At 61.4% G+C, this 57,671-nt stretch carries 51 protein-coding genes and 1 pseudogene (1 of these 52 running past the window's edge); 27 read left to right on the top strand and 25 right to left on the bottom strand.

From position 1 onward, the window contains the following. A protein-coding gene (locus tag Q8M42_RS21045) for a methyl-accepting chemotaxis protein (protein ID WP_370692729.1) crosses the window boundary here: on the bottom strand, positions 1-550 show its 5' portion. The gene continues 221 nt to the left of window position 1, outside the view; 550 of the gene's 771 nt are visible here — the first part of the coding sequence; its start codon is at positions 548-550; its stop codon lies off the left edge, out of view. 90 nt (positions 551-640) lie between these two features. Then, positions 641-1,747: pseudogene (locus tag Q8M42_RS21040) on the bottom strand (cache domain-containing protein); the annotation flags it as partial. Positions 1,748-2,857: 1,110 nt separating this feature from the next. On the opposite strand from Q8M42_RS21040, the gene Q8M42_RS18995 reads away from it, so the two are divergent. Beyond that, a complete protein-coding gene (locus Q8M42_RS18995) occupies positions 2,858-4,012 on the top strand; it encodes an AAA family ATPase (protein WP_304868389.1) in 1,155 nt (384 codons plus the stop codon). After that, the gene (locus Q8M42_RS18990) at positions 4,009-4,623 is read left to right on the top strand and encodes a hypothetical protein (protein WP_370692728.1); all 615 of its coding nucleotides are present in this window, start codon (positions 4,009-4,011) and stop codon (positions 4,621-4,623) included. The genes Q8M42_RS18995 and Q8M42_RS18990 overlap by 4 nt, the downstream gene beginning before the upstream one ends. 132 nt (positions 4,624-4,755) lie before the next feature. Here the strand turns inward: Q8M42_RS18990 and Q8M42_RS18985 are convergent, their stop codons facing one another. The 3 genes from Q8M42_RS18985 to Q8M42_RS18975 all read right to left on the bottom strand — a co-directional run bounded on the left by Q8M42_RS18985 (position 4,756) and on the right by Q8M42_RS18975 (position 9,139). Continuing rightward, positions 4,756-5,535, bottom strand: a complete 780-nt coding sequence (locus Q8M42_RS18985) for a gamma-glutamyl-gamma-aminobutyrate hydrolase family protein (protein WP_304868387.1) — start codon at positions 5,533-5,535, stop codon at positions 4,756-4,758. Between the two features lie 574 nt (positions 5,536-6,109). After that, on the bottom strand, positions 6,110-7,606 hold the full coding sequence (locus tag Q8M42_RS18980; protein ID WP_304868385.1) for a CoA-acylating methylmalonate-semialdehyde dehydrogenase: 1,497 nt from the start codon (positions 7,604-7,606) through the stop codon (positions 6,110-6,112). Positions 7,607-7,792: 186 nt separating this feature from the next. Continuing rightward, positions 7,793-9,139, bottom strand: a complete 1,347-nt coding sequence (locus Q8M42_RS18975) for an aspartate aminotransferase family protein (RefSeq protein WP_304868383.1) — start codon at positions 9,137-9,139, stop codon at positions 7,793-7,795. 137 nt (positions 9,140-9,276) lie between these two features. On the opposite strand from Q8M42_RS18975, the gene Q8M42_RS18970 reads away from it, so the two are divergent. From Q8M42_RS18970 to Q8M42_RS18940, 7 genes are all read left to right on the top strand, one after another. Next, positions 9,277-10,194, top strand: coding sequence for a LysR family transcriptional regulator (locus Q8M42_RS18970; RefSeq protein WP_304868381.1), 918 nt, complete (start codon positions 9,277-9,279; stop codon positions 10,192-10,194). A gap of 168 nt (positions 10,195-10,362) precedes the next feature. After that, complete coding sequence (locus Q8M42_RS18965) at positions 10,363-11,034, top strand: TetR/AcrR family transcriptional regulator (protein WP_304868379.1); 672 nt, start codon at positions 10,363-10,365, stop codon at positions 11,032-11,034. After that, positions 11,034-11,618, top strand: a complete 585-nt coding sequence (locus Q8M42_RS18960) for a YigZ family protein (protein WP_304868377.1) — start codon at positions 11,034-11,036, stop codon at positions 11,616-11,618. The genes Q8M42_RS18965 and Q8M42_RS18960 overlap by 1 nt, the downstream gene beginning before the upstream one ends. Before the next feature lie 177 nt (positions 11,619-11,795). Beyond that, positions 11,796-12,254: a transposase gene (locus Q8M42_RS18955; RefSeq protein ID WP_304868375.1), complete on the top strand. Its 459-nt coding sequence runs from the start codon at positions 11,796-11,798 to the stop codon at positions 12,252-12,254. Positions 12,255-12,546: 292 nt separating this feature from the next. After that, positions 12,547-14,118, top strand: a complete 1,572-nt coding sequence (locus Q8M42_RS18950; RefSeq protein WP_370692727.1) for an ABC transporter ATP-binding protein — start codon at positions 12,547-12,549, stop codon at positions 14,116-14,118. An 11-nt stretch (positions 14,119-14,129) separates the two neighbouring features. Beyond that, positions 14,130-15,227: an ABC transporter permease gene (locus tag Q8M42_RS18945; protein ID WP_304868373.1), complete on the top strand. Its 1,098-nt coding sequence runs from the start codon at positions 14,130-14,132 to the stop codon at positions 15,225-15,227. A gap of 125 nt (positions 15,228-15,352) precedes the next feature. Further along, on the top strand, positions 15,353-16,279 hold the full coding sequence (locus Q8M42_RS18940) for an ABC transporter permease (protein ID WP_304868371.1): 927 nt from the start codon (positions 15,353-15,355) through the stop codon (positions 16,277-16,279). 87 nt (positions 16,280-16,366) lie between these two features. Here Q8M42_RS18940 and Q8M42_RS18935 read toward each other — a convergent pair whose 3' ends face one another. Beyond that, on the bottom strand, positions 16,367-16,816 hold the full coding sequence (locus Q8M42_RS18935) for a transposase (protein ID WP_304878279.1): 450 nt from the start codon (positions 16,814-16,816) through the stop codon (positions 16,367-16,369). Positions 16,817-17,157: 341 nt separating this feature from the next. On the opposite strand from Q8M42_RS18935, the gene Q8M42_RS18930 reads away from it, so the two are divergent. From Q8M42_RS18930 to Q8M42_RS18920, 3 genes are all read left to right on the top strand, one after another. Next, entirely contained in the window at positions 17,158-18,240 is a 1,083-nt protein-coding gene (locus tag Q8M42_RS18930) for a BMP family ABC transporter substrate-binding protein (protein WP_305285283.1), read from the top strand. Positions 18,241-18,436: 196 nt separating this feature from the next. After that, positions 18,437-19,402 (top strand): 2-oxoglutarate and iron-dependent oxygenase domain-containing protein, encoded by a 966-nt coding sequence (locus Q8M42_RS18925; protein WP_305285281.1) that lies wholly within the window; start codon positions 18,437-18,439, stop codon positions 19,400-19,402. Between the two features lie 219 nt (positions 19,403-19,621). Next, positions 19,622-20,569, top strand: coding sequence for an adenosine deaminase (locus tag Q8M42_RS18920; protein ID WP_305285278.1), 948 nt, complete (start codon positions 19,622-19,624; stop codon positions 20,567-20,569). Positions 20,570-20,647: 78 nt separating this feature from the next. On the opposite strand, the gene Q8M42_RS18915 is transcribed toward Q8M42_RS18920, so the two are convergent. From Q8M42_RS18915 to Q8M42_RS18870, 10 genes are all read right to left on the bottom strand, one after another. Continuing rightward, entirely contained in the window at positions 20,648-21,181 is a 534-nt protein-coding gene (locus Q8M42_RS18915; RefSeq protein ID WP_305285276.1) for a cytochrome b/b6 domain-containing protein, read from the bottom strand. Continuing rightward, positions 21,181-21,447: a PepSY domain-containing protein gene (locus tag Q8M42_RS18910; RefSeq protein ID WP_305285274.1), complete on the bottom strand. Its 267-nt coding sequence runs from the start codon at positions 21,445-21,447 to the stop codon at positions 21,181-21,183. Before Q8M42_RS18910 ends, Q8M42_RS18915 begins: the two co-directional genes overlap by 1 nt. A gap of 223 nt (positions 21,448-21,670) precedes the next feature. After that, positions 21,671-23,767 (bottom strand): TonB-dependent copper receptor, encoded by a 2,097-nt coding sequence (locus tag Q8M42_RS18905; RefSeq protein ID WP_305285272.1) that lies wholly within the window; start codon positions 23,765-23,767, stop codon positions 21,671-21,673. Positions 23,768-23,843: 76 nt separating this feature from the next. Then, positions 23,844-24,215, bottom strand: a complete 372-nt coding sequence (locus tag Q8M42_RS18900) for a DUF2946 domain-containing protein (RefSeq protein ID WP_305285270.1) — start codon at positions 24,213-24,215, stop codon at positions 23,844-23,846. Positions 24,216-24,346: 131 nt separating this feature from the next. After that, positions 24,347-24,829, bottom strand: coding sequence for a copper chaperone PCu(A)C (locus tag Q8M42_RS18895; RefSeq protein WP_305285268.1), 483 nt, complete (start codon positions 24,827-24,829; stop codon positions 24,347-24,349). Positions 24,830-24,918: 89 nt separating this feature from the next. Next, positions 24,919-26,298, bottom strand: a complete 1,380-nt coding sequence (locus tag Q8M42_RS18890; protein WP_305285266.1) for a PepSY domain-containing protein — start codon at positions 26,296-26,298, stop codon at positions 24,919-24,921. A gap of 46 nt (positions 26,299-26,344) precedes the next feature. Beyond that, positions 26,345-27,793, bottom strand: a complete 1,449-nt coding sequence (locus Q8M42_RS18885) for a hypothetical protein (protein ID WP_370870362.1) — start codon at positions 27,791-27,793, stop codon at positions 26,345-26,347. Continuing rightward, positions 27,781-29,826, bottom strand: coding sequence for a TonB-dependent receptor (locus tag Q8M42_RS18880; RefSeq protein ID WP_305285262.1), 2,046 nt, complete (start codon positions 29,824-29,826; stop codon positions 27,781-27,783). The genes Q8M42_RS18885 and Q8M42_RS18880 overlap by 13 nt, the downstream gene beginning before the upstream one ends. Before the next feature lie 124 nt (positions 29,827-29,950). Beyond that, positions 29,951-30,337: a DUF2946 domain-containing protein gene (locus Q8M42_RS18875; protein ID WP_305285260.1), complete on the bottom strand. Its 387-nt coding sequence runs from the start codon at positions 30,335-30,337 to the stop codon at positions 29,951-29,953. 269 nt (positions 30,338-30,606) lie between these two features. Then, the gene (locus tag Q8M42_RS18870) at positions 30,607-31,524 is read right to left on the bottom strand and encodes a LysR family transcriptional regulator (protein ID WP_305285258.1); all 918 of its coding nucleotides are present in this window, start codon (positions 31,522-31,524) and stop codon (positions 30,607-30,609) included. A 103-nt stretch (positions 31,525-31,627) separates the two neighbouring features. On the opposite strand from Q8M42_RS18870, the gene Q8M42_RS18865 reads away from it, so the two are divergent. The 4 genes from Q8M42_RS18865 (at position 31,628) to Q8M42_RS18850 (ending at position 35,248) form a co-directional block, all read left to right on the top strand. After that, positions 31,628-31,921 carry a putative quinol monooxygenase gene (locus tag Q8M42_RS18865; protein WP_305285256.1) on the top strand — a complete coding sequence of 98 codons (294 nt, stop codon included), beginning with the start codon at positions 31,628-31,630 and terminating at the stop codon, positions 31,919-31,921. A gap of 10 nt (positions 31,922-31,931) precedes the next feature. Then, the gene (locus tag Q8M42_RS18860; RefSeq protein ID WP_305285255.1) at positions 31,932-32,948 is read left to right on the top strand and encodes a zinc-binding alcohol dehydrogenase family protein; all 1,017 of its coding nucleotides are present in this window, start codon (positions 31,932-31,934) and stop codon (positions 32,946-32,948) included. Positions 32,949-33,115: 167 nt separating this feature from the next. After that, on the top strand, positions 33,116-34,999 hold the full coding sequence (locus Q8M42_RS18855; RefSeq protein WP_305285253.1) for a PAS domain S-box protein: 1,884 nt from the start codon (positions 33,116-33,118) through the stop codon (positions 34,997-34,999). A gap of 69 nt (positions 35,000-35,068) precedes the next feature. Then, entirely contained in the window at positions 35,069-35,248 is a 180-nt protein-coding gene (locus Q8M42_RS18850) for a hypothetical protein (protein WP_305285251.1), read from the top strand. 2 nt (positions 35,249-35,250) lie between these two features. On the opposite strand, the gene Q8M42_RS18845 is transcribed toward Q8M42_RS18850, so the two are convergent. The 3 genes from Q8M42_RS18845 to Q8M42_RS18835 all read right to left on the bottom strand — a co-directional run bounded on the left by Q8M42_RS18845 (position 35,251) and on the right by Q8M42_RS18835 (position 40,845). Beyond that, positions 35,251-36,435 (bottom strand): multidrug effflux MFS transporter, encoded by a 1,185-nt coding sequence (locus tag Q8M42_RS18845; RefSeq protein WP_305285248.1) that lies wholly within the window; start codon positions 36,433-36,435, stop codon positions 35,251-35,253. A gap of 129 nt (positions 36,436-36,564) precedes the next feature. Beyond that, the gene (locus Q8M42_RS18840) at positions 36,565-39,693 is read right to left on the bottom strand and encodes an efflux RND transporter permease subunit (RefSeq protein WP_305285246.1); all 3,129 of its coding nucleotides are present in this window, start codon (positions 39,691-39,693) and stop codon (positions 36,565-36,567) included. 12 nt (positions 39,694-39,705) lie between these two features. Next, positions 39,706-40,845: an efflux RND transporter periplasmic adaptor subunit gene (locus Q8M42_RS18835; RefSeq protein ID WP_305285242.1), complete on the bottom strand. Its 1,140-nt coding sequence runs from the start codon at positions 40,843-40,845 to the stop codon at positions 39,706-39,708. Positions 40,846-40,982: 137 nt separating this feature from the next. Between Q8M42_RS18835 and Q8M42_RS18830 the strand changes: the two genes are divergently transcribed. Further along, a complete protein-coding gene (locus Q8M42_RS18830) occupies positions 40,983-41,627 on the top strand; it encodes a TetR family transcriptional regulator (RefSeq protein ID WP_305285240.1) in 645 nt (214 codons plus the stop codon). Here the strand turns inward: Q8M42_RS18830 and Q8M42_RS18825 are convergent. After that, positions 41,614-41,826 carry a heavy-metal-associated domain-containing protein gene (locus Q8M42_RS18825; RefSeq protein ID WP_305285238.1) on the bottom strand — a complete coding sequence of 71 codons (213 nt, stop codon included), beginning with the start codon at positions 41,824-41,826 and terminating at the stop codon, positions 41,614-41,616. The two genes, Q8M42_RS18830 and Q8M42_RS18825, sit on opposite strands and share 14 nt — an antisense overlap. A 149-nt stretch (positions 41,827-41,975) precedes the next feature. Between Q8M42_RS18825 and Q8M42_RS18820 the strand changes: the two genes are divergently transcribed. Then, a complete protein-coding gene (locus tag Q8M42_RS18820) occupies positions 41,976-44,369 on the top strand; it encodes a heavy metal translocating P-type ATPase (protein ID WP_305285236.1) in 2,394 nt (797 codons plus the stop codon). A 203-nt stretch (positions 44,370-44,572) separates the two neighbouring features. Then, positions 44,573-44,971, top strand: coding sequence for a Cu(I)-responsive transcriptional regulator (gene cueR / locus Q8M42_RS18815; protein WP_305285234.1), 399 nt, complete (start codon positions 44,573-44,575; stop codon positions 44,969-44,971). Between the two features lie 117 nt (positions 44,972-45,088). On the opposite strand, the gene Q8M42_RS18810 is transcribed toward cueR, so the two are convergent. Beyond that, a complete protein-coding gene (locus Q8M42_RS18810; protein WP_305285230.1) occupies positions 45,089-45,676 on the bottom strand; it encodes an HAD family hydrolase in 588 nt (195 codons plus the stop codon). Positions 45,677-45,692: 16 nt separating this feature from the next. Further along, positions 45,693-46,562: an acyl-CoA thioesterase II gene (gene tesB, locus Q8M42_RS18805; RefSeq protein WP_305285228.1), complete on the bottom strand. Its 870-nt coding sequence runs from the start codon at positions 46,560-46,562 to the stop codon at positions 45,693-45,695. 184 nt (positions 46,563-46,746) lie between these two features. Here tesB and Q8M42_RS18800 point away from each other — a divergent pair, with 184 nt between their 5' ends. The 4 genes from Q8M42_RS18800 (at position 46,747) to Q8M42_RS18785 (ending at position 50,859) form a co-directional block, all read left to right on the top strand. Then, positions 46,747-47,667, top strand: a complete 921-nt coding sequence (locus tag Q8M42_RS18800; protein WP_305285225.1) for a histone deacetylase — start codon at positions 46,747-46,749, stop codon at positions 47,665-47,667. A gap of 57 nt (positions 47,668-47,724) precedes the next feature. Continuing rightward, positions 47,725-48,891, top strand: a complete 1,167-nt coding sequence (ampC, locus tag Q8M42_RS18795; protein WP_305285223.1) for a class C beta-lactamase — start codon at positions 47,725-47,727, stop codon at positions 48,889-48,891. Between the two features lie 13 nt (positions 48,892-48,904). Then, entirely contained in the window at positions 48,905-49,729 is an 825-nt protein-coding gene (locus Q8M42_RS18790) for a class I SAM-dependent methyltransferase (protein ID WP_305285220.1), read from the top strand. A gap of 191 nt (positions 49,730-49,920) precedes the next feature. Beyond that, positions 49,921-50,859, top strand: coding sequence for a hypothetical protein (locus Q8M42_RS18785; RefSeq protein ID WP_305285218.1), 939 nt, complete (start codon positions 49,921-49,923; stop codon positions 50,857-50,859). 16 nt (positions 50,860-50,875) lie between these two features. On the opposite strand, the gene Q8M42_RS18780 is transcribed toward Q8M42_RS18785, so the two are convergent. After that, positions 50,876-52,009, bottom strand: a complete 1,134-nt coding sequence (locus Q8M42_RS18780; RefSeq protein ID WP_305285216.1) for an aminotransferase class V-fold PLP-dependent enzyme — start codon at positions 52,007-52,009, stop codon at positions 50,876-50,878. Between the two features lie 113 nt (positions 52,010-52,122). Here Q8M42_RS18780 and Q8M42_RS18775 point away from each other — a divergent pair, with 113 nt between their 5' ends. From Q8M42_RS18775 to Q8M42_RS18760, 4 genes are all read left to right on the top strand, one after another. Then, on the top strand, positions 52,123-53,367 hold the full coding sequence (locus tag Q8M42_RS18775) for a TIGR03862 family flavoprotein (RefSeq protein ID WP_305285213.1): 1,245 nt from the start codon (positions 52,123-52,125) through the stop codon (positions 53,365-53,367). Positions 53,368-53,453: 86 nt separating this feature from the next. Beyond that, complete coding sequence (locus tag Q8M42_RS18770; RefSeq protein WP_305285211.1) at positions 53,454-54,455, top strand: response regulator; 1,002 nt, start codon at positions 53,454-53,456, stop codon at positions 54,453-54,455. Between the two features lie 11 nt (positions 54,456-54,466). Then, positions 54,467-54,922 (top strand): PAS domain-containing protein, encoded by a 456-nt coding sequence (locus Q8M42_RS18765; protein ID WP_275961849.1) that lies wholly within the window; start codon positions 54,467-54,469, stop codon positions 54,920-54,922. An 80-nt stretch (positions 54,923-55,002) separates the two neighbouring features. Beyond that, complete coding sequence (locus Q8M42_RS18760; protein ID WP_275961850.1) at positions 55,003-55,365, top strand: VOC family protein; 363 nt, start codon at positions 55,003-55,005, stop codon at positions 55,363-55,365. A 33-nt stretch (positions 55,366-55,398) separates the two neighbouring features. Here Q8M42_RS18760 and Q8M42_RS18755 read toward each other — a convergent pair whose 3' ends face one another. Together Q8M42_RS18755 and zapE are read right to left on the bottom strand one after the other, a co-directional pair. Beyond that, positions 55,399-56,733: a DEAD/DEAH box helicase gene (locus tag Q8M42_RS18755; protein ID WP_305285206.1), complete on the bottom strand. Its 1,335-nt coding sequence runs from the start codon at positions 56,731-56,733 to the stop codon at positions 55,399-55,401. Positions 56,734-56,871: 138 nt separating this feature from the next. After that, positions 56,872-57,671: cell division protein ZapE (gene zapE / locus Q8M42_RS18750; RefSeq protein ID WP_305285204.1), on the bottom strand; the 800-nt coding region annotated here is incomplete at its 5' end.

The raw sequence follows: 57,671 nt of genomic DNA, 5'->3' as shown, positions 1-57,671 counted from the left end.
CAATGCTTTCGAAGGCCGCCATAACCTCATCGGACAGCACGATGGCCTTGCCCGACTCGACCAGGCTCTGGTCCATGCTCACCGTCACTTCCTTGATGCGGTTGACCAGCAGATTGAGGATGTTGTTGATCTGCTCGGTGGAGTCCTGGGTGCGTTTGGCCAGGTTGCGTACTTCATCGGCCACCACCGCAAAGCCACGGCCCTGCTCGCCCGCGCGGGCGGCTTCGATGGCGGCGTTGAGGGCCAGCAGGTTGGTCTGCTCGGCGATTTGCTGAATGGTCGAGAGGATATTGTTGATATTGACCGTTTCCTTCTCCAGCTCCTGCAGCACCTTGCTGGAGTTCTGGATGCTGGCGCCGAGCTTGTTGACCCCCGACGTGCTGCGGGCGATCACCTCTTTACCATTGCGCGTGGCCACCAGCCCCTGCTCCGACACATCGGCGGTCTGCACGCAGGTCTTGGCCACCTCATTAGCCGCCGACGACATCTCGGTCACCGCCGTGACGATCTGCTCCACCGAACTCAACTGACGCTGCAGCGTGGCGGACATCGCCGTGGTGCGCTTGTTGGTGTCGCTGGAAACCCCATCCATGCTGATGGCGTTCTCCTTGATCACCCGGATCATGCCCTGAATCGACTCGATAAACTGATTGAACCACTTGGCCAGCTCGCCGGTTTCATCCGTGCTGAGCAGGTCCAGGCGGCGGGTCAGGTCACCTTCACCCTGGGCGATGGTGCGAAGCCCGTCCTTCACCAGATTGATAGGGTTGACGATGCGGTTGGCGATCACTACCCCAGCCGCGCCGAATACCAGCACCAGCACGATGCACACCACCAGGGTGATCCAGGTCAGCTCACGGGCGCTCGCGTAAATCTCGTCCGCCTGCTTGAAGCCGACAAACTTCCAGCCCAGCTCCGGCGAGGTGTAGACGTTGGCCATATACGCCACCCCGTCGATCTCCACCTCGACCAGGCCGTTTTCGGTCTTGCCGATGGTGGCAAAGTACTCGCCAGGCAGCTCGCTGACCTTCTTGAAGTTGTTGTCCGGTTTCAGGCCATCCACCAGCAAGGTGCCGCTGCCCTCCGCCAGCATCAGAAAACCGGTTTCGCCAAAGCGCACCTTCTGCGCCATATCGGTGAGCGCCTTGAGCGACACATCCACCGCCACCACCCCGGCAAACTGCCCGGCGGTGTCCTTGAAGCCCTTGAGCACCGAGACATACACAGCATCATCCGGCTCCCAGTAATAACCGTCGCGGCGGCCCAGGGTAAAGTTGGCGTCACGACCGATGGGGTACCACTCGCGCGTGCGCGGGTCCCAGTCACCGTAATCCCCGGTGCCCGGCCACTCCACATAGCCGCCCTTGGTATCGCTCATGTAGACGTAGCCGAAGGTGGGGTTGTTCTTACCGATGCTGGAGAAGTAATCGAAAATCTGCTTCTCGCGCCCACCATTGGCGGTGGCCACCTCGCCCGGCTTGCGCGCCTCACCGAAGTAGGTGGTCAGCTCACCGTTCTCGGCATCCTTCACTGCGGGATATTCCGCCAGGGCGGAAACGGTGTAGCCCACCGAATCAAAGAAAGTGGCGAAGCTGTTGTTCACCAGCTTCATATCCAGGCTGCTGGCGACCAGGAAGTTCTCTTTGGCCTGCTGCGTGACATTGCGAATCGTCAGCAGCGCCACCACCAGTACCGGAATCAGGGTTGCAACCAGAAAGCTCAGCAACAGCTTGGACTTGATATTCATGGGACATCGCCTTCTAGCTGGCCAGTAATACGCTTTATCGGCGCTTGTAGAGGATAGTTAAGGCTGATCGCCGCGCCAGCGCTGGCCTCACCACGACACAGCTGCCGCGCGAAAGCGACTGTCGCGGTAAATCGGCGGCTGGTTGATCGGCTCGGCTTACTGGTTTCGGCTTTACGCCGATGACTCGCATCGCTGAGACGTACTGATTCAGCAAAAGCATCCCGTAGGGTGAGCTAACCGCCACAGCGGCAGTGATGCGAATTGATGGTTTCGCCCTTACGGCGAGTTACTTTCTCTTTGCTTGTGCAAAGAGAAAGTAACCAAAGAGAAAGCACACCCTGCATACGGGTCTGGCTTCGCCAGACTTCCCTCGCTCCAGCACTGTTCCGAGGGTCGTCACGGTGAGCCATCCCTGGCCCATCGTTCCTCGTTTGGCATCCATGCCAAACGCCCCTCTCCACAGCACCTCCACTCGGCCTCCTGACGGGATTCGGGGACCGCGTTGCTTACACGATTTGTGGACGACAAAAACAAAAAAGCAAAAGCAACGCGGCCATGGGCCGCTCCTACGGGTTCGTAGCCTGTAGGGCGGGTGAAACCCGCCATGCTTTTCAACCAGCGATTTCATAGACGACGCCAAACGCCCCATCAGAAGGCCGAGTGAAATTGTTGTGGAAGGGAGCGAGCCGCATGGATGCGGCGAGAGGCGTAAAGGGCCAGGGACGGCCCTTGTACGCCGGCCCCTGGAACAATGATGGAGCGAGGGAACCCGACGAAGTCGGGCCGGATGCAAGGGGCAAGACCTCTTGGTTACTTCTGGGGCGTTTGCCAGAAGTGACCCGCCGTAAGGGCGGAACCGTTAGACCAATCCGCACAGATGCGACGAGTATAAAAGTCGACAAGCAGGATAAATTTTGATTGAGGATAACCAATCAATAGTCATCGGTGCTCCAACCTGCCTTTTTGTGTAATGAAAGCTTGTGATTATCTATGCGCTTCCGGTACGTTCAGCCTAACGTACAGATGTGCTCACCGGCAGGCATTAGCTCCTAGACTGGTGACACGAACAGATGGATATTAAATCTATCAACCTTATTAAAAGAGCTAAAAATGTACATTACTCATTTAAAACTTCAGAACTGGCGAAATTTCAGGGACTTGGATATATCCCTGAGAGAGAGAAACTATCTTTTAGGACCGAACGCATCGGGAAAGTCAAACTTACTTGACGTCTTCAGGTTCCTGAGAGATGTAAGTAAATCTCAAGGAGGAGGACTTCAAAAAGCGATAGCAGACCGCGGTGGTATTCAAAAGCTTCGCTGTCTACATGCAAGACGCCCCCCAGAAGTAAGGATTGAAGTTAGCTTAGCCGAGAGCCCGGACGCTCCTCCAAAATGGCGCTACATACTAGCTTTCAAACCAGAAGGCAAGGGAGCCCAGCGCACACTGATAACTGACGAGCAAGTGTGGGAAGACGGGAAGCAGCTATTTAAACGCCCCAACAAACAGGACTCAGCAGACCCGATCCAATTAACACAAACCCAAATTGAACAAATTCAACTAAATGCGAAATTCAGAGAAATACCGAATCATTTCTCAGAAACAAACTATCTCCATTTGGTTCCACAACTACTTAAATACAACGATAGAATCGGCGGAAATCTTATAGACGATGATCCATTTGGCCAAGGTTTTTTAGAGAGGGTTGCCAAGTGCTCGCCAAAAACCAGGGAGTCGCGGCTACGAAAGATCGAAAGTGCGTTGACACTGGCTGTTCCAAAATTCAAGCACCTCCGGTTCGTAAAAGATGAAATTACCGGAAGACCTCACCTTGAAGCCCAATACGCGCATCACCGCCCGAATGCTGGCTGGCAGCGTGAAGAACAGTTCTCAGATGGAACGCTAAGGTTATTAGGCCTTTTTTGGTCTCTACTCGAAAACGACTCACTTCTTCTGCTTGAAGAACCAGAACTATCACTAAACGGCTCAATTGTTAAAGAAATCCCATTAGTCATCCAAAAAGTTTTGAGGGATAAAAAGAAAAAAAGACAAATTATAATAAGCACACACAGCCACGCACTACTTAGCAATCCAGGGATTGACGGTCGCGGAATAATAATATTGGAACCTGTCATGGAGGGCACTCACGCCAGATCAATAACAGCGGAAGAGGAAACAGCACTCAAGTGTGGTTTCTCCGTGGCAGAAGTAATACTTCCTAAAATACGCCCAGACGGCGCCGAACAATTAGGATTTAGCCTGTGATGCACCCGCGCCACGTCGCATTAGCAACAGAGGATGAATTAAGCGAAGCTGTAGGCCAGAAGCTTATATCTATGACTAATGGAAAGCTTGCCGCAACCCTTCTATTACGCCAAGGAGGACAAGGTTATCTATACAAAAGGATCAAGAATTTTTGCGAAATGTCGGCTCACCAACCAGTTATATTAATAACAGATTTAGACAACTCCAAACACCCTCATGAACTAATAACAAAATGGCTCGGAAAACTGCAGAAACCCAAACAATTAATAATTAGAATTGCCGTCCGCGAAATAGAATCCTGGGTACTTTCCGATCACGCCGCAATCAATACGCTTCTAGGAAAATCTATAGGGAAAATCCCAGAAAACCCCGACACGTTAGCAGACCCAAAGTCAACTTTACTTAGCCTCGCAAAGAAAGCACCAAGAGAAATAAAAGCTGATTTAGTAGCTCAATCAGGAACAGTAGCCAGACAAGGGTATGGATACAACAGAGTACTTATTGAATTTATCAAAGAAAGCTGGTGCCCTATTAGAGCCTCGGAAAGATCGGACAGTCTTAAAAGAGCAATTCATCGCATCCAAGAATTAGCAAACAACCATCATCAATAAATCTCATACAACACAATAGCTTTATCGAACCACCTTCTTTGCACAGATACATAACGCCAAAACATTCGAACTTATAAAATAGCCCGCCAATAAACGGGCTTTTTGAACTACAGGCTGAGCGTTTTTACGAAGTCAGGTAAGAGCCCCCACCCTACTCTGCTCCACTCCCTCCAACTTCCTCACCTGATATTCCCGCGCCGCCTGATGAAACGCCCCCAACAACGCGTTGTAATCCGCCTTCTCCCAATAGCGATACTCCGGATGCCACTGCACCCCAACGGCAAACGCCTTGGCGCCAATCACACTGACCGCCTCGATCTGCCCATCCTCGGCCACGGCTTCAACCTGCAAGCCCTCACCGAGCCGATCAACACCCTGACCATGCAACGAGTTGACCTTGATCTGCCGCTCGCCGAACAGCGAATGCAGTACGCCGCCTTCGGTCAGAGCTACGTTGTGCATCGGGCCATAGGCCACGTCGTCCGGTACATCCTTCACCTCACGGTGATCGAGACGGCCAGCCACTTCATGCACTTCACGGTGCAGGGTGCCGCCAAACAGCACGTTCATTTCCTGCATGCCGCGGCAGATGCCGAGGAAGGGAATGCCACGATCAATACAGGCGCGCAGCAGGCGCAGCACGGTTTCATCACGGGGTTTGTCGGCCAGGCCGAGGCCGGGATGGTCGTCGCCATAGAAGCTGGGGTGCACGTTGGAGAGTGAGCCGCCGAACATGATGCCGCTGACGCTGTCGAGCACCGTGTCCATGTCCAGATCATCGCCGAAAGCCGGGATCATCAGCGGGAAGGCACCGAAGCCGGTGACGGCGTGGATGTACTTCTCGCCGACCAGGTGAAACCAGCCGATATCACGGCTGGTCAGCTGCCAACGGCACAGGGGAAGGCCAATCATGGGTTTATTCATTGCAAGGAGTCCTCTTCTAAGGACCGCCTACGACCGGCTGCGCGTCGGAAAAACTGCGTTGAGAACGGCTTCGAAATGCTCATTTACAACTCGTAAACTCCGCTTTCTCAGCCGTTCTCGCCTGGTTTTTCTCTAGCTCGCTCGCCCGTAAGCTGGCCCTTGTTAATTGAAGTGGGCTGCCCTTGGGAGAGCGGGCTTGCGGGTCAGGAAACCCTGAACCCGCTCACCCAAGGGGTGCCGTAACCGGCCAGGCCGGGTCACTGCACCAACGCCGCGCCCGCGCGGCTGGTTTGTTGCGTAAAGCGGTACTGCTCCCCTCCCCCATTTATTGGGGGCACGCCTAGTGGAGAGGGGCTGGGGGAGAGGGGCTGGGGGAGAGGGCCGAAAACACCGCAAAACGGGCAGCTACCCCCTCTCCCTAACCCTCTCCCCAAAGGGGCGAGGGGACTGATCGCATGCACGCGGATGGTCGCGAAGATCGCCAGCAAGCTGGCTCCTATAGGTCGTCATCCACATCTAAAAAAAGGGGGCTGATCCTGCGATCAGCCCCCTTGGGTGTTACTTAGCCATTACTCGGGAAAGCGAACTGCGCCGCCTCATGCGAGGCGCGCTGCGGCCAGCGCTGGGTGATGGCTTTTTTGCGGGTGTAGAAGCGCACACCGTCCGGGCCGTAGGCGTGCAGGTCGCCGAACAGCGAGCGCTTCCAGCCGCCGAAGCTGTGGTAGCTGACCGGCACCGGCAGCGGTACGTTGACGCCGACCATGCCGACTTCGATTTCGTCGCAGAACAGGCGGGCCGCTTCACCATCGCGGGTGAAGATGCAGGTGCCGTTGCCGTATTCGTGGTCGTTGATCAGCTGCATGGCTGCTTCCAGGCTGCCGACGCGGACGATGCACAGCACTGGGCCGAAGATTTCGTCGGTGTAGATGGTCATCTCAGGCGTGACGCTGTCAAAAAGCGTGCCGCCGACGAAATAACCATTCTCATGGCCGGCCACCACCAAATCGCGGCCGTCGACCACCAGGCTTGCGCCCTGAGCCACACCGGCGTCGATATAGCCTTTGACCTTGTCACGCGCCGCGCCGGTAACCAGCGGGCCCATGTCCAGGCCGCAAGAGGTGCCAGCACCGATTTTCAGCGCCTTGATTTGCGGCACGATCTTCTCGACCAGGGCATCGGCGATCTGGTCGCCTACGCACACGGCCACCGAGATAGCCATGCAGCGCTCGCCGCAGGAGCCGTAGGCCGCGCCCATCAGTGCGCTAACGGCGTTGTCCAGGTCGGCATCGGGCATCAGCACCGCGTGGTTCTTCGCGCCGCCCAGGGCCTGGACGCGCTTACCGCGCTTGGTGCCTTCGCTGTAGATGTATTCGGCAATTGGCGTGGAGCCAACAAAGCTCAGGGCTTTGACTTCCGGCGCTTCGATCAGCGCGTCCACCGCTTCCTTGTCGCCGTGCACCACGTTGAGCACGCCTTTTGGCAGACCGGCCTCTTGCAGCAGTTGGGCGATATACAGGGTGGAACTTGGATCACGCTCGGACGGCTTCAAGATAAAGCAGTTACCGCAGACGATGGCCAGCGGGTACATCCACAGCGGCACCATGGCCGGGAAGTTGAACGGGGTGATGCCAGCGACGACGCCGATTGGCTGCATGTCGCTCCAGGCGTCGATGTTCGGGCCGACGTTACGGCTGTACTCGCCCTTGAGAATTTCCGGGGCGGCGCAGGCAAATTCGACGTTTTCGATGCCGCGCTTGAGTTCACCGGCGGCGTCTTCCAGGGTTTTGCCGTGCTCTTCGCTGATCAGCTTGGAGATGGTCGCTTCGTGCTGCTCCAGCAGCTGCTTGAAGCGGAACATCACCTGGGCGCGCTTGGCTGGCGGGGTGTTGCGCCAGGCCGGGAAGGCGCTCTTGGCCGAGTCGATGGCCAGTTGCATGGTGGCGCGATCGGCCAGGGCAACTTTCTTGGTGGCGGCGCCGGTGGACGGGTTGAACACGTCAGCGCTACGGCCGGTGCCGGCAGTCAGTTCGCCGTGAATCAGGTGGGTAACGATGGTCATGGGTCTTCCTCGTTGGTAATTCGTTGGGCAGATGAGCCATGGCTCATTTACCGAAATTCATGCCCCGTTGCGGGCGTCCCCTCTCCCGCCTGCGGGGGAGGGTTAGGGAGAGGGGCTTTGGCTTTTACGCGGCCGCAGCCCTCTCCCCCGGCCCCTCTCCCATGAATGGGAGAGGGGAGACAAGCATCAATCCAGGCTGTTCAGCACATCGCCGACGGCGTTGAACACGGAGTCCAGCTGCTCGGGCGTGGTGTTGAAGGTTGGCCCGAACTGCAGGGTGTCGCCGCCGAAACGTACGTAGAAGCCGGCGTTCCACAGTTTGATGCCGGCCTCGAAGGGACGGATCACCGGGTCGCCGTCACGCGGGGCGATCTGGATTGCGCCAGCCAGGCCGCAGTTGCGGATGTCGATGACGTTCTTGCTGCCCTTGAGGCTGTGCAGCTTTTCTTCAAAGATCGGCGCCAGGGCGGCGGATTGCTCGATCAGGTTGTCGCGCTTGAGCAGCTCCAGGGTTGCCAGGCCGGCGGCGCAGGCGACCGGGTGGCCCGAGTAGGTGTAGCCGTGGCCGAACTCGACCATGTGCTCAGGGATCGCCTGGTTCATAAAGGTGTTGTAGATCTCGCTGGAGGCGATCACCGCGCCCAGCGGAATCGCGCCGTTGGTGATCTGCTTGGCGGTGTTCATCAGGTCCGGGACCACGCCGAAGTATTCGGCACCGGTCCACTTGCCCATGCGGCCGTAGGCGGTGATCACTTCGTCGAAGATCAGCAGGATGTTGTGCTGGGTGCAGATTTCACGCAGGCGCTGCAGGTAGCCGACTGGCGGCACAATCACGCCCGCGGAGCCGGACATCGGCTCGACGATAACGGCGGCGATGTTCGAGGCGTCGTGCAGTTCGATCAGCTTCAGCAGCTCGTTGGCCAGCTCGACACCGCCGGTTGCCGCCATGCCCTTGGTGAAGGCCAGGTGCGCTTGCAGGGTGTGCGGCAGGTGGTCGGCGTCCATCATCTGGCCGAACATCTTGCGGTTACCGCCGATGCCGCCCAGCGAGGTGCCGGCGATGTTCACGCCGTGGTAGCCACGGGCACGGCCGATAAATTTGGTTTTGCTCGGTTGGCCTTTCAGGCGCCAGTAGGCCTTGGCCATCTTCACCGAGGTGTCGGCGCACTCGGAGCCGGAGTCGGTGTAGAACACGTGGTCGAGGCCGGCCGGGGTCAGCTCGGTGATTTTCTCCGCCAACTGATAGGACAGCGGATGGCCGTACTGGAAGCCCGGCGCGTAGTCCAGGGTGCCCAGCTGCTTGGCCACGGCCTCCTGAATTTCCTTGCGGTTGTGCCCGGCACCACAGGTCCACAGCCCGGACAGGCTGTCGAACACGCGGCGGCCCTTGTCGTCGATAAAGTAGTTGCCGTCGGCACCGACGATCAAACGCGGGTCGCGCTTGAAGTTGCGGTTGGCGGAAAACGGCATCCAGTGCGCATCCAGCTTGAGCTGGCTGGCCAGGGACGGGGTTTCGGTCTGCGGCATGTTCATGGTGCGGCCTCGCAAGGAAGGGCGATGTTCTTATAAGGAGAAGCAGTTGCCAGCAAAGGTGCCACGGGCTTAGAGTCAGGAAAACACGACTCTTCTTATCTTTAGTTAACCATCTACTAAACAATGAGCCACAACCAATGAGCACCCGCCGCCCCGATCCGCTGGCCCAGGTCAGTGATTTTGATATTCGCCTGCTCAAGCTGTTTCGCAGCGTGGTGGAATGCGGCGGTTTTTCTGCAGCGGAAAGCGCGCTGGGCATCGGCCGCTCGGCGATCAGCCAGCAGATGAGCGACCTGGAACAGCGCCTCGGCCTGCGTCTGTGCCAACGCGGCCGCGCCGGCTTTGCCCTGACCGAAGAAGGCCGCGAGGTGTACCAGAGCACCCAGCAGTTGCTGGCGGCACTGGAGAGCTTTCGCACTGAGGTCAACGGCCTGCACCAGCACCTGCGCGGCGAGCTGAATATCGGCCTGACCGACAACCTGGTGACGGTGCCGCATATGCGCATCACCAACGCCCTGGCGCGCCTGAAAGAACGCGGCCCGGACGTGCATATCCATATCCGCATGACCCCGCCAAGCGAGGTCGAGCAAGGCGTGCTCGACGGCCGCCTGCATATCGGCGTGGTGCCGCAGACCGTGGCGTTGTCCGGTCTGGAATACCAGGCGCTGTACGACGAGCGTTCGCTGCTCTACTGCGCGGTCGGCCACCCGCTGTTCTATGTCGATGATCAGCAGCTGGAGGATGAGCGCCTAAACAGCCAGGAAGCCATCGCGCCGACCTTCCGCCTGCCGCCCGAGGTGCAGAGCCATTACCAGGCACTCAATTGCACCGCCAGCGCCTCGGACCGCGAAGGCATGGCCTTTCTGATCCTCACCGGGCGCTATATCGGTTACCTGCCCGACCATTACGCCCAGGCCTGGGTGCAACAGGGCCGCCTGCGCGTACTCAAGCCGGCCAGCCGCTTCTACGACATCAGCCTGGCCTCGGTGACACGCAAAGGCCGCCGCCCGCATCTGGTGCTGGAGAGTTTTCTGGAGGCCCTGGCAGAGGCATGAAGGCTCGCTGAAAATTGGTGCTAATGCTTGCAGAACACGCACAAAGACAGTGCAAAAGCCCGATTAAATGGCGCATATAGCGCTTTTCCCTCCCCTCGCGCTTGTCACCTAAGCGGCGCTGGGTTATCAGTGCAATCGTCCGAAAACCTGACCACTGCGGAACCGCCCATGACTGTTGAAGTACTTGCGCACCGAGCCGATCCGAACAACAAACCTGCCGGCCGGATTCGGCAGAAAAACGAAGAAGCGATCATCAAGGCTGCCGAGGAAGAGTTCGCCCGTCACGGCTTCAAAGGCACCAGCATGAACACCATCGCGCAGAACGTCGGGCTGCCCAAAGCCAACCTGCATTACTACTTCAGCAACAAGCTGGGGCTGTATCAGGCAGTGCTGGTGAACATCCTCGAACTGTGGGACAGCACCTTCAACAACCTGACTGTCGACGACGACCCAGCCATCGCGCTGGCCGGCTATATCCGCGCCAAGATGGAATTTTCCCGCCGCCACCCGAAAGCTTCGCGCATCTATGCGATGGAAGTGATCAGCGGCGGCGAGCACCTGTCGCTGATGCTCAATCAGGATTACCAGGCCTGGTTCCGTGGCCGCGCGGCGGTGTTCGCCGCCTGGAGCGCCGCCGGCAAGATGGACCCGGTGGACCCAGTGCACCTGATCTTCCTGCTATGGGGCAGCACCCAACATTACGCCGATTTTTCCTCGCAGATCTGCCGGGTTACCGGCCGCGCGCGCCTGACCAAGCAGGACTATGAAGAAGCCGGCGACAACCTGATTCGCATCATCCTCAAGGGCTGCGGTCTGACGCCTCCTGCCAAAGACGCCTGATGCCCTTCACCCTGCTCGGCCCTTGCGAGTACCGCGAGGAAATTCGCAAAAGCCGCTTTATCGCCCTCGCCGCGCCGGTTACCAGCGCGGCCGAGGCGCAAGCGTTTATCGCGGCACACAGCGACGCCAGCGCCAGCCATAACTGCTGGGCCTGGAAAGTCGGCCAGCAGTACCGCTTCAGTGACGACGGTGAACCGGGAGGCACGGCTGGGCGGCCGATACTGGCAGCCATCGAGAGCCAGGAGATGGATCAGGTAGCGGTACTGGTGATCCGCTGGTACGGCGGCATCCAACTCGGCACCGGCGGCCTGGCCCGCGCCTATGGCGGCAGCGCCAACAAATGCCTGCAAAGCGCCCCGCGCATCGAGCTGGTGGCCCGCGAGCAGTACCGCTGCCATTGCCTGTTCGCCGAACTGCCGCTGCTCAAGGCGCGCCTGAGCGAACTGGACTGCCTGCTGGAAAAAGAAACCTACGACGCTAGCGGCGCCGAATTGCACCTGGCTGTACCTGCGCCAAGGGTTGCCGAGCTGCAACGGCTGCTGGCGGATATCAGCCGTGGGCGGATTGAGCTGCGGCCGCAGTAGATCCACTGCACTACGCTTCTGATTGTGTCTGTCAGACTGCAGCCTATTTCACCAATTATCGCGGGCAAGCCCGCTCCTACAGATGAGTGCAGTCATCCTGCAGTTTCGGTCACGCCGCCCCTCGTAGGAGCGGGCTTGCCCGCGATCAATCTCGGATACGCCACAAGAGGCAATGGAATGCCTACAAAACCCCATGGTCATAGCCTGCGACGTGGCCGCCATTCAGAACCCGAACGCATTTACCTGCTAACCACCACCCTGCTGCAACGCCGTCCGCTATTCAGCGATTTCAGACTGGCTTGTTTACTGATCACTGAACTACGCACAGCCCATGAGCAACAACAGGTCGCGTCTCTGGCCTGGGTAGTAATGCCCGATCACCTGCACTGGCTGGTGCAACTGCAGGCAGGCTCTCTGGATGAACTGATGCGGCGCATCAAGAGCAACAGCGCACGGCAGATCAATCAGCTACTCGGCGCACAGGGCCCAATTTGGCAGCCGGGTTACCACGACCGCGCGCTGCGCCAAGATGAGGACCTGCAATCGGCGGCTCGTTATATCGTCGCCAATCCATTACGCGCCGGCCTGGTAAAGCGCATAAGCGATTACCCGTTATGGGATGCGGTGTGGCTGTGAGCCTGCGCCGGTCTCAGGATTTATCGCGGGCAAGCCCGCTCCTACAAGGGATAGAGTCGTTACGAAGAATCGCAGGCTCGGCTGCGAGCCTCTGTAGGAGCGGGGGGGACGCCCAGTTATTGCCCGCGATGCGCCAAAACGCACCGACCATCAAGACCATGCACCACGCTGGAGCCTCCGCCAGGCAGGCGGTTGTGATGGACCTTACGCTGACGCTACACAGCGGCTTTTCTGACCCCATGGCCAGCTTTTTGCTTTAGCCAGACCAGTTGTCATTCCCGAGCCTCTGTCCATGTCCAGTTCCCCTTCTGTTCCACGCTTGCAGCTGAGCGGTATCAGCAAGCGCTACCCCGGCTGCCTGGCCAACGACCGTATCGACCTGAACATCGCCCCTGGGGAAATCCATGCGTTGCTCGGCGAGAACGGTGCCGGCAAAAGCACGCTGATGAAGATCATCTACGGCGTTACCCAGCCCGATAGCGGCGAGATGCGCTGGCAGGGTGAGGCCTTGAAAATGCGTGACCCGGCCATGGCGCGCAGCCTGGGCGTGGGCATGGTGTTCCAGCATTTTTCGCTGTTCGAGACCCTCACCGTGGCCGAGAACATCGCCTTGGCCATGGGCGCAGCGGCCGGCACACCGAAACAGCTGGAGCCGAAGATTCGCGAGGTCTCGCAGCGTTACGGCATGGCCCTCGAGCCGGGCCGTTTGGTGCACAGCCTGTCCATCGGCGAGCGCCAGCGGGTGGAAATCGTCCGCTGCCTGATGCAGGACATCAAACTCTTGATCCTCGATGAGCCGACCTCGGTGCTGACTCCGCAAGAGGCCGACGAGCTATTTGTCACCTTGCGTCGCCTGGCTGCCGAGGGCTGCAGCATTCTGTTTATCAGCCACAAGCTAGGCGAAGTGCGTGCCCTGTGCCAGAGCGCCACGGTGCTGCGCGGCGGCAAGGTATCAGGCCATTGCGTGCCCGCCGAATGCAGCGACCTGCAACTGGCGCGGCTGATGGTCGGTGACGCCGAAGGCCTGGAAAGCAGCTACCCGAAAGCCGGTGGCGGTCTGCCGCGCCTACGCGTAGACGACCTCAGCTGGCACAACGCCGACCCGTTCGGCTGCACCCTTAGCCAGATCCGCCTGGAAGTGCGCAGCGGCGAGATCGTCGGCATCGCCGGGGTCGCGGGTAACGGCCAGGACGAATTGCTCGCCCTGCTCAGCGGGGAAACCCGCCTGCCGCGCAGCGAGCGCGAACGCATCAGCCTGGACACGCAGCCGATTGCCGACCTGTACCCGGACGCGCGGCGCAAGCTGGGCCTGGCTTTTGTCCCGGCCGAGCGTCTGGGCCATGGCGCGGTGCCGGATATGAGCCTGAGCGATAACGCGCTGCTCACCGCCTTTCAGCAAGGCCTGCTGAGCAAGGGTCTGATTCAGCGCGGCAAGGTGCGCGCACTGGCCGACGAAATCATCCAGCGCTTCGCGGTCAAGACGCCAGATGCCGATGCAGCCGCACGCAGCCTGTCCGGCGGCAACCTGCAGAAATTTATCCTCGGCCGCGAAATCCTGCAGAACCCCAAACTGCTGGTTGCCGCGCACCCGACCTGGGGCGTGGACGTCGGTGCGGCGGCGGCGATTCATCGCGCGCTGATTGCCCTGCGCGATGCCGGCGCGGCGATTCTGGTGATTTCCGAAGACCTCGATGAGCTGTTCCAGATCAGCGACCGCATCGGCGCGCTGTGCAGCGGCAAGCTCTCGCCCCTGGCCGCCACGGCAGAAACCGAAGCCGTAGAAGTCGGCCGCTGGATGGCTGGCGAATTTGCCCCCATTGCCCTTACCACTACCCCAGCAGCACCTGCTGCCAGCCTGAGCTGACGGAGTTATCGATGTTGCTATCCCTCGAACCGCGCGGCCAACAATCGCGCGCCATGCTCTGGCTGTCGCCGCTGCTCGCCGCCGCGCTCACCCTTATCAGCGGCGCGCTGCTGTTCACCTTGCTCGGCCATGACCCGCTGGAAACCCTGCACACCCTGCTGATCGCGCCACTGGCCGACTGGTACGGCGTCTCCGAACTGCTGGTCAAGGCGCTGCCGATTCTGCTCTGCGCCCTCGGTCTGGCGGTGGCCTATCAGGCGCGCATCTGGAATATCGGCGCCGAAGGCCAGTTGCTGCTCGGCGCGCTGGCCGGCAGCGCCATGGCGATCCAGATCATCGATTGGGACAGCCGCTGGGCGCTGGTCTGGGTGGTGCTCGCCGGCATGGCGGCAGGCGCAGCCTGGGGCGGCCTGACCGCCTGGCTGCGCACGCAGTTCAATGCCAACGAAATCCTCACCAGCATCATGCTCAACTACATCGCGCTGAACCTGCTGCTGTTCTTTGTGCATGGCCCGCTCAAGGACCCGGCGGGCTTTAACTTCCCGGAATCGGCGATGTTCGGCGATGCCAGCCGCCTGCCCCTGGTCAGCGAGGACGGCCGCCTGCACGCCGGCCTGTACTTCGCCTTGTTGGCCCTGATGGCGGTGTGGGTGCTGCTGCATAAGAGCTTTCTTGGCTTTCAGATCAAGGTGCTCGGCCTCGACCGCCGCGCCGCCGGTTTTGTCGGCTTCCGCGAGAAGCGCCTGGTGTGGTTTGCCCTGCTGGTCAGCGGCGGCCTGGCCGGGTTGGCGGGTGTCGGTGAAGTGGCTGGCCCCATCGGTCAACTGGTGCCGCAGGTATCACCGGGCTATGGCTACGCGGCGATTACCGTGGCCTTTCTCGGCCGCCTGAATCCGCTCGGCATTCTGTTCGCCAGCCTGTTGATGGCCCTGCTCTACCTGGGCGGCGAGAACGCGCAGATGACCATGAACCTGCCCCAGGCGATCACCCAACTGTTCCAGGGCATGATGCTGTTCTTCCTGCTCGCCTGTGACGTGCTGATCCTCTATCGGCCACGACTGAAGTGGAAATGGCCGCAGCGCGAGAAGCTCACCGAGGCGACCACCTGACTGTGGGAGGGGCTTTAGCCGCGACGATTTCAAGCGAAGCACTGTCGCGGCTAAAGCCCCTCCCACAACCCGTATCAACATCACCTTTTCACCTGCACATTTAGCACGCGCCTGAGGCTGCAAATATGGATCTCGATTTACTAAGCAATATCTTCTACGCCATGGTGCGCACCGGTACGCCGCTGCTACTGGTGGCCCTCGGTGAACTGATCTGCGAGAAGAGCGGCGTGCTCAACCTCGGCCAGGAAGGCATGATGCTATTCGGCGCGGTGATCGGTTTTATCGTCGCCCTGAGCACCGGCAACCTGTGGCTCGGCGTGCTACTGGCGATGGCCGCCGGCATGCTGCTGTCAATGCTGTTCGCCGCCGTGGCCCTGGGTTTTAACGCCAACCAGGTGGCCACCGGGCTGGCGCTGACCATCTTTGGCGTCGGCCTGTCGACCTTTGTCGGCGCGGCCTGGGTCGGCAAACCGCTGGCCGGTTTTGAGCCCATTGCCATTCCGCTGCTCAGCGAGATTCCGCTGATCGGGCGCATGCTGTTTGCCCAGGACATTCTGGTTTACCTGTCCTTCGCCCTGTTCGCCCTGGTGACCTGGGTGCTGCTGAAAAGTCGCATCGGTTTGATCATCCAGGCGGTCGGCGAAAACCCCGACGCCGCCAGCGCCATGGGCCTGCCGGTGCTGCGCGTGCGCACCCTGGCGGTGCTGTTTGGTGGCGCCATGGCCGGGTTGGCGGGCGGTTACCTGTCGCTGGCCTATACGCCGATGTGGGCGGAAAACATGACCGCCGGTCGCGGCTGGATCGCCCTGGCGCTGGTGGTATTTGCCAGCTGGCGGGTATTTCGTGTGCTGCTCGGCGCCTACCTGTTCGGCCTGGCCAGCATCATCCACCTGGTGGCCCAGGGCATCGGCCTGTCGATCCCCTCCAACCTGCTGGCGATGCTGCCCTATGTGGCGACGATTCTGGTGCTGGTACTGCTCTCGCGCGACGCGATCAAGACCCGCCTGTTTGCCCCGGTATCCCTGGGTAAGCCCTGGCAGCCGGGGCACTGAGTTTTTACCTTGTCGCGGCTAAAGCCCCTCCCACAGGCTCGTGGTGACTTGTGGGAGGGGCTTTAGCCGCGACAGCTTTTACAACCATTACAGCCACACCGCATCCCACAGCGGGTAATCACCGATCCGCTCCACCAGCCCCGCCCGCAATGGGTTAGCCACGATATAGCGCGCTACCGGCAACACATCCTCTTCTTTGCGTAGCGCATGGTCATGATAACCGTCCTGCCACAGTTGCCCCCTTCGACCAGCAAGCGAATTGATCTGCCGAGCGCTGCGGCCCTTCACTCGGCGCATCAACTCACTGAGTGAGCCGCGATGCAGTACCAGCAACCAATGCAGATGATCGGGCATCACAACCCAGGCCAGTGATTCAACCAGACCATCGAAATGAGCGGCTTTTAGCTCTGCAGCCAGCAGCCGGCCAAGCTGGAAATCCGCGAAGATCGGTTCGCGCTTCTCGACTGTCGCGGTCAGCAGGTAGATGCGCTGATCTTCGGAAAAACGCCCGATGCGCAGTTGCTTTGAATGGGGCATTCCGTTGCCTTCTGAAAGGTTTCGCTGTACAGGTTATAGCTGTTTAGTCAGCGCTATCGCCAGTCGCGGCTAAAGCCCCTCCCAAGGGTATGCAGCGATCTGTAGGAGGGCCTAGGCGGCACTCCGCTTTAGCCGCGACATCCAAGCAATCCATCGCACCATCCGGCAGCACAATAACCCCCTTACGCACCAGCACAGCACCTGCACAGAACCCCGCTTCGGCGGGGTTCTGCGTTTTTGCGCGGCGCGCAGTGCTAATTGTCCAGTTGGTCAGCTTTTTGCAATCCAACTGGCAGCTGTTTAACAACAACGTACCCACAGATATCGGAGTTCCACCGACCATGTTCGAGAAGAGCAAAAAACCACTGCTGCGCGCCCTCGTTGCCGCCCTTGGCTTTAGCGCCACATTGGGCGCTTCGGCCGCTGACCCATTGAAGGTTGGCTTCGTTTATATCGGCCCAATTGGTGACCACGGCTGGACCTACCAGCATGAGCAGGGCCGCCAAGCGGTGATCAAGCAGCTCGGCGACAAGGTCGAAACCAGCTACGTGGAAAACGTCCCGGAAGGTGCGGACGCCGAGCGAGTTATCCGCAACATGGCCAAGGGCGGTTACGACCTGATCTTTACCACCTCCTTCGGCTACATGAACCCAACGCTGAAAGTGGCCAAGCAGTTCCCTAAAGTCACCTTTGAGCACGCCACCGGCTACAAGCAGGACAAGAACCTCGGCACCTACCTGTCGCGCTCTTATGAAGGCCGTTACGTTGGCGGCTTCCTCGCGGCGAAGATGACCAAGACCAAGAAGATCGGCTACGTCGCCTCCTTCCCGATCCCGGAAGTGATCCGCGATATCAACGCCATCCAGCTGGCCCTGGACAAGTACAACCCAGGCAGCGAGATCAAGGTGGTGTGGGTCAACTCCTGGTTCGATCCGGGCAAGGAATCCGACGCTGCCAACGCGCTGATCGACCAAGGCGTGGACGTGGTATTCCAGCACACCGACAGCCCGGCACCGATCCAGACTGCCGAGCGCCGTGGCGTTTACTCCGTGGGTTACGCCTCGGACATGGCGCATTTCGGGCCGAAAGCCGTGCTCACCTCGATCGTCAACGACTGGGGCCCGCACTACGTTAAATCGACCCAGGCGGTGATCGACGGCAACTGGGCACCGCAGGATTTCTGGGGTGGCCTGGCGGAAGACACGATTCGCCTGCCGATCAGTGAGCTGGTGCCAGCAGACGTAAAAACCGAAGCCGAGCAGATCATCGCCGACATCAAGAGCGGCGCCTTCCACCCGTTCACCGGCCCGATCAAGGACCAGAGCGGCGTCGAGAAGATCCCGGCCGGCGTCGCCGCGACCAACGCCGAACTGGCCTCGATGAACTACTACGTGGAAAACGTAAAGGCTGAATTGCCGAAGTAAGCGGTTGACTGTGGGAGGGGCTTTAGCCGCGAGCTGTTTGGTTGTCGCGGCTAAAGCCCCTCCCACTAAACATCGCCTAGATGCCGTCCCTGCCCTCCGGCAGAACCGCATCAAAAGGGTGCCCCGTAAACGGGGCGCCCTTTTTCGCTGCCCTGGGTACGAGAAGACTCGCAGCATGCCCCCACCCGGAGCCTCTATGCACAGCCTACCGATTATCGACATCGCCCCCCTCTACAATACCGACGAATCCGCCTGGCCAGCTGTGGCCGAACAGATCGACCGCGCTTGCCGCGAATGGGGATTCTTCTATATCACCGGGCACCCAATCAGCCCGACACGTATCAACGAGCTGCTGACTGCGGCCAAGACCTTCTTCGCCCTACCGGCTGCGGAGAAGCTCAAGATCGACATTACCCAGACCGCCCATCACCGTGGCTACGGTGCGATTGCCACCGAGCAGCTGGACCCGAGCAAACCGAGTGATCTGAAGGAAACCTTCGACATGGGTTTCCACATGCCCGCCGATCACCCCGAGGTGCTGGCTGGCAAACCACTGCGCGGCCCCAACCGCCACCCGGATATGCCCGGCTGGTCTGAGTTGATGGAGCAGCACTACAGCGATATGCAAGCACTGGCCAACACCCTGCTACGCGCCATGACCTTGGCCCTGAATATCGACCGCGACTTCTTTGACACACGCTTTCATGAGCCGATTAGCGTGCTGCGCATGATTCACTACCCGCCGCGCCACACCGCCAGCAGCACTGAGCAGCAAGGCGCCGGCGAGCACACCGATTACGGCTGCATCACCCTGCTCTATCAGGACGATGCCGGCGGTCTGCAAGTACGCGCCCGCGACGGCGACTGGATTGATGCACCACCGATTGCCGGCAGCTTTGTGGTCAATATCGGCGACATGCTCGCGCGTTGGAGCAATGACCGTTACACCTCGACTCCACATCGCGTGATCAGCCCGCTGGGCGTCGACCGTTACTCCATGCCGTTCTTCGCCGAGCCACACCCGAACACCGAAATCAGCTGCCTGCCCAACTGCTCGGACGCCGCCAACCCGCCCAAGTACCCATCAGTGACCAGCGCCGAGTACCTGCTCTCGCGCTTTGCCGACACCTATGCGTATCGACGCGAAGAGCCGCCCAGCTAAGTAAGGGCTTGGGGCTGAAGCAGATGGCTCCCACGCTCCGGCGTGGGAGCTGAGCCCAGGACGCTCCGCGCCCCTCAGACGCAGAACGAATGCAACCGCATTCCCACGCGGAGCGTGGGAACGATCAATCCCCTGACGTTGCGGGTGCCTTTCAATTCGGCGAAATCTGACCAAGCGGTTAAACTTGCCAACGACCACGCCTGATAACGAGATCTGACCATGTACGACTGGCTCAATGCCCTGCCCAAGGCCGAACTGCACCTGCACATTGAGGGCTCGCTGGAGCCCGAGTTGCTGTTTGCCCTGGCCGAACGCAACAAGATTGCCCTGCCCTGGAACGACGTCGAAGCGCTGCGTAGTGCCTACGCGTTCAACAACCTGCAGGAGTTTCTCGACCTGTATTACGCCGGGGCCGACGTGCTGCGCACCGAGCAGGACTTCTACGACCTGACCTGGGCCTACCTGCTCAAGTGCAAGGCGCAGAACGTCATCCACACCGAGCCATTCTTCGACCCGCAGACCCACACCGACCGCGGCATTCCCTTTGAAGTGGTGCTGCGCGGCATCAAGCAGGCGCTGGTCGATGGCGAGAAGCAGTTGGGCATCAGCCACGGTTTGATCCTCAGTTTTCTGCGGCATCTGCCCGAAGAAGAAGCGTTCAAAACCCTGGAACAGGCCAGGCCGTTCCGCGATGCGTTTATCGCCGTCGGTTTGGACAGCTCGGAGATGGGCCATCCGCCGAGCAAGTTCCAGCGCGTGTTCGACAAGGCGCGCAGCGAGGGCTATCTGACCGTCGCTCACGCCGGCGAGGAAGGCCCGCCCGAATACATCTGGGAAGCCCTGGACCTGCTGAAGATCGAGCGCATCGACCATGGCGTGCGCGCCATCGAGGACGAGCGTTTGATGCAGCGCATCATCGACGAGCAGATCCCGCTGACCGTCTGCCCGCTGTCCAATACCAAGCTCTGTGTATTCGACGACATGCGCCAACACAACATCCTGCAGATGCTCGAACGCGGCGTGAAGGTGACGGTGAACTCGGACGACCCGGCCTACTTCGGCGGCTACGTCACCGAGAACTTCGCCGCTCTGTACGACAGCCTGGGCATGACTCAGGAGCAGGCCAAGCGCCTGGCACAGAACAGCCTGGATGCAAGGCTGGTCTGAGCAAAAGCATCGCGGCTAAAGCCCCTCCCACAGAGTGCATGCGCTGTGGGAGGGGCTTTTGCCGCGACAGATAAAAAATCAGTGGTGCAATTTGCGCCGCTTGCCGGTGACCATCGACAGCGGCAGGTTTTCCTTCAGGCGGTAGCTTTCAAACAGCGCCGCCGCGATGTGCAGGCCCACCAGGGCCATCAGCCCATCGGCGCAGAATTCATGGATTTCCAGCGGTAAATCAGCGCCCCAGAAGTAATCGACCTCCTCCATCAGAAAGCCGGTCACGCCCAGGCCGAGCATCAGCAGCATCATGCCGATCATCACCAGGCCGCCCAGCGGGGAATGCCCCATGCGGTGGTAATCACGCCCGCTGACCAGTGCCCGCAGGTGTTCGGCCAGGCGCGTCCGGGTCGGCCAGAAGTCCGCCCAGCGCGCAGCCGGTGTACCGATAAACCCCCACACCAGGCGAATCACCAGCCAGGCCACGGCGTAGTAACCGAACCAGCGGTGCCAGCTCTCGCCCTCTTCGGTGAAGAAGTAATTGGCCAGGAAAGCGCTCGCCAGAGACCAATGGAACAACCTGACCAGCGGGTCCCAGAGGCGTGTGGTAACGGCGTCCATCAGCCGTCGATTTCGCTTTTGATGACCTTGCCATCGACCGGATCGAAGTAGATTTCGACCTTCTGGCCTTCTTTGTTGAAACCGTAGATTTCGTAGCAATTGCCGCCGGTCACTTTGAACTTCTTGATCTCGTAGCCATGGGCTTTGAGGTCAGCCTGGAATTTGTCCTGGTCCTGCCACTGCGCCTTGTCGGCGGTGGTGCATTGGGTGGCGGCGAAGGTCAGCGGGCTGGCCAGAACCAGAGACAGCAGAAGCAGTTTGCGCATGATGTAGTCCTCTTCGGTGCAGGGAGAAAGTGTGTCTGCGGGGACTACTTTCGCGCCTGAACCTTAAGACTCTATTAGCGCACGCAAAATCGTAGCCCGGATGCAATCCGGGGAGGTCGGCAGGGCAACTCCCGGATTACATCCGGGCTACGAATCCAATAGTCGCAGGGAGGGACTGGAGCCTTGTCAGTCGCGGCTAAAGCCCCTCCCACAACTGGACACATCAGAAGTCGAAATCGACCTTGGCCCACAACGTCCGGCCTGGCTCGTCGATCCGAGTTTCAGCTGGGAAGCCGAAACCGGAATCACCGCCCAGATTCAGGTGCTCGGCGTATTGCTTGTCGAGCAGGTTATCCACACCGGCACTGAGCTTGACCTGCTCACTGACGCGGTAGGCGCCGTTGAGCGAGAGCACGCCGAAACCGGCACTGTCGCCAAAGTCCTGCCCCACCACGTTGCCGCGTCCATCCGCAATGCGGCCCTGGCCATCGACCACCCGCCACAGGCCGCCGACGCTCCAGTCGTCGCGCTGATAGGTCAGGCCCAGGCGCGCTTCCAGCGGCGGCATCTGCGGCAGTGCTTCGCCGTCACTGCTGTTCTTGCCCCAGGCATAGGCCAGGGTGGCATCGGTTTTCCAGTTGGTCGTCAGGTCATACGCCACACCCAACTCGCCGCCCATGATGCGCGCGTCGACGTTGTCGGCCTGGGTGCTCATGCCGCGGTAGTCAAACAGGATGTAGTCACGCACCTGGCCGACATAGGCCGAGGCCCAGGCCTGCAGGGCGTCACCCTTGTACTGGATACCGATATCCAGCTGGGTGGTCTTCTCCGGCTTGATGCCGTCGAAGGCGTTGTCTGCGCCAGCCGGCCCGTTGAGCCCGGCGGAGAACAGCTCCCAGTAGTCAGGGAAACGCTGCACATGGCCGATGCCGGCATAGAGGGTGGTCGGCGAGCCGGACAGGTCATGCTCGTAGCGCACGAAACCACTCGGTAGAGTGTCGGCGCGGGTTTCGCCCGCCGTCGGATTGGGCGTGGTCATGCCCATCATGTCGCTGAAGTTTGCCCGGTAATCCTTGGCCGAAGCACGATCCAGACGCGCACCGGAGATCAGTCGATCACGCTCGTCCAGGCTCCAGGTGGCCTCGGCGAACGCGCCGTAGTTGTGCATCAGCGCGTCCTTGTTCCAGGGGAAGCGATCAGCATCGACATAGGGCATGCCCATCATGCCGCCGCCGGAAACGCGCTGGCGGTGCTCGCTGCGCTGGGCATCGACGCCGGTGATCAGCTCAACATCCTGCCACTTCCAGGTGGCGGCCAGGCGCGCGCCCAGGGTGCGGCGGTCAACCTGAGCCGCCATCGGGCCGGCCATCATGCTGGTCGGGTCAGGCACACGCAGGCGGAAGTTGTCCATGATGTGGTCGGCATAGTTGTAGTAAACCTTGGCCTCGACCTTATCCAGCACGCCACCGAGGTTGCTGCGCTCCACGCGCAGGCCCAGGCTTTCGCGCTGGAACTGGGTACCGTCCATGCTGCGGCCGCCGTAGCGCGCTTCGCCATCACCACGGCCGGCGGTGATCTCAATCAGCGTATCGGCATCCGGCGTCCAACCCAGGGCTACGTCGCCGTTCCATTTGTCCCAACGCGAGGGGATGGTGTCGCCGTTACCGTTGGCGTAATCGTCCGAATGCGAGCGGTTGCCGGTCACCCGCAGGTAACCCTGCTCGCCGCCCACAGCGCCATCCAGGGTCTGGTCGAAACGGCCGTTGGAGCCGGCCAGCACGCTGGCATGCAGGCGCGCGCCCAGCTCGCCGAAACGCTCTGGCTCGCGATCAAAACGCACCACACCGGCCGAAGCGCCCGCCCCCCAGATCACCGTTTGCGGGCCTTTGGTCACGGTCAGCAGGTCAAAGGTTTCCGGCGAGATATACGAGCTGGGTGCATCCATCCGGCCCGGGCAGGCGCCGAGCATCTGCCCGCCGTCGGTGAGCAGCAATAAGCGCGAACCGAACATGCCGCGCAGCACGGGATCACTGTTGCTGCCGCCGCTGCGAATCGCGGAGAAACCGGGAATGGTCTTCAGATAATCGGCGGCGTCGCTGGCCGGCACCGGCTGGCGCGGGTCCTTGGGGTCGGCCACTACAGTCAGTGGCGAGCTTTGCTGCACGGCGGTGACCACCGTTGGCGGCAATTGCAGCGCGTGGTGTTCCGGGTCGTGTTCGGTGGTTTGCGCGGCATGCGCCTGAGTGGCCAACAGCAGGCCGACGCACAGTGGCGCCAGACGAAAGGGTGCAGCGCTGATCAAAAGCGAACGAGTAGACATGACTATTCCAGAATCAAGACAAAACCAGGGAATGGCCAGCACCGCATACGCGGCACCAGCAACAGGGCAATGGCGATCAGGAATAGGCAGGCGGTGCGCGGCTGCGCGAACCGGGGAAGATGGCCGAGCGGGCAACGCCGCTGCGCACCGGCGCGGCATGCCGGTCAGCGGGTATAGCGGCGGTCAGCGCCAGCGTCGGGCTGGCACAACCAGTGGCCGGGCTGTTGAGCAACAGGGTGCAATAGCCGCACTTGGCCCACAGCGCGTCGTGATCCAGCGGGTTGTCATGGCTACCGACATGCTCCCCGCAGGCCAGTTCCGTCAGCCAGGCCGGTTCAGCCGGCGCAGTGAGCTGCGACAGCAACGGCCCGACACTGAGCAACAGCATGGCCAACAGGGCCAGCCAGCTCGCGCGGTAATCGGCAGTAAAGGAACGATTGCGGGGCATTACGGCAACTCAAGAATCCTGCGCCGAGTATGACTAATGGCCTGAGCAGGACGGCTGATGCAAATCAATGACGGTGAACATCACCGAACAACAGCAACCCCGCCACAACGCAGCGGGGCTGGGTGCGCAGATTAGTGCGCGTGGCCTTCGCCATGGGTCTTCTCACCGGCAGGGGCGTCCTTGTGTACGGCGATTTCCACTTCGACCGCACCGGCTTTTTCGAAGGTCAGGGTCAGCGGGAAACGCTCACCATCCTTGGCCTGCTGCTTCAGGTTGAACAGCATGACGTGGTAACCCATCGGCTCGAATTTCACTTCGCCACCGGCAGGAATCGCCACGTTCTGTACCTGTTGCATCTTCATCAGGCCATCAGCATGAATATGCTCGTGCAGCTCGGCCTTGCCGGCCACCGGCGTGCTGGCGCTGAGCAGGCGATCAGCCTCGGCGCCCTTGTTGTGCACCACAAAATAAACGGCCGCCGTCGGCGCTACGGCCGGCATCTCCCGCGACCAAGGGTGTGCGATATGCAGCTCGCCTGCGGTGTATTCGTGGGCATTGGCAAACAGGCTCGGGCTCAGCAGAGCGGCAATCAGCAGGGTCTTTTTCAACAACATGGTGTTCCTCCGATGGTGGACTGACTGTCCATGACAAGTGTTGTAACGCGAAGCCTTGGCGCGGGCCAAGCCCGCGCCGGTTATTCCATTCAGCCGTTGGCCAGGCGCTGCCCAGGCAAACGCGAGAGCAGCAGCCAGTCCAGCGCCCAGATCAACAACAGGGAAGCGCCCACCAGCGGGAAGGCCGCACCAAGCAGGCACATGATGACCATCGCGGTTTTCCAGCGCGGCAGGTCGTGGCGCAGCGGTGGTACGCCGAGCTTGCCGCTCGGCCGGCGTTGCCACCACATGATCAGGCCGCTGATCGCGCTCAGCAGCACCAGCAGGCAGACCGCGAGCATCAGCAACTGGTTGGCCAGGCCAAACAGCTTGCCCTCATGCAACATCACCCCGGTTTCCACGGTTTTTGCCACCACGCCGTAATCTTTCCAGCGCACATCGGCGAGCACCGTACCGCTGTACTGATCGATATGCAGAGTGGCGTCATTACGCGGGTCGGCGGCGAACAGGGCGATGCTGTACACCCCGGTTTCACCTTTCGGCAGGGTGATGCTGTAACCCGGCTGTACGCCGCGCTCAGCCGCGGTGTCGACCACGTACTGCAGCAGGTTGGCCGGGGCGGTAGGTTTCTCGGCAGTGGCATGGCCGTTATGCGCGGCGTGTGGATCGGAAGCCGGCAGCGGCGTGGTTTCCACCGCCCAGGCCACGGTCTGCTGGCTGCTGGTGTTCAGGCTGCCGGTGAGTTTGCCGGACTGCGGCACGTCGTCCCACATCGCCGCAGGAAAGTGGTTCCAGGCGCCGGCAAACTGGGCGCCCCAGAAGCCGGTCCAGGTCATGCCGGTGAGCAGCATAAACAGCAACAGCAGCGAGCCCCAAAAGCCCGTCACCGCATGCAAGTCACGCCACAACAACCGCCCACGGGCACTCAACCTTGGCCACAGCACGCCTGCACCGGAACGCCCGCGCGGCCACCACAGGTACAAACCCGAGACCACTAGCACGATGCCCCAACCGGCGGCCAGTTCGATCAGGCGGTCGCCCAGGGTGCCGACCATCAGGTCGCCATGCAGCTGGCGGGCGATGGCCTGCAGATTGAGCTGCGCATCCTGGCTGCCGAGAATCCTGGCGCTGTAAGGATCAACAAACACATTGAGGCTCTGCCCCTCAGCCTCCAGCACAAACTGCGCACTGCGCTCGGCGTTTACCGGCGGCAGGTACTGGCTGATGCTCGCCTGCGGATACGCCTGGCGCACCAACGCCAGCTGCTGATCCGCCGAGATCGCCTGCTCAGCAGGCGTGACCTGCAGCAGTTCGGCATACATCAGTTGATCCAGCTGCGGCTTGAACAGGTAGATGATGCCGGTGAGCGAGAGCAGGATCAGAAACGGAATCACAAACAGCCCGGCATAGAAATGCCAGCGCCAGGCCAGGTTGTAGAACGAGATGTTCGACGTTGTTGGCTTCTGCATAGTCAGCTCCAGACATGGCCAAAAATAGTGATGGATCGGCAGTGGTTCATCGGTGCTGCCCGCGGCGCAGCAAGCTCAGCCCCACCAGCGCCAACAGCACATGGGCAAACGCGACGATGCCCAGCAGCAGGTGCTTGTAGCCATTGCCAAGGCCTGCGAGAAATTCCCACTTGTGCAGGTAGGCGAAGGTCCAGCCTTCCGTGCGGTCGGCATCCTGCACACGGCTGGCCAGGGCACCGTCCAGCGGGTCGATAAACAGCGCGGTGTTGTGCGCATCGGCATAGCTGGCTTTGAATACCGGCAGACGCTTGAAGACGAAGCCGTACTCATGATCGAAGCTGTGCTGCAGCGTGAGCGCCTGCGCCTCACCCAGCCCCAGGGCCTTGGCGTAATGATCGAGGCGCTGCTGGGTATAACGGCGTGGCGTATCATTGCCCAGTTCACGGCCCTGAGCATCCAGGTAGTGCAGGCTGGGCATGCTGGCGAACTGCTGCCCCTGGGCACGCCAGATCGGCTTGCCGTCGAGTTCAAGCAGGCTGAGCATGTACAGCTCTTCACCGGCCAGCAGCCAGTCGGCCGCCGGTGCCTTATCCAGCTCGGCCACGTTAAAGCTCGGTACAAAGGGTGCCGGCCAAGGCTGCGCGCCCTGCTTGTGCAACAGGTGCCAGGCACCGCTGCTGGCAAAGCTCAGGGTCGCCACTGCCAGCCCCAGCCCCCACCAGCCGTGCAGCCGGCGGTTGAAGGTGCGGGCACGCCGACGGGCAACGAACAGGCTGATACCGAACAGCGTCGCCGAGACAATTGAGGCCAGCAGCACCAGCATCAGCACCGGCCGCAACGGGCCCGCCGCATCCAGCCAGCGAAAGCTGTGCATGGTCTGGAAGAACGCGCTGAACCAAGCCTTGCGCTCATCCACCAGAGTGCCGAGGCGGTCATGGAACAGGTCGACATACAGGCGCAACGAGTCATCACGCTGGGTGTCGACCCGCGCCACCGGCAGCAGGCGGTTGATAAAGGCGTATTCACCGGTGAACCGCTCGATGCTGCCGGCGTAGGCCAGCGGCTCGTCACGGCCCAGGTAATGCCGCGCCAGGCTTTCGGCATGAGGGCCGGCCAGCTCGACTGCCTGACCACTGCGTGCATGCCAATAACGCGGCTGCAGCTCGCCGGCCAGACGCGCCTGGTAATACGGCTCAGCGTCCAGTACCAGCAGGCGCAAGCCCTGCACTTGCGTAACACCCGCAGCGCCGAGCACCTGCGCAGGGCTGCGCAGGTTATCCAGCGGCAACACCTGCTGCGGTGTGGCCATGGTTTGCGGACGCGGCTGCAGATAGCCCATCAGCGGGTGCAGCATGCCGCTGCCCGCCCAGCTGAAGATGCCCAGGCAGGCCAGCAGCGCCAGGCGCTTGTGCCACGGCATCAGCCGCAGCAGGCGCTGGCGCCAGGTCAGGCGCGGTAGCTCTTGTGCTTGCAGGGCCGCCGTCAAAGCTTCCACTCCAGGCCGACATACAGGCTGCGACCGTCACCCGGCATAAACAGCGCGGCGTCCTGGCCACGGGCATTGGCGACTACGCCGGTGGTGGCGATATAGGTCTTGTCGGAGAGGTTGCGCCCTTCGACAAAGAAGCCCAGACCTTCACGTGGGCGATAACCGCCCTTCAGCCCCCAGATCGCATAGGCTTCGGCATACAGCGACTCGGCGTGGTCGGCGGCGTAGTGCACCGGCACCCACTCGACCGTCGGGCCGGCATACCAGCCATTGCGCTGCCACAGCGCCTCACCCTTGAGGAACTGGCTCGGCACGCCGGCAATGCGGTTGTTGCCGTAGGCCGGGTCGTTGTCGAAGCGGAAGTCATTGAGCAGGTACTGACCGCGCAACACCACCTCACCCAGCTGCCAGGCACCACCGAACTCGATGCCCTGGTGCACGGTGCGGTCGGCGTTGGTGGTGATGACCTGGGTCGGGGCCAGCGGGTTGACGTAACCCAGCAGCTCGTCGCGAATTTCGCTGCGGTAAACCGCCAGGTCCAGGTCCAGATTGCCCTGGGTGAGGCGCATACCGGCTTCCAGGGTGGTGGCCTTCTGCGCCTCGTTCTCGGTGACGATGGCGCCCCCGGTCAGCTCGCTAAAGGTCGGCGGCTCGTAACTTTGGCTGAGGTTAGTAAACAGCTGCACACCGTCGGCCAGGTCATGACGCAGGCCGATCCGGCCAATCCGGGCGCTGTAGCTACGGTTGAATGACGCATCTTGGAAACCCGTCGGCACCCCGACGAAGTTAAAGCTGCTTTTCAGCTTGTCATCGATATCGCGCTCGCTGTGCAGCCAGGTCAAGCCGCCGATCAGCGCCCAGTCCTCGGCCAGCGGCACCTCCAGCTCGGTAAAGGCATTCAGGCTGCGCGCTGTCTGCACCTGGCGGTCCACCAGGTTGCCGCGTTTACCGCGCACGTTAACGTAGTTTTCTGCCTGGTTACGGCCTTGCAGCGCTTCCACGCCACCGCTCCAGCGCCAGCCATCCGTGCTCTGCCACTTGTGGGTCAGGCGTACGCCGACATCTTCACTGTCAACTTCCAGCACCTGGAAGATGGGGTGCCACAGCGATTTCTCGCTGTAGAAGCTCGACAGTTCCAGGCTGTGCCCGCCGTCCAGTTGCAGGGTGGTGATATTACCGATGCGGTTGAGGGTGAAGTCGCGCTTGTTATTGCCGGTCACCGTGCTCAGCGCGGCCTGCTCGGGGTTACGCCGCAGCTGCGCCTTGGTCAGGCTGCCAGGGATTTCCGAATCGGTTTCCACGTGGCTGATATAGAAGCGGGTCGACAAGCGCTCGTTGATGCGCCCGCCGATATTGGCGAAATAGCGCTGGTTCTCCTGGCGCGCGTGATCGCGAAAACCGTCCTGGGAATAGTCAGAGAAACTCAGGTAGGCATCCCAGTCGCCAAAGTCTTCAGTAACCGCCCCGAAGATGCGCTGGTAATCGAAACTGCCCGCTTCGGTGCGCAGCTGCACCTTGGGCGCGGTCTTGCCGGTGGGCGTGACAAAGTTGATCGCACCACCCAGGTTGGCAGCGCCATAGCGCCAGGCGTTGGCGCCGCGCATGACCTCGATATGGTCCAGGGCAATCGGCTCGATGGCCTGAAAGTCACCACTGCCATCCGCCAGGTTGAGTGGCGCGCCGTCCTGCATCAGCAAGATGCCGCGCTGGTGGAAGGTGCGCTGCAGGCCCGAGCCACGGATCGACAGCCGCGATTCCTCGGCGCCGGAGCGCGACTGGATATACACGCCAGTGGCCTGGCCCAAAGCATCCTGCGGCGAGCTGGCGCGGCCGGTCTTGTAAGTTTCGGCATCGACGACACTGGCACCACCGGGAATCCGCGCAAACTCGGCGCGCTTCTCGGCAATCGTCGGCGCAGTGGCATCGGGCTGCTGCTGACCGACGATGGTGCTGTCTTCTAGTTTGAGCTGTTCGGCATAGGCGCAACTGGCCAAGCTGATGCTGACAGCCAACAGGCTGAATACGGATATCTGACGCATAGACTTCCCCAATTTCGGTCCATCGGGTGCCGCCTAAATGCAGGCTTTGGGCACCGACAAACGCAGTTTTTTATCTGGTTTCAAGTGATAGCGCGGCCGCAAATGCGGCCGCAGCAACAGCAACTCAAGCCAGAACGGGGGATGCGCGGGGATTGGCCGAGGGCCAGAGGTAGCGGACAGGTCGCGGGGTGAAGAAGAACGTCAGCAGTGGCGCGCGGCTGGGCGCCAGCAAGCCCAGCAGGCCGAAGAACGCCGCCAGAATGATCGCGCTGAAGGTGGAACTCAGGGAGCAACCGGAACCGGTGGCAGGATTGGGCGCAACAACACCGGAACCTTCCAGATCAGCACCGGCGCCAAAGTTGCCGTCGAACGAGCAGTACTGGCTGCTCAACCCACTGAGCTGCAGGCCGGCCATCTGTCCGTGACCGATACTGCAGGCGAACGCACTGAACAGCACGCTGAAATACAGCATCCAGGCCAGCAGGCGACGGTCAGTAAGGGTCATTTTCATGGGGCGCGACTCTAGCATTGCTCTGGGGCGCATGTGACGCAGCCGCACTGCGATGGATTGCCGCAGCGCGCTGGCGGCAATCTTAGCAGACCGTTGGAAAATGTTGGCGAGGAAGCCGAGACAAGGCGCTACGCCAGTAACAGCCACCGGCTGGTCAAAACGGCGAGGAAGCGGACTGGGCTCGCACGCGAGTTTACGAGCTGTACCTGAGCATTCCGAGCCTGTTTTTAACGCAGTATCGGCGACGTAGGTAGTTTTCCAACGGTCTGCTAGTTCGGCCAGGGTGCCTGCGCCAACAACTCCGCGCAGCGTGCTTGTACGAACTCACGCAGCAGCAATACCGGTTTACTCAGTTGCGCGCGATGCGCGCAGATCAGGTTGAGCGGCGTCGGCTCACCGCACAGCTCAGGCAACAACACCTGTAGACGACCTGCCCGCACATCGCCGGCCACATCCAGCCAGGACTTGTAGACCAGCCCGGCACCGCTGACCGCCCAGCGCCGCACCACATCGGCATCGTCGCTGACCCGGTCGCCTTTGACGCTGATGCCCTGCTCGCGCTTGCCATCGCTGAAACGCCAGCGGTCATGCAGCCGCCCACCGAGCATGTAGAGCAGGCAGTTGTACTCGGCCAGTTCCTCCACCGCCTGTGGCGCGCCATGCTTGCGTAGGTACTGCGGCGCAGCGCACAACACGCGCCGATTCAGCGCAGCAACGGGTAAGGCGACCAAGCTGGAATCCTCCGGGGCGCCGTAGCGCAGGGCAATGTCCACCGGCTCGCGAAACAGATCCGCCATACGATCACCCAGCAGCAGGCGCAGCTGCACCTGCGGGTGCGCCTGCTGAAATTCATCCAACCAGGGCAGCAAGGTATTGCGACCGAAATCCGACGGTGCAGACAACTGCAACGGTCCACTGATACCAATCTTGCTGCCGGCTAACTGCTGCCGGCCGTCATCCAGACTCTGCAAGGCCAGGCGCGCATGACCGAGAAACAGCTCGCCTTCGGGGGTCAGGCGCAGGCTGCGGGTGGAGCGACTGAACAGGCGCACCTGCAGTTGCTGCTCCAGGCGCTTGAGCGCGGCGCTGGCCACCGCCGGAGAAATATCCAGGCGCCGCGCCGCCGCCGAGAGATTGCCCAGATCGGCGGTAGAGACGAACAACTGCAAATCATCAAAACGCAGCATGGCGGCTCATTATCAAAAAAATATTGAAAGAGACTCTAGTAGCCGCCTGTTTTTCTCGTCAATCAAATAACCGAGCATGGGCAGCACTTAACCGGAGTCCACCATGACCACGCCACTGACCCTGATTGCCACCATCACCGCCCGCCCCGACCAGGCCGAGGCGGTTGAAGCCGGCCTGCGCCAGCTGGTGCCGCCCAGCCAAGCCGAAGCCGGTTGCCTGCAGTACAACCTGCACCGCCATCAGCAGCTGCCCAACCGCTTCATCATGGTTGAGCAGTGGCAGGACGCCGCCGCTCTCAGCGCGCACCAGCAGACCGCCCACTTTCTGCACTTCGGCGAAACCTGCGGCAACCTGCTGGAACAGGTCGATCATCAACTGATGCAACGCATTGTCTAAGGAGCCCTTTATGAAAGCTGTCGCTTATTACCACTCCCTGCCCGCCGACCACACCGACGCCCTGCAGGATGTTGACCTGCCGACGCCAACCACCGGTCCGCGCGATCTGCTGGTCGAGGTCAAGGCCATTTCAGTCAACCCGGTGGACACCAAAATCCGTCGCAACGTCGCCCCAACAGACGGCGCTGCCAAGGTACTGGGCTGGGATGCCAGCGGTATCGTCAAAGCGGTGGGCAGCGAGGTCAGCCTGTTCCAGCCCGGCGATCAGGTGTACTACGCCGGGGCAATCAACCGTGCAGGTGCCAACAGCGAGCTGCATGTGGTGGACGAACGCATCGTCGGGCACATGCCCAAGAGCTTGCCGTTTGCCGAAGCCGCCGCGCTGCCGCTGACCGCGATCACCGCCTGGGAATTACTCTTCGAGCGCCTGCAGATCACTCAGGGCAACACTGACCTGGGCCAGAGCCTGCTGATCGTCGGCGCCGCTGGTGGCGTTGGTTCGGTGCTGGTGCAGCTGGCGCGCCAGCTCACCGGCCTGACCGTGATCGGCACCGCCTCCCGCCCGGAAACCCAAGCCTGGGTCCGCGAACTGGGCGCGCACCATGTGATCGACCATCGTCAGCCACTGAGTGAAGAGCTGAAACGCATCGGCATCAACCAGGTCACCCATGTGGCCAGCCTGACCCAGACCGATCAGCACTATGCACAACTGGTCGAAGCACTCGCCCCGCAAGGCCGCCTGGCGCTGATCGACGACCCGGAGCAAGCGCTGGACATCATGCAGCTCAAGCGCAAAAGCCTGTCGCTGCACTGGGAACTGATGTTTACCCGCTCGCTGTTCGAGACCGCCGACATGATCGAGCAGCATCGCCTGCTAGATAGGGTTGCCGAACTGGTGGATGCCGGCACCTTGCACACCACCCTCGGCGAGCACTTCGGCAGCATCAACGCGGCCAATCTGCGCCGCGCCCATGCCCTGCTGGAGAGTGGCACGGCCAAGGGCAAGATCGTCCTCGAAGGCTTTTAAAGACGCTGAGACACCCCGGCTCATGCTCTGTGTGGGCCGGGCAGCTTTTTTATCGCGCGCCCTGCATTCGACAAGCCACAAGCTAGACTTAGGCCATTGCCTCCAGCAGTGTCGCTGGCAACAAGCCCATCAATCCTCTCGACCTGGCTAGCCATTGGCGGTAAGGGATGCGACCCGATCTTCAAGGCCCACTGCGCCTGGCTGGCGTATATATGCTGTTCAGCACCCTGTGGATTTTCGGCAGCGACTACCTGCTGCACGCACTGGTTGAGGACAGCGAGCTGGTAGCCGAGCTGCAAACAGGCAAAGGCCTGCTGTTTATTCTGCTTAGCACCGGGCTGATCTTCCTGCTCAGCCAGCGTGACCGGCAGGCGCAGCGCCAACTGCTGGAAAAACTCACCCACAACAGCCGCCTGCTGCAACACACCCAGCGCAACGCCGGGCTCGGCAGCTGGGAGTACCGCCACGCTTTCCACTTGAGTGACGAGGCGCTCTGCCTGCTCGGCCGCGACGCTGGTAGCCCGCAGTGCACCAGCGAACAGCTGCTCAGCTGGCTGCACCCCGCCGAACGCGCTGCCGTGCAACGCGCCCTGCAGGCCTTGCTGGAGGGCCACAACCCCATGATGGTAAGCGCCCGCCTGCTGCAACCGCAGCCACATCAGGCCACCTGGCTGATGCTGCGCGGCGAGGTCGACGAGTACGGCAGCATCCTCGGCACGGTGCAGAACATCAGCGCGCAGAAACGCGATGAAAGCGCCCTGCGCGAGAGCGAGCGGCGCTTTCGTCAATTGTTCGAGCAAACGCCACGAATAGCCGTACAGGGCTATGACCGCGAACGCCGAGTGATTTACTGGAACCAGGCCAGCACCCTGCTCTATGGCTATGCCGTGCATGAAGTGATGGGGCGCCGCCTGGAGGAGCTGATTGTACCGCCCGCGGCGCGCAGCAAGGTGGCCAGCGCAATCAACCTGTGGCAGCTCGGTGGCCCACCCATTCCCGCCGCCGAGGTGCAATTACAACGCAAGGACGGCAGCCTGGTGTGGGTCTATTCCAGCCACCTGATGCTGCGCAACAGCCTCGACCAACTGGAGCTGTACTGCGTCGATATCGACCTGACCGAACTGAAGAAAATGGACAACGAACTGCAGGTCAGCGAGAGCCGCTACCGCTCACTGGTCGAGCACCTCGGTGATGCGACCTTTATCACCGATGCCGCCGACAAACTGAGCTTCCTCAACCCGGCCTGGGAGCAGATCAGCGGTTACCCGATCCACGAAAGCCTGGGCAGCCCACTGCAACGTTTTATGCCGGAACTGGGCCAGACCACGCTGCGCCAACGCCTGGAAGAACTGCGCAGCGGCAAGCTCAGCAGCCTGCGCCTGGAATGCCAGCTGCTGACCCACAGCGGCCAGGCGCGCCGCGTTGAACTGCACCTCAACCTGAGCCTGCCCGAGCACAGCCTGCACGGCAGCCTGCATGACGTGCATGAGCGCCATCAAACGCAGCATCTGCAGCAGGCGCGCAATGCGGTACTCGACGAGTTGCTCGGCCTGCGCCCACTGCACAGCATCCTCAACGGCATCACCCGGCGCCTGGAAAGCCTGCAACCGCAGATGCGTGTGTCGATCATGCTGCTCGATGAGCACCAGCGCCTGCATGTTGGCGCTGCACCAAGCCTGCCACAGGCTTACTGCCAAGCCATCGAAGGGATTCAAGCGGCACCGGAGGTCGGCTCATGCGGGCATGCCGCAGCGAGTGGCGAGCTGGTCATTGCCGAGGACCTTAGCCAGCACCCCTATTGGCGCGACTACAAAAGCGTCGCCCTGGCCGCCGGCCTGCACGCGTGCTGGTCACTGCCGTTCAAGGATGACAGCGGCCAGGTGCTGGGCACCTTCGGCATCTACTACCCGCAACCCAGCCGGCCGAGCGCGGCGGATATCGCCCTGGTCACCGAATTCACCCGACTTGCAGGGCTGGCCGTGCAGTTCAGCGCCAACCCCAGTGCAACCCAAGCAAGCGAATCAGACCAACGGTACGCCAGCCGTGATTGATTTGTTACAGGTCAATGAAAGTTCATCTTGAGCGACTAGACTGGCCTTTCTTGCATAGGAGGCTCGGCGATGAACGTAATGATCCAACCGGTAAAAACAGCCGCTGGCTCAGGCTGGCAAGTAAGCTTTGGCAAGCAAAGCGTGACCTTTCGCAGTGAAAGCGAGGCCCGTCAGTTCGTCAGCACCCTGCAAGCGCGTCTGAGCGCGCCGCATATGCTGCCCACCCTGCAGCAGCGCGCGGCAAGTTAAGCTTATGCGCGGATCGCGCCGCGCTCGACCCAGCGGGTAAACAGGGAAAAGCTCACAGCCAGTACCCCGCACCCGAAGATCACCACGGCAATCGGCCAGGCACTGCCGTCATGCAGCACGCCAACCATGGCGGCGGCACTGGCGGCGATCACAAATTGCACGCTACCGAGCAACGCCGAGGCACTGCCGGCATGGCTGCCCTGCCCGGCCATGGCACACGCCGAGGCGTTAGGCAGCAGAATCCCCAGGCTGGCAATGCAGCCGAACAATGGGATCAGCAGCGGCCACAAGGCCTGGGGTTTGGCCAGCGCCACCAGCAGCAGGGCCAGGCCACAGGCCAGGTAGAACCACACGGTCTTGCCCAGCCAGTACGCCGGCCCATGCCGCGCCACCAGCCAGGCATTCAGCTGCGCCACCAGAATAAAGCCCAGGGCATTGCTGCCGAACAACCAGCCGTAGTGCTCGGCGGGGATGCCATACAGCTCAATAAACACGAAGGGCGAGCCGGCGATATAGGCAAACATCCCGGCAATCGCACAACCGCCGGTCAGCGCATAACCGAGAAACGGCAAGTCAGCAAACAGTCGCTTGTACTCACCCAGTGCGCCGCGCAAAGGTGCAGGCGGTGCATCCTTGGCCAGGGTTTCCGGCAGCCACTGGGCCACCGCCAGCAGGCAGATAAAGCTGAACAGCGTCAGGCAGATAAAAATCGACGGCCAGCCCAGCGTGCTCAGCAGCAGCCCACCACCCAGCGGCGCGAGAATAGGCGCCAGGCCCATCACCAGCATCAACTGGGAAAACACCTTGGCCGAGCTGATCGGGTCACACAGATCACGCACCACCGCCCGCGACACCACCATCCCGGCGCAGCCACCCAAAGCCTGCACAAAGCGCGCAGCAATCAGCCACTCCAGGCTCGGCGCCAGGGCGCAGGCCAGCGACGCCAGGCTGAACAGCATGACCCCGACCAGCAGCGGTTTGCGTCGGCCAAAACGGTCGGCCAACGGGCCGTATGCCAGCTGACCAATGGCCAGGCCGGCAAAGTAGGCGGCCAACGACAGCTGCACATGCTCGACATCGGTGGAGAACGCGCGTGCGAGGGTCGGGAAGCTCGGCAGGTAAAAATCGATGGCCAGCGGGCCAAAGGCGCTTAACGCGCCAAGAATCAACAGAAGACGTAACGGCATGGGTGTCCAGAAATGAAATAACCGATGGAGCCGCTGCAGCGCGGATAAACCCCGAACTACAGCGGACTGACAAACCGCTCCCGGATTGCATCCGGGCTACGGTTTGCCCTGACTAGCAGGGGACGGAGATCAAACCGGCGTTTCAGCCTTTTTCCGGCCTTTGCCGATTTTCTCAGCCAGCGATTCCACCAGCAGGTAGAACATCGGGATCAGGAAGATCGCCAGGAAGGTCGCCGCCATCATCCCGCCGATCACCCCGGTGCCAATCGAGTGACGGCTGGCCGAGCCTGCGCCCGAGCTGATCGCCAGCGGTACAACACCGAGAATAAACGCCAGCGAGGTCATGATGATCGGGCGGAAACGCAGGCGTGAAGCCTCCAGCGCCGACTCGAAGATGCCCATACCCTGGTGCCTGCAGATCACGGCGAACTCGACGATCAGAATGGCGTTCTTCGCCGCCAGGCCGATCAGGGTGACCAGGCCGACCTGGAAGTACAGATCGTTCTCGATGCCGCGCAACCACACCGCGAGAATCGCGCCGAACACCGCAAAGGGCACGGCAGTAACCACCGCCAGCGGCAGGGTCCAGCGCTCGTATTGCGCGGCGAGGATCAGGAACACCATGATCAGACCGAAGATAAAGGCACTGCTGCCCGAACCTTGCGACGCCACTTCCTGGAAGGCCGAGCCGGTCCAGCCGATGCTGTAATCGCTGCCCAGTACTTCATCCGCCACTTGCTGAATCGCGCTCAGGGCCTGGCCCGAACTGAAGCCTGGTGCCGGCCCGCCGAGAATTTTCGCCGCCGGGTAGACGTTAAAGCGCGCGTAGGTATCCGGGCCGAGAATCCGCTTAACCTTGACCAGGCTGGCCAGCGACACCAGCTCGCCACTGCCTGCGCGCACATAGACTTGGGACAGGTCTTCCGGCTTGCTGCGGAACTCCGCTTCAGCCTGCAGGCTGACCTGGAAGGTGCGCCCATACAGGCTGAAATCGTTGACGTAGTAGCTGCCGAACGTGGCCTGCATAGCGGTGAATACATCATTGACGGCCACGCCCAGGGCGCGCGCCTTGGTCCGATCCAGGTCAATAAAGTACTGCGGCACATTGGCACTGAAGGTGCTCTGCACCCCAGCCAGCTCAGGGCGTTTCGCCGCGGCTGCGAGGAAGACCTGCACCTTGGCCGCCAGCTCGGCGGTGGTGCCGCCGCTGCGGTCCTGAATAAATCCTTCAAAACCGCCGGTGGTGCTCATGCCGGTGATCGGTGGCGGGTTGAAGCTGAGTACCACGCCATCTTTCTGCGCGGCGCCCATGCCCATAAACTCACCGGTGAGGTTGCGCGCATCCAGCTCGGGCGTGGTGCGCTCGCTCCAGTCTTTCAACGGCACGAAGGACACCCCGGCGTTGCTGCGAGTGCCGAAGGTCAGCACGTCGAAGCCGGCAAAGGTCACCACATCCTGTACCGCAGGGTGCGCCATCAGTTGCTGAGTCACGTCACCGGTCAGTTTCTCGGTGCGGGTCAGCGAGGCGGCTGGCGGCAGGAAGTAGGCGTTGATCACATAACCCTGGTCTTCGTTGGGCACCAGCGAGCTGGGCACCCGGTTGAACAGCACCACCATCACCGCAATCATTGCGCCGAACAGCAGCAAGCCTACCGCCGAACGCTTGAGGAAGAAGCGCACGCCAGCGGTGTAGCCGTTGGTCAGCTTGTCAAAGACGCGGTTAAACGCGCGGAATGGCGCGGCCGGCTCATGGTGCCCAGGTTTGAGCAGCAAGGCGCAGAGCGCCGGGCTCAAGGTCAGGGCGACGATGCCGGAGATCACCACCGACACGGCAATGGTGATGGCGAACTGTTTATACATCTCCCCGGCCAGGCCGCCGAGGAAGCCCACCGGTACGAATACCGCGCAGAGCACCAAGACGATGGCGATGATCGGCCCGGTTACCTCTTCCATGGCCTTGATGGTCGCTTCACGCGGGCCGATCTTGTCGGTGGCCATCACCCGCTCGACGTTTTCGATCACCACAATGGCGTCGTCCACCACGATACCGATGGCCAGCACCATGCCGAACAGGGTCAGCAGGTTGATCGAGAAACCGAGCATGTACATACCGGCGAAAGTGCCGACCAGCGAGACTGGAATCGCCAACACCGGGATCAGCGTGGCGCGCCAGTTCTGCAGGAAGATAAACACCACCAGTACTACTAGGATCAGGGCCTCGAAGAAGGTGTGGATCACCTCCTTGATCGAGACCTGAACAAATTTGGTGGTGTCGTACGGCACCTTGTAGGTCATGCCGCTGGGGAAATTCTTCGACAGCCGCTCCAGTGTCTTGCCCACTGCTTCTGCGGTGTCCAGGGCATTCGCGCCGGGCTGCAGGTATACGCCAAAGGCAGCGTTCTGCTGACCGTTGAGCGAGGTCATCAGCGAGTAGTCCTGCGCGCCCAGCTCAATCCGTGCAACATCCTTGAGCAGCAGGCTGGCGCCGGTTTCGTCGGTGCGCAGAATGACGTTTTCAAATTCTTTCGGGTCGGTGAAACGGCCCTGGGTGGTCACCGTGTAGGTGAAGTCCTGCTCCTGCTTGAGCGGCTGCTGACCGAAGCTGCCGGCGGCAAACTGCGAGTTCTGCTCGCGGATCGAATTGACCACATCGGTCGGCGTCAGGTTGTACTGCGCCAGCTTGTCCGGACGCAGCCAGATGCGCATGGAATAGTCTTTCGAGCCGAACTGGCTGACATCACCGACGCCTGGCAGACGCTTGAGTTCGTCGATCACGTTGATCAGCGCGTAGTTGCTGATATACACCGGGTCGCGCGAGCCATCCGGCGAGTACAGGGTCACCACCTGAAGAATGTCCGAGGACTTCTTCTGCACCTTGACGCCCTGCCGGCGTACCTCTTCCGGCAGTTTGGCCAGGGCAGCCTGCACGCGGTTGTTGACGTCGATGGTGGCCTGATCGGGATCGGTGCCGACCTCGAAATACACTGACAGACTCATGGCGTTGCCGCCGGAGTTGGACTGCTGGTAGATCATCCCCTGCACGCCGTTGATCGACTGTTCCAGCGGCGCGGCCACCGTTTCGGCAATCACCTGGGCGCTGGCACCGGCGTAGCTGGCGCTGACCGACACCTGCGGCGGGAGGATCTGCGGGTACTGAGCGATCGGCAACGAGCGCATGGCCATCAGGCCCGCCAGCACGATGATGATCGAGATGACCGCGGCAAATACCGGGCGGTCGATAAAGAAGCGTGAGATCACCGGGAACGCTCCTTAGGATTGGCTGGCGGCTGGGGCGGCGACTTTGACCGGGCTGTCCGGACGCACCTTCGGCAAGCCCTCGACGATCACCCGATCACCGGCGCTGATGCCGGAAACAATCACCCAGCGACCTTTTGCGGTGTGTCCGGTGGTGACCTGACGCATACGCGCCACGCCGCCCTCATCCACTACATAGACAAAGGTGCCGCCTGGGCCCTGGGCAATCGCACGCTCCGGCAAGGTCATGGCATTGGGGATACTCAGGCCTTTGACCTGCACACTGACGAATTGGCCAGGCAACAACGTCTGCTCCGGGTTAGGCACCACGGCGCGCGCGCTGACGGTGCCGGTGCCGCGGTCAACCAGACTGTCGGTGAAGTCCACCTTGCCTTCCAGCGGGTAGATGCTGCCGTCACCAAGCTTGATCTGCACGCTCATCTTGCCGTCTTCCGGCAGCACCAGGCTGCCGTTCTGCAGGCCGCTACGCACACTCTCCACATCGGAATCCGGGGCGGCGAAGTTGACATAGATCGGGTCCAGCTGGGTGATGTTGCTCAGCAGGCTGGCACTCGGATCGCCGGCCACCATCAGGCTGCCTTCGGAGACGGTTTCCTTACTGGTGATGCCAGAGATCGGCGCTTTTACCGTGGTGTAGTCGAGGTCGATCTGCTTGGACTGCACTTCGGCCTCGGCAGCCTGGATATTCGCCTTGCTCTGCTCGAAGTTGGAGACGGCGTTGTCCAGCTCGCTCTCGCTGGCAAAGCCCTTTTTCTGCAGTTCGCGGATGCGCTTGAGGTCACGCTCGGTCTGCCGATAGCGCGCCTGCTCCTGCGCCAGCGCGCCCTTGGCGCGGCTCAGTGCAGCCTGGTAGGTGCGCGGATCGATGCGAAACATCACCTGGCCCTGCTTGACCTGGCTGCCTTCCAGATAGGTGCGCTCTTGCAGAATGCCGCTGACCTGGGCCCGCACCTGCACCTCACGGAAACCCGCAGTACGTGCGGAGTACTCAAGCTCCAGTGGCAGAGACTCGGCCTTGACCGTTTCTACCACCACCTCAGGCGCTGGCGGAGCATCGGCGGCAAACAGCGGGGCGGCCAAAAAAGCCAACAGCAAGGAACCGGCAGTGACCGGCAAGCGACGAGGAAAAAGCATGGGTGTCTCCGAAAAACGCAAGGCGCGACGTTTGAGGCGGGCAATGCTAGTTACATACACAAGTGTTTGTAAATAGAACATTACCCTTAAGTTCATTACACTTTGTGCTCAGCCTAGCCAGAAATACGCCTGCCGCCATGCGCCGAACCAAAGAAGAAGCCGAGAAAACCCGTTGCGCCATTCTTGAGGCCGCCGAAACGCTGTTTCTGGAAAAAGGCGTGGCGCACACCAGCCTGGAGCACATCGCCCGGCAGGCTGGGGTGACGCGCGGCGCGGTGTATTGGCACTTTGCCAACAAGGCCGATCTGTTCAACGCCATGCTCAACCAGGTGCGTCTGCCGCCTGAGCAGCTAGCCGAACGCATGCGCGGCTGCCCCGAGCACGACCCGCTGATGGCCCTGCGCGCACTGTGCATCGAAGCCATCGAGAACCTGGCCCGCGAGCCGCAGAAGAAACGTATCTTCACCATCCTGCTACGCAGGTGTGAATTCACCGCAGAACTGCGCGAGGCCGAAGAGCGCCAAGAAGCCTTTATTAACCTATTTATCGCGCTCTGCGAACAGCAATTCAACACGCCATCAGTGCGCCTGCGCCTGCATGCCGGGCTGACGCCGCGCCTGGCCGCGCGCACCCTGCATGCGCTGCTGATCGGCATGTTCTACGACTGGTCGCGCGACCCCAATCTATTCGATCCGCTCAGCGACACCGCGCCGATGATCGATGCCTGCTTTCGCGGGCTGATCCACGACTGGCCAAACCCTGCAGTGCTTACGCCAGGCTAACGCCGTAGCCCTGCTCGACGATGGCGACCATCAGCTGATCAACCGGAACACTGCTACTCACCCGCACCTCGCCACCGGGAAACTTCACTTTCACATCAGCCGCCGGGTCACAGGCCAACAGCGCCTCGGTGATGGTCTTGACGCAATTCTGGCAAGTCATGCCATCAACCCGGAATGCGTGAACCTGAGAAACCTGCATAAACAACCTCCTGAATAAATAAGCCGCCATGGTAACCGGACAGTTGCAGTCTTGGCCTTGCCATAAGGGTAAGGTCAAGGGATAAAAGGTCTTGACCTTGCCAGCGTGGCAAGGTTGATCCTGTGCTGGAACTCAATGGAGGACCACCCATGTCCAGCCTCACCACCTTCAACCTGCCAATCAGCGGCATGACCTGCACCAGCTGTGCCGGGCGGGTCGAGCGCGCCCTGGCCAAGGTGGCCGATGTCGTCAGCGTCAGCATCAACCTGGCCAGTGAACAGGCCCGCGTCGAAGCGCCCTCTGGCAGCCTGGAACAGCTGGTCAATGCCGTCAGCGCGGCCGGCTATGCGGTGCCCAGCGAGCGCCTGGAGCTAGCTCTTTCCGGCATGACCTGCGCCAGCTGTGCCGGGCGTATCGAACGCGCCCTGGCGCAACAGCCGGGCGTGCTTTCAGTCAGCGTCAACCTGGCCAGCGAGCGGGCGCAGCTGCAGGTGCTGCGCGGCACTGATCACCAGGCTCTGCTGCAGGCCGTCAGCCGGGCCGGCTACCGCGCCAGCGTGATTGACGATACAACCCAGGCTCAGCCCACCGCCGAACGGCATCTGCAGCGCGAGCGCTGGGCCCTGCTGCTGGCGATTGTGCTGACTCTACCGTTGGTCATTCCGATGCTTGTCGAACCCTTCGGCCTGCACTGGATGCTGCCGGCTTGGTTGCAGTTCGCCCTGGCCACGCCGGTGCAATTTATCTTCGGCGCGCGCTTCTACCGCGCCGCCTGGAGCGCCCTGCGCGCCCGTGCCGGGAATATGGATCAGCTGGTGGCCATCGGCACCAGCGCCGCCTATGGCCTGAGCCTGTATCAGTGGGCGGTGAGTCCAACCGGCAGCATGCCGCATCTGTACTTCGAAGCCTCGGCGGTGATCATCACCCTGATCCTGCTCGGCAAATACCTGGAAAGCCGCGCCAAACGCCAGACCAGCAGCGCCATCCGCGCCTTGCAGGCACTGCGCCCGGAACGCGCCTTGCGTCTGCAGGGTGGCGTCGAGCAGTGGGTAGCGCTGGGCGAGCTGCAGCTGGGCGACTGCATTGTGGTCAAGCCAGGCGAACGCTTCCCGGTGGACGGCCTGGTTCGCGAAGGCCAGAGCCATGCCGATGAAGCGCTGATCAGTGGCGAGAGCCTGCCACAGCCCAAGCAGCCGGGGGACAGCGTTACCGCCGGGGCGATCAATGGCGAAGGCCGCCTGCTGGTGGAAACCACCGCCCTCGGTGCGGAAACCGTGCTGTCACGCATCATTCGCCTGGTCGAAGACGCCCAGGCGGCGAAAGCACCGATCCAGAAGCTGGTGGATAAAGTCAGCCAGGTCTTCGTGCCCAGTGTGCTGCTGATCGCCATGGCTACGCTGCTCGGCTGGCTGCTGGCAGGCAGCTCGATCGAAACCGCACTGCTAAATGCCGTGGCGGTATTGGTAATTGCCTGCCCCTGCGCCCTCGGCCTGGCCACCCCCACCGCGATTATGGCTGGCACCGGCGTGGCGGCGCGCCACGGCATTCTGATCAAGGATGCCGAAGCCTTGGAAATCGCCCATTCGGTAACCCTGGTGGCCTTCGATAAAACCGGCACCCTAACCGCAGGCAGCCCGCGCATTGCTCATCTGCGCGCGGTTGATGGCAACACCACCCAGCTGCTGCAACTAGCCGGCGCCCTACAGCACGGCAGCGAACACCCGCTGGCCAAGGCAGTGTTGGATCAGTGCACAGAACAGCAACTGAGCCTCGCCGACGTAAGCAACAGCAAGGCGCTCGCCGGGCGCGGTATCGCCGGGCAGCTCGGCGAACGGCAACTGGCCCTGGGCAACAAACGTTTGCTGGAAGAACACTTTCTGCTGCCTGACGAACTGGCTGCCGACGCCCTGGCCTGGGAGGCCGAAGGCCGCACCCTGTCCTGGCTGCTGGAATTGGCGCCGCAACCGCAGGTGCTCGGCCTGTTCGCCTTTGGCGACACGCTCAAGCCGGGCGCCGTGGATGCCATCGCCGCGTTGAACGCACGAGGCATCGCCAGCCATCTGATCAGCGGCGACAACCCTGGTAGCGTCAAGGCCGTGGCCGAGGCCCTGGGCATCAGAGCAGCGCACGCCGACGTGCTACCGGCGGACAAAGCAGCGATCATCAGCGAGCTGAAAAAACATGCGGTGGTGGCCATGGTCGGCGACGGCATCAACGACGCGCCAGCGCTGGCTGCCGCCGATGTCGGCATCGCCATGGGCAGCGGCACCGATGTGGCCATGCACGCCGCCGGCATCACCCTGATGCGCGGCGACCCGCGCCTGGTGGCCGACGCCCTGGATATCAGCCGGCGCACCTACAACAAGATTCGCCAGAACCTGTTCTGGGCCTTTGCCTATAACCTGATCGGCATTCCGCTGGCAGCCGCTGGGCTGCTTAACCCGATGCTCGCGGGCGCGGCCATGGCGCTGTCCAGCGTTAGCGTGGTGAGCAATGCCCTGCTGCTAAAAACCTGGAAACCGAAGAGCTCGGAAAGCGTGTAGCCCGGATGAAATCCGGGAGCGCGTTGCTAGACGCCGAACCGCCCCGGATTGCATCCGGGCTACCAGGCTGGAACCCATAACCCTATTCGCGGCCATGGGCCGCTCCTACATGATTGCGTATCAACCCGCGCCTCCCCTGTAGGAGCGGGCCATGCCCGCGATCACGATTTCACGGACAGACCGCAAGATGGGAGGCAAGAAAGATGAATATCGGCCAAGCCGCCAAGCAAACCGGCCTGAGCGCCAAGATGATTCGCTACTACGAAAGCATCGACCTGCTGCCTGAGGCCGGTCGCAGCGACAGCGGCTACCGCCAGTACAGCCAGCAAGACCTGCATCGCCTGGCATTTATCAAACGCTCGCGCGATCTGGGCTTTTCCCTGGCCGAAGTCAGCCAGCTACTGGCCCTGTGGCAGGACCGTCAACGCGCCAGCGCCGACGTCAAAGCCCTGGCCGCCGCGCATATCAGCGAACTGGAACGCAAGATCGGCGAACTCAGTGGCCTACGCGACACGCTCAAGGATTTGATGGACAACTGCCAGGGCAACGACCGCCCGGACTGCCCGATCCTCAAGGACCTGGAATCCGGCTGCTGTCATTAACAGACGCTGCGATTAACCGTAGCCCGGGTGAAATCCGGGGCATTGCCGGATACGCGCGCCCGCAGTCCTGGATTGCGCTGCGCTTATCCAGGCTACTCGACTGACTGCGCGCGTCCGCTACAACACCTGCTGCAACGCCCGACAATCCACGGCGAAATGATCAACCAGCTCCGGCCAGGGGTTTTCCGCCAGATTGACCAGTACGCTGCGCGCGCCAGCCGCGCGGGCGCATTCCAGGTCAAAGCGGTAATCACCGACCATCACCAGCTCGCTCGGCGCGACCTGCCAGCTTCTGGCGAAATGCAGCAAGCCGCCCGGATCTGGCTTGGGCGGCGCTTCGTCACGGCCGATCACGTCCGGCACGGCAAAGCAGTCATCCAGGCCGATGGCGCGCAAGGTCAGCAGCGCCAGTTCATGGGCATTGCGGGTGAGGATGCCAAGACGGCAACCACGGCCGTGCAGCTCGCGCACCAGCTCAATCGCCCCAGGCGCCGGCTCAGCAGTCAGCGCCAGTTCGCGCTCGTGCTCCAGCAGCCAGGCATGCTTGGCCGCAGCCAGCGCTTCCGGCAGCGCCGCCAAATGGCCGAGGATGTCGTCCTCAAGGGGAATATCCAGCGCCCGCTTGATCGCCTCGAAGTCGTGCACCGCCAGGGTCAAGGTGCCGTCCATATCGAACACCCAATTGCGGGCAGCGCTCAGACTCACTTCCAATCCTCACGGCTCATTTCCAATCCTCACGGATTCGGGTCAGCCCTTCCTGGGCCACCGAGGCAACCAGCTGGCCCTGGCGATTGAAAATGCTGCCACGGGAGAAACCACGGGCATTACCGGCCCAGGGGCTGTCCATGCTGTACAGCAGCCAGTCATCCATACGCAGGTTGCCGTGGAACCACAGCGAGTGGTCGAGGCTGGCGACCTGCATAAACTTCTGCCACACCGATACGCCGTGCGGCAGCATCGAGGTGGTCAGCAGGTTGAAGTCGCTGGCGTAGCCCAGCAGATATTTGTGCAACTGCGGATCATCCGGCAGCTCGCCCGCAGCGCGAAACCACACATGCTTGGCCGGCTCACTGGGTTTGGGCGCAAAGGGATTACCAACGGTTACCGGGCGGATTTCGATTGGCTTGTCACTCACCGCCCGCTCACGCATGCGCTCTGGCAAGGCATCGACCACTAGGCGCGCCAGTTCGGTTTCCGATTTCAACTCTTCCGGCCCCGGCACTTCTGGCATCAGGTTCTGGTGATGAAAGCCTTCTTCATCGGACTGGAACGACGCGCTGCAGGTAAAGATCGGTTTGCCCTTCTGAATCGCCGTGACCCGCCGCGTGCTGAAGCTGCCGCCATCACGCACACGCTCAACCTGATAAACCACTGGCAGCGTGGCATCGCCGGGGCGCAGGAAGTAGCCGTGCATAGAATGCACATGCCGCGCGGTATCCACCGTCTGGCTGGCCGCCGAAACGCACTGCCCCAGCACCTGGCCGCCATACAACTGGCGAAAGCCGAGATCCTGGCTGACGCCTCGAAACAGATTCTCTTCGATGGTTTCCAGGGTCAGCAGGGCGACCAACTCATTCAACACCTGACTCATGCATGCTCTCCTGTAAACGCACCTGACTGGGGGCGAGATGGTAAAGACTTTGCCAACACTTGTCGGCCCGACTGAAAGATGGATGCGGACAATAATGGCAGCATTCTGGCCAATCGGGAGCCAGACTTGAGGCTTGCGCACCCATGCCGCCATACTCGCCACATCTTCGCTCGAGCACGCTCCCATGCGCCTGCCGCTGGTCTATCACGACGATTACAGCCCGCCCTTCCCAGCCGGCCACCGCTTCCCTATGGAGAAGTTCCGCCTGTTACGCGATCACCTCGTCGACAGCGGCCTGAGCACCGACGCCGAGCTGCTGCGCCCCGACCTGTGCCCAACGGACGTGCTCGCCCTGGCCCACTGCCCGGCCTATATCCAGCGCTTTGCCAGCGGCGAACTGACACACGAAGAGCAACGCCGCCTCGGCCTGCCCTGGAGCGCCGCTCTCGCGCAGCGCACTATTCGCGCCGTGGGCGGCTCGCTGCTGGCCGCCGAACAAGCCCTGCAGCATGGCCTGGCTTGCCACCTGGCTGGCGGCACCCACCATGCGCATTACGACCATCCGGCCGGCTTCTGCATCTTCAATGACCTGGCGGTGATCAGTCAGTACCTGCTGGCCAGCGGTAAAGCGCAATGCGTGCTGATCTTCGACTGCGACGTGCACCAGGGCGACGGCACCGCGCGCCTGCTGGAAAACACCCCGGAGGCGATCACCGTGTCGCTGCACTGCGAAAAGAATTACCCGGCACGCAAGGCCGCCAGCGACTGGGATATTCCCCTGCCCAACGGTATGGGCGATGACGACTACCTCAAGGTGGTCAACGACACCCTCAACTACCTGCTGCCGCTGTATCAGCCGGATATCGTGCTGTATGACGCTGGCGTCGATGTGCACCAGCACGATGCCCTCGGCTACCTCAACTTGACTGATGCCGGCATCGCTGCCCGTGACGAAGCCGTGCTCAACCACTGCCTGAGCCGCGACATCCCCGTGGTCGGACTGATCGGCGGCGGCTACGACAAGGACCGCCTGGCCCTGGCCCAGCGCCACGGCATTCTGCATCACAGCGCCGCCAAAATCTGGCAGGCACGCAGGCTGGGATAAAAGCACCACATGCGCTGTCACATCGCGCATCACCACAACCAAGGAATCTCGCACAGCATGTACGCAAAACTCAGCACCCTGTCGGCCCTGCTCGCCGCACTCACATTCGGCAGCGCCACTGCCGCGCCAGCAACCGACACGCTGCAGTCGCTGGTGGACGCAACCATTCGCCCGGTGATGGCGGAACACGATATTGCCGGCATGGCCGTGGCGATCAGCCACAACGGTCAGGCGCACTACTTCAACTATGGCGTGGCGCGGCTGGACGACCAGCAGCCCGTGACCAGCGATACCCTGTTTGAAATCGGCTCGCTGAGCAAACCGCTCACCGCCACCCTCGCCGCCCTGGCGCAAAACACCGGCAAACTGAGCCTCGGCGACAGCGCCGGCCAGCACTGGCCCGCGCTGCAAGGCAGCAAGCTGGAACACGCCAGCCTGCTCGACCTCGGCACCTACACCGCCGGCGGGTTGCCGCTGCAGTTTCCCGACAGCGTGACCGACCCAGCCAGCATGCTTGCCTATTACCGCCAGTGGCAGCCTGAATACGTGGCTGGCAGCCACAGACGCTACTCCAACCCCAGCATCGGCCTGCTCGGCTATCTCACCGCACGCAGCATGGGCCAACCCTTCCCCACACTGATGGAGGGCACGCTGTTCCCCGCACTTGGCATGTCGCACAGCTATATCCAGGTGCCGGCGGCGCAGATGCCGCGCTATGCCTACGGCTACAGCAAGGACAACCAGCCGCTGCGCGTCTCACCGGGGATGCTCGACGCCGAAGCCTACGGGGTGAAAACCAACGCCAAGGACATGCTGCGTTTTGTCCAGGCCAACCTTGATCCGGCCAGTCTCACCAAGGACCTGCAACGCGCCATCGCCATAACCCACACCGGCTATTACCGCGTCGGCGAAATGACCCAAGGCCTCGGCTGGGAGCGCTACCCCTACCCGATCAGCCTGGAGCGCCTGCAGGCCGGCAACTCCCCGGCCATGGTTCTGGAAGCACAACCCGCCACGCGCCTGCTGCCAGCGGAGTTGGAGCCGGGCGACAGCCTGTTCAACAAAACCGGCTCCACCGGCGGCTTTGGCGCCTACGCCGTATTTGTCCCCAGTCAAAACCTCGGCCTGGTCATGCTGGCCAACAAGAACTACCCCAACGCTGCCCGAATCAAGGCCGCCCACGCCATACTGAGCGCGCTGGATAAGCCATCCCCCACACACTGAATGGAATCCCGTCATGGATGACTCGTTTGCCCTGAACAAAGCCAACTGGAACGAGCGCGCCGCCTTGCATGCGGCGTCGCCCGATTACCAAACTCAGCTGTTTATCGCTTCACCCACGCACTTATCCGAGGTGGTTCGCTTTGATCTGCCGCGCCTTGGCGATATGCGCGGCCTGCGCGCGATGCACCTGCAGTGCCATATCGGCACCGACACCCTGTCGCTGGCCCGCCTCGGCGCGCAGATAAGCGGGTTGGACTTCTCATCCGCCTCCCTGGAACAGGCCCGTAAGCTGGCAAATGCCTGCGGTGAGCAGATCGAATTTGTCGAAGCCTCGGTCTACGACGCCGCCAAGGTGCTCGGCGAGCAATCATTCGATCTGGTTTACACCGGCATCGGCGCGCTGAACTGGCTACCGCATATCGATGACTGGGCGCGCAATGTCGCCGCCCTGCTCAAGCCCGGCGGCCGCCTGTTTCTGCGCGAGATGCATCCCGTACTGATGACGCTCGATCAGGACCGCCAGGATGCTCTGCAGATGATCCATTCCTACTTTGAACATAGCGAGCCACAGGTCTGGAATGACGAGTACAGCTATGTGGTCAGCGACAGCAAACTGACTGCCACCACTACCCACGAATGGAACCACGGCCTGGGCGAAATCATCACCGCGCTGCTACGCCACGGCATGAACCTGACGGCCCTGGAAGAACACACCAGCCTGCCCTGGGACGCCCTGCCGGGCCAGATGACTCTGGGTGAGAATGGTGAGTGGCGGCTGAATAGCCAGCCGGAACGACTACCACTGAGCTATACGCTACAGGCGGTAAAGGTCGGCTAAACCGAAGGATGGTGTTGGGCGCAGCGATACCTATCGGCAGTTAATGCCGATGGGTTATAGAAGCAGGTGAGCTGGGAAATGGATTAACAGGGCATTACTGATGGATATTGTTTTGCTCAACCCAAACTACGTTTTGCCCTGGACCGCGTTTAAATAGCATTCATATTGGCTTTGTAATCACGGTGATAGTGATGCCATTAAAAACCGACGACATACCATGCCGCGAGGCTCGCAAAGCTCAACGTGAGCTTTATGAGTCAGCCCATACGTTATTTATGGATAGGCTTGAAGTCTTCATTGACCCTATCGAATATCCATTGCCATACGACCTTTCAAAGGAAATTCAGGAGGCCTACTGGGGCCCCGCGTTTATGTCGCTAGCCATAGCTAGCGAGCTGAAAGAGTCCATCAATCAACTCCACGCCTGGTACGGTTACTTGGTCGACTGGTCCATCTGGATTGATGTGCTCAAGCAGTTCCATGGAAGTGAGGAATGGTATGTGCGCCGGCAGTATGTCGAGCAGCTGGCCTTCTACTGCATGCTGCAGCCAAGTGCCACGCGCGAGCGCTTTGGCTCAATCGCAACCAACGCCATACACCAAGCAAATTTAGCGCTTCAAGAAAACTACAAGGATCGATTGGATCAGGATCAATCTGGCCACCTAAACCGCAAAAAACGCATAGAACAACTCAAGCGCATAGGCGCTCATTACAGATGCTTCGCTTCTTTTCAACAGGCGCTTACTTGTTTAGATGACAAAGCCTTCAGCAGAACAAGCTACAACTTTCGAGATCTGGCCAACCACGGAATTGCTCCCCGGTTTGAACAAGGTGAAACCAGCTTCGTAAAGCGCTCCATTGAGCCGTGGAGCGAGCTAATTGAACAACCCAACGGAACAGCCCTACTCGTTGACCACCCGACAAAAAAGGTCGTGTGTTACGGTTTCGGCGGGACGGCTCCATTGACTTTCAATCAAGCTCACGATGCCTGCTGGCAGGAGTATTTAAAGGGAATAAAGCTATTTCATGCCTACCAAGCACTCCTGCGCGAGCTCTTGAATGCACTATCTCAGCGCTATCCCAAAGCGGGCATCAGTGACACAAATAACGAGCCGAAACCCACCGTATAGAAAAGTTAGGCACCGGTTACCCCGCCAACACCTTATCCAACGCCTGCCCCAGGGTCGCTACGGTGCGTTCGATATTGCCCAGCTTGTCCAACCCGAACAGGCCCAGGCGGAAGGTCTGGAAATCCGCCGGCTCATCACACTGCAACGGCACGCCAGCGGCTATCTGCAGGCCTTGGGCGGCGAATTTGCTGCCGTTTTTGATGCTGGCGTCGGTGGTGTAGCAGACCACCACACCTGGGGCTTCGAAGCCTTCAGCGGCGACGCTTTTAAAGCCTTTGCTGGCGAGCAAGGCGCGCACACGTTCGCCGAGCTCCTGCTGCTGGTTGCGCACGGTGGCAAAACCGATGGCTTCGGCCTCGCGCATGGCATCGCGGAAACGCGCCAGGGCATCGCTGGGCATGGTGGCGTGGTAAGCGTGGCCGCCCTGCTCATAGGCGTGCATGATCTGCAGCCACTTCTTCAGGTCGCAGGCAAAGCTGGTGCTCTGAGTGGCTTCAACGCGGGCCTGGGCGGCTTCGCTCAACATAACCAGGGCGCAACACGGCGAGGCACTCCAGCCTTTCTGTGGGGCGCTGATAAGGACGTCGATGCCGCAGGCCTGCATATCCACCCAAAGGGTGCCCGAGGCGATGCAATCGAGCACAAGCAGGCCGCCCACCGCATGCACGGCATCCGCCACGGCGCGCAGGTAGCCGTCCGGCAGGATCATCCCGGACGATGTTTCCACATGCGGGGCGAACACCACCTGGGGCTTTTCCGCGGCGATAACGGCCAGCACATCGACCAGCCGCGGCGGGGAAAACGCCGCCTGGCTACCCTCAGCTACCGGGCGAGCCTTGAGCACAATCGATTCAGAGGGGATCTGGCCCATCTCGAAAATCTGCGTCCAGCGGTAACTGAACCAGCCATTGCGCAGCACCAGGCACTTCTGCCCGGTGGCCAGCTGACGCGCCACCGCTTCCATGCCATAGGTACCGCTACCGGGCACGATGGCCATGGCATGGGCGTTGTAGACCTGTTTCAGGGTGCTGGAAATATCCTTCATCACGCCCTGAAACGACTGCGACATGTGGTTGAGGGAGCGGTCGGTGTAGACCACCGAGTATTCGATCAGGCCGTCGGGGTCGATGCTGGGATAGAGGTCAGACATAAGGGGCTCCAGGCAGAAATTCACCCCGCGACCCTGCCCGAAGCCGGGGCAAATGACAAGGTCGCGGCGGCCTCGGTTAGAATGCACACCATTAATCCCCACCCGATATCGCCATGACCGACAACCGCCAACCACCCGCCCCTCGCGTTGCCATTATCGGCGGCGGCCCTGCCGGGCTGATGGCGGCTGAAGTACTGGCCCAGGGCGGCGTGCAGGTCGATCTTTACGACGGCATGCCGTCGGTGGGGCGCAAGTTCCTTTTGGCCGGGGTGGGCGGCATGAATATCACCCATTCCGAGGCCAAGCCGGCCTTTGTCGCCCGCTACGGCCAGCGTCAGGCGGAAGTAGCCGGCCTGCTGCAGGATTTCGATGCCGACGCCCTGCGTACCTGGATTCATGACCTGGGCATCGACACCTTTGTCGGCACCTCGGGCCGGGTATTCCCCACCGATATGAAAGCCGCACCGCTGCTGCGCGCCTGGCTCAAGCGCCTGCGCGAGCTGGGCGTGCAAATACACACCCGGCATCGCTGGCTGGGCTGGGATAACCACGGCGCGCTGCGTATCGCCTCGCCCACCGGCGAACGCACAGTGAATGCCGACGCCACCCTGCTGGCCCTGGGCGGCGGCAGCTGGGCGCGGCTGGGTTCGGATGGCGCCTGGGTTAGCCTACTGCAAGCACGCGGCGTGCAGGTCGCGCCCTTGCAGGCGAGCAACTGTGGCTTCGATGTCAGCGCCTGGAGCCCGTTTCTGCGGGACAAGTTTGCCGGCGCACCGCTAAAGAACGTCAGCCTTAACCTGGCCGCTGCAGCACCGCGCCTGGGCGAGTTTGTGCTGACTGCCAGTGGTATCGAAGGCAGCCTGGTGTATGCCTTGTCGGCGGCTATTCGCGAAACGATCAACCAGCACGGCAGCGCTACCGTACACCTCGATCTGCTGCCGCAAACGTCGCTGGCTAAGTTGCAGACGGCCCTGAGCAAACCGCGCGGCTCGCAGTCCATGGCCAAGCACCTGCATCGCCAGGCTGGGATCGACGGGGTCAAAGCCGCCTTGCTGCGCGAGCTGGCCAGCGCTGCTGCCTTTAATGATCCGGCGCTGCTGGCCAGCGCGATCAAATCCCTGCCGATCACCCTGATTCGCCCACGGCCGCTGGATGAAGCCATCAGTACGGCCGGCGGCGTGCCCTTCGAGCAACTGAACGGCCAGCTGATGCTCAAGGCCCTGCCGGGCACCTTCTGCGCCGGAGAAATGCTCGACTGGGAAGCGCCCACCGGCGGTTATCTGCTGACCGCCTGCTTTGCCAGCGGCCGCCGCGCCGCCCAGGGCATGCTTGAATGGCTCAAGTACCGCGCCGAATAAGCCGCCGCGCACAATCTCAAGCGACTATGCTTGAGGGAAACCGCCCCAGAGCGGTGCTCTTCAACGCGCACAGGTAACCTCCAGCCGTGATCCCTCTAGTGGTCTGCGACGACTCGAACATGGCGCGCAAGCAGTTGATTCGCGCCCTGCCGCCCGAATGGCCAGTGACCATCAGCCAGGCCACCAATGGCCAGGAAGCGCTGACTGCGCTACGCCAAGGGCTGGGCCAGGTAATGCTGCTGGACCTGACCATGCCAGTGATGGATGGCTACGAAACCCTCGCTGCGCTACGCGCCGAAGGCCTGGCCTGCAAGGTGGTGGTGGTTTCCGGTGATGTGCAGGAAGAGGCCGTAAGGCGGGTCAAGGAACTCGGCGCGCTGGCCTTTATCAAGAAGCCTGCCGACCCCGAAATACTGCGCGCCACCCTGCTCGAGCTCGGCCTGTTCGACCCCAAAGCCACGCCTGGCGCCATCGCCCAGGCGGCGGTGCTCGATGATCTGAAAGTAAATTTCCGCGATGCCCTGCGCGAGGTCACCAACGTCGCCATGGGCCGCGCCGCCGCATTGCTGGCCAAGGCGCTCGGGGTCTTTGTGCAGTTGCCGGTGCCGCAGGTGAATATCTTCGAGGTCAGCGAGCTGCATATGACCCTGACCGATGCCATGCGCGGCGAGCGCCTGAGCGCGGTGTGCCAGGGTTTTATTGGCGATGGCATCGCCGGCGAGTCGCTGCTGCTGTTCCATGACTCGGAAGTCGCCGATATGGCGCGCCTGCTCAACTGGCAGCCAAAGGATGACCTGGAAACCTCGGAAATGCTTCTGGATCTGGCCAGCATCCTGATCGGCGCGTGCCTGGCCGGGATTGCCGAGCAGATCGACGTGCGCTTCTCCCAGGGCCATCCGCAATTGCTCGGCCAGCATTCTTCCATCGAGCGACTGATTCACCTCAATCAGCGCCGCTGGAAAAAGACCCTGGCGGTGGAAATCAGCTACAGCCTGGAGGCGCACAACATCCACTTCGACCTGCTGCTGCTGTTTACCGAAGACTCGATCAAGCGCCTGACCAACAAGATCAACTACCTGATGAACTAGGCGGTACGTCCATGCCCGCACAGATAGATATTCAAGAGGTGCACTGGCTGCTCGATATCGTGCAGTGCATCGATGTCGGGGTCATCGTCCTCGACCGCCAGTACCAGGTGGAAGTATGGAACAGCTTTATGGAGAACCATTCGGGCATGGGCCCGGACGAGGTGCACGGTAAAACCCTGTTCAGCCTGTTCCCGGAGATTAACGAAACCTGGCTACGGCGCAAGGTCGATACCGTGGTGCAGCTCGGCACCCGCGCGTTCAGCTTATGGGAGCAGCACCCCTACCTGATGCACTTCAAGAACTACCAACCGATCACCGGCCAGGAAGACTTTATGTATCAGAACGTCACCCTGCTGCCGCTGGCCGGGGCCAAGGGTGATGTGGAGCATATCTGCGTGGTGATCTACGACATGACTGCCGCCGCGACCCACAAGAAGCAACTGGAAGCGGCGCAGGCCAGCCGTTAATCTCTGCTCGCCAGGCCCCGTTAGAGGGCCGGCGCAACCGTTATCAGCCTGTTCGACATCACTCGTGCAGGAGTCATCCGATGCTGCAAAGCGTTGAACTGAAAACCTTCGTACCGGCCCGCGATTTCGCCTTGAGTCAGGCGTTCTACCGTGCCTTGGGCTTCAAACCCGGCTGGGTCGGTGATGACCTGGCCTATTTCAGCCACGGCGATCACTGTGCTTTTTTACTGCAGGACTTCTACGTCAAGGAGCAGGCAGAGAACTTCGTTATGCACCTGCTGGTGGAAAACGTCGACGCCTGGTGGCAGAAGGTGCTGGATGAGCAGCTTGGCGAGCGCTTCGGCGTACGCCTGGTGCCACCCCAGGATCAGCCCTGGGGCATGCGCGATTTTGTGATCATCGACCCCAGCGGCGTGCTCTGGCGGATTGCACAGAACATTTAGCCTATCTGGTGGACAAGCTTCGCGTTGTCCACCCTACGGCTTTCTGCCGCCCTTGGGCTTGCCGCCAAAGCTTGGCACCTTGCGCACCACCTTGACCGACGGCGCGGCTGGTTCGTCGGCTTCCATCCAGCGCCCAAGGCTGCCGCCTTTGCCGCCACCGACCACTTTCGGCTTCTTGGCCTTCTTCGGTTTTTTCACCACCTGGCCACCGGGCAGGGTCTGCGGTACGCGGTGGTCGGGGATAAAGTCCGGCTCGTCGATGCGCTGCAGCACTTGCTGGGTCAGGGTTTCGATGGCCGAGAGCAGCTGCACTTCATCGGCGCAGACCAGCGACACCGCCTGACCGGTGGTGCCCGCACGGCCGGTACGGCCGATGCGGTGTACATAGTCTTCGGCAACAATCGGCAGGTCGAAATTGACCACCAGCGGCATGTCGTCGATATCCAGGCCACGGGCTGCCACATCGGTGGCCACCAGTACCTTGACCTCGCCGTCCTTGAAACGCTGCAGCGCGCGCTGGCGGGTGGCCTGCGGCTTGTCGCCATGGATCGAGTCGGCGCTGATGCCGTGGCGCTGCAGCTCGGCTTCCAGCTCATCAACGCCTTTGCGGGTTTTCACGAACACCAAAGCCTGGCTCCAGCGCTTGGCCTGGTACAGATGCAGAAACAGCTCGCTCTTGCGCTTCTTGTCCACCGGGATCAGCCACTGCTTAACCGACTTGGCCGCAGCGTTGCGCGGGCTGACTTCAATGCTCAGCGGATCATTGAGCATCTCACCGGCCATGCTGCGGATCGCTTCGGAGAAGGTCGCGGAGAACAACAGGGTCTGACGTTTTTTCGGCAGTGCGCGGAACACACTGTCCAACTCGTTGGCAAACCCCAGGTCGAGCATGCGGTCGGCTTCATCCAGCACCAGGGTTTGCACCTGGTTGAACTTCACCGCGTTCTGCCGGAACAGATCGAGCAAGCGGCCTGGGGTGGCCACCAGCACGTCCACGCCTTTACGCAGTTTCATCATCTGCGGGTTGATGCTCACCCCGCCATACACCGCATAACTGCGCAGCGGCAGATGCTGGCCGTAGGTTATAAAGCTCTGCAGCACCTGCTCGGCCAGCTCACGAGTCGGCACCAGCACCAGCGCGCGCACTGAGTTGCTGGCAACCTCTGGCCCTTCCATCATCAACCGCTGCAACACTGGCAGGGCAAAACCGGCGGTTTTGCCGGTGCCGGTCTGCGCCGCGGCCATCAGGTCGCGGCCTTGCAGGACCGGCACAATGGCCTGGGCCTGCACGGCGGTGGGGGTTTTGTAGTCGAGGCTGTCGAGGGTGCGTAGCAGTGGCTCGATCAGGCCGAGGGAGGCAAACGTCATAGGGCTAACCGCTGAAATAAGTCGATGGCGCAGAGTTTATCCTGCTTGGGCGCAGACGGCCCGGCTGTCTTCAGCTGGCCATCAACTGCAAAGCCCGGAATGATCCGGGCTTTAAGGTATGAGCGTACGCGTGTTGAGTTAAGGCTTGTGCGGCCGCGCGAGAAACTCGTGGGATTGCATTTCCAGCAGACGACTCAGCGTGCGCTGGAACTCGAAGGTCAGGCGACCACCGGTGTAGAGGTCTTTCAGCTCCACTTCGGCAGAGATGATCAGTTTGACGTTGCGGTCGTAGAACTCATCCACCAGGTTGATAAAGCGCCGCGCCATATCGTCCTTGGCGGTGCTCATCTGCTCGACGTTAGCCAGCAGGACGGCGTGGAAGATCTTACCCAGTTCGATGTAGTCGTTCTGGCTGCGCGGGCCATCGCACAGTTCGCGGAAATCGAACCAGGCCACGTCATCGCCGACCTTGCGCGCGACGATGGCGCGGTTCTCGATCATCAGCGCCTCGTTTTCCTGCACCTCGCAGTGCTCGGGCAACAGGCTGACGAAACTCTTCTGCAGGCTTTCCTCGGCGGCGGCATCCAGCGGCCAGTGGAACAGTTCGGCCTGTTCCAGGGCGCGCAGGCGGTAATCGATACCGCTGTCGACGTTGACGATTTCGGTGTGCTGCTTGAGCAGGGCGATGGCCGGCAGGAAGCGCGCGCGCTGCAAGCCATCCTTGTACAGGCCGTCGGGTACGATGTTGGAAGTGGCGACCAGGCTGACGCCGTTCTTGAACAGCTCTTCCAGCAGGGTGGCGAGGATCATCGCGTCGGTAATATCGCTGACGAAAAATTCGTCGAAGCAGATCACCCGTGCCTCATCGGCGAAACGCTTGCCGATGATAGTGAGCGGGTTCTTTTCGCCCTTAAGGGTGCGCATTTCTTCATGCACGC

This window comes from Pseudomonas sp., assembly GCF_030684895.1.
Classification (GTDB): domain Bacteria; phylum Pseudomonadota; class Gammaproteobacteria; order Pseudomonadales; family Pseudomonadaceae; genus Aquipseudomonas.
This window is presented reverse-complemented; position numbering and strand designations above follow the sequence as displayed.

Bases quoted from the DNA above. Each gene is read 5' to 3' on its own strand.
- Q8M42_RS18995 (WP_304868389.1), top strand. From the start codon at position 2,858: ATGTACATTACTCATTTAAAACTTCAGAACTGGCGAAATTTCAGGGAC.
- Q8M42_RS18985 (WP_304868387.1), bottom strand. From the start codon at position 5,535: ATGATTGGCCTTCCCCTGTGCCGTTGGCAGCTGACCAGCCGTGATATC.
- Q8M42_RS18980 (WP_304868385.1), bottom strand. From the start codon at position 7,606: ATGACCATCGTTACCCACCTGATTCACGGCGAACTGACTGCCGGCACC.
- Q8M42_RS18975 (WP_304868383.1), bottom strand. From the start codon at position 9,139: ATGAACATGCCGCAGACCGAAACCCCGTCCCTGGCCAGCCAGCTCAAG.
- Q8M42_RS18970 (WP_304868381.1), top strand. From the start codon at position 9,277: ATGAGCACCCGCCGCCCCGATCCGCTGGCCCAGGTCAGTGATTTTGAT.
- Q8M42_RS18965 (WP_304868379.1), top strand. From the start codon at position 10,363: ATGACTGTTGAAGTACTTGCGCACCGAGCCGATCCGAACAACAAACCT.
- Q8M42_RS18960 (WP_304868377.1), top strand. From the start codon at position 11,034: ATGCCCTTCACCCTGCTCGGCCCTTGCGAGTACCGCGAGGAAATTCGC.
- Q8M42_RS18955 (WP_304868375.1), top strand. From the start codon at position 11,796: ATGCCTACAAAACCCCATGGTCATAGCCTGCGACGTGGCCGCCATTCA.
- Q8M42_RS18950 (WP_370692727.1), top strand. From the start codon at position 12,547: ATGTCCAGTTCCCCTTCTGTTCCACGCTTGCAGCTGAGCGGTATCAGC.
- Q8M42_RS18945 (WP_304868373.1), top strand. From the start codon at position 14,130: ATGTTGCTATCCCTCGAACCGCGCGGCCAACAATCGCGCGCCATGCTC.
- Q8M42_RS18940 (WP_304868371.1), top strand. From the start codon at position 15,353: ATGGATCTCGATTTACTAAGCAATATCTTCTACGCCATGGTGCGCACC.
- Q8M42_RS18935 (WP_304878279.1), bottom strand. From the start codon at position 16,816: ATGCCCCATTCAAAGCAACTGCGCATCGGGCGTTTTTCCGAAGATCAG.
- Q8M42_RS18930 (WP_305285283.1), top strand. From the start codon at position 17,158: ATGTTCGAGAAGAGCAAAAAACCACTGCTGCGCGCCCTCGTTGCCGCC.
- Q8M42_RS18925 (WP_305285281.1), top strand. From the start codon at position 18,437: ATGCACAGCCTACCGATTATCGACATCGCCCCCCTCTACAATACCGAC.
- Q8M42_RS18920 (WP_305285278.1), top strand. From the start codon at position 19,622: ATGTACGACTGGCTCAATGCCCTGCCCAAGGCCGAACTGCACCTGCAC.
- Q8M42_RS18915 (WP_305285276.1), bottom strand. From the start codon at position 21,181: ATGGACGCCGTTACCACACGCCTCTGGGACCCGCTGGTCAGGTTGTTC.
- Q8M42_RS18910 (WP_305285274.1), bottom strand. From the start codon at position 21,447: ATGCGCAAACTGCTTCTGCTGTCTCTGGTTCTGGCCAGCCCGCTGACC.
- Q8M42_RS18905 (WP_305285272.1), bottom strand. From the start codon at position 23,767: ATGTCTACTCGTTCGCTTTTGATCAGCGCTGCACCCTTTCGTCTGGCG.
- Q8M42_RS18900 (WP_305285270.1), bottom strand. From the start codon at position 24,215: ATGCCCCGCAATCGTTCCTTTACTGCCGATTACCGCGCGAGCTGGCTG.
- Q8M42_RS18895 (WP_305285268.1), bottom strand. From the start codon at position 24,829: ATGTTGTTGAAAAAGACCCTGCTGATTGCCGCTCTGCTGAGCCCGAGC.
- Q8M42_RS18890 (WP_305285266.1), bottom strand. From the start codon at position 26,298: ATGCAGAAGCCAACAACGTCGAACATCTCGTTCTACAACCTGGCCTGG.
- Q8M42_RS18880 (WP_305285262.1), bottom strand. From the start codon at position 29,826: ATGCGTCAGATATCCGTATTCAGCCTGTTGGCTGTCAGCATCAGCTTG.
- Q8M42_RS18875 (WP_305285260.1), bottom strand. From the start codon at position 30,337: ATGAAAATGACCCTTACTGACCGTCGCCTGCTGGCCTGGATGCTGTAT.
- Q8M42_RS18870 (WP_305285258.1), bottom strand. From the start codon at position 31,524: ATGCTGCGTTTTGATGATTTGCAGTTGTTCGTCTCTACCGCCGATCTG.
- Q8M42_RS18865 (WP_305285256.1), top strand. From the start codon at position 31,628: ATGACCACGCCACTGACCCTGATTGCCACCATCACCGCCCGCCCCGAC.
- Q8M42_RS18860 (WP_305285255.1), top strand. From the start codon at position 31,932: ATGAAAGCTGTCGCTTATTACCACTCCCTGCCCGCCGACCACACCGAC.
- Q8M42_RS18855 (WP_305285253.1), top strand. From the start codon at position 33,116: ATGCGACCCGATCTTCAAGGCCCACTGCGCCTGGCTGGCGTATATATG.
- Q8M42_RS18850 (WP_305285251.1), top strand. From the start codon at position 35,069: ATGAACGTAATGATCCAACCGGTAAAAACAGCCGCTGGCTCAGGCTGG.
- Q8M42_RS18845 (WP_305285248.1), bottom strand. From the start codon at position 36,435: ATGCCGTTACGTCTTCTGTTGATTCTTGGCGCGTTAAGCGCCTTTGGC.
- Q8M42_RS18835 (WP_305285242.1), bottom strand. From the start codon at position 40,845: ATGCTTTTTCCTCGTCGCTTGCCGGTCACTGCCGGTTCCTTGCTGTTG.
- Q8M42_RS18830 (WP_305285240.1), top strand. From the start codon at position 40,983: ATGCGCCGAACCAAAGAAGAAGCCGAGAAAACCCGTTGCGCCATTCTT.
- Q8M42_RS18825 (WP_305285238.1), bottom strand. From the start codon at position 41,826: ATGCAGGTTTCTCAGGTTCACGCATTCCGGGTTGATGGCATGACTTGC.
- Q8M42_RS18820 (WP_305285236.1), top strand. From the start codon at position 41,976: ATGTCCAGCCTCACCACCTTCAACCTGCCAATCAGCGGCATGACCTGC.
- cueR (WP_305285234.1), top strand. From the start codon at position 44,573: ATGAATATCGGCCAAGCCGCCAAGCAAACCGGCCTGAGCGCCAAGATG.
- tesB (WP_305285228.1), bottom strand. From the start codon at position 46,562: ATGAGTCAGGTGTTGAATGAGTTGGTCGCCCTGCTGACCCTGGAAACC.
- Q8M42_RS18800 (WP_305285225.1), top strand. From the start codon at position 46,747: ATGCGCCTGCCGCTGGTCTATCACGACGATTACAGCCCGCCCTTCCCA.
- ampC (WP_305285223.1), top strand. From the start codon at position 47,725: ATGTACGCAAAACTCAGCACCCTGTCGGCCCTGCTCGCCGCACTCACA.
- Q8M42_RS18790 (WP_305285220.1), top strand. From the start codon at position 48,905: ATGGATGACTCGTTTGCCCTGAACAAAGCCAACTGGAACGAGCGCGCC.
- Q8M42_RS18785 (WP_305285218.1), top strand. From the start codon at position 49,921: ATGCCATTAAAAACCGACGACATACCATGCCGCGAGGCTCGCAAAGCT.
- Q8M42_RS18780 (WP_305285216.1), bottom strand. From the start codon at position 52,009: ATGTCTGACCTCTATCCCAGCATCGACCCCGACGGCCTGATCGAATAC.
- Q8M42_RS18775 (WP_305285213.1), top strand. From the start codon at position 52,123: ATGACCGACAACCGCCAACCACCCGCCCCTCGCGTTGCCATTATCGGC.
- Q8M42_RS18765 (WP_275961849.1), top strand. From the start codon at position 54,467: ATGCCCGCACAGATAGATATTCAAGAGGTGCACTGGCTGCTCGATATC.
- Q8M42_RS18760 (WP_275961850.1), top strand. From the start codon at position 55,003: ATGCTGCAAAGCGTTGAACTGAAAACCTTCGTACCGGCCCGCGATTTC.
- Q8M42_RS18755 (WP_305285206.1), bottom strand. From the start codon at position 56,733: ATGACGTTTGCCTCCCTCGGCCTGATCGAGCCACTGCTACGCACCCTC.